Annotated in this window: 35 protein-coding genes and 2 pseudogenes (1 of these 37 cut by a window edge); 16 read left to right on the forward strand and 21 right to left on the reverse strand. The window is 70.9% G+C overall.

What is annotated here, in order from left to right; all coding sequences use genetic code 11:
- Positions 1-689 carry the 5' portion of a helix-turn-helix domain-containing protein gene (locus ACH4E8_RS19015; RefSeq protein ID WP_398449756.1) on the reverse strand. It extends 112 nt beyond the left edge of the window, so only the first 689 of its 801 coding nucleotides appear in the window; its start codon is at positions 687-689; its stop codon lies beyond the left edge, outside the window.
- A 129-nt stretch (positions 690-818) separates the two neighbouring features.
- Between ACH4E8_RS19015 and ACH4E8_RS19020 the strand changes: the two genes are divergently transcribed.
- The 3 genes from ACH4E8_RS19020 (at position 819) to ACH4E8_RS19030 (ending at position 3,855) form a co-directional block, all read left to right on the forward strand.
- Positions 819-1,262, forward strand: coding sequence for a hypothetical protein (locus ACH4E8_RS19020; protein ID WP_398449595.1), 444 nt, complete (start codon positions 819-821; stop codon positions 1,260-1,262).
- Positions 1,263-1,643: 381 nt separating this feature from the next.
- Positions 1,644-2,915 (forward strand): phosphatase PAP2 family protein, encoded by a 1,272-nt coding sequence (locus ACH4E8_RS19025; RefSeq protein ID WP_398449758.1) that lies wholly within the window; start codon positions 1,644-1,646, stop codon positions 2,913-2,915.
- Between the two features lie 286 nt (positions 2,916-3,201).
- Positions 3,202-3,855, forward strand: a complete 654-nt coding sequence (locus ACH4E8_RS19030; RefSeq protein ID WP_398449597.1) for a hypothetical protein — start codon at positions 3,202-3,204, stop codon at positions 3,853-3,855.
- Positions 3,856-4,031: 176 nt separating this feature from the next.
- Here ACH4E8_RS19030 and ACH4E8_RS19035 read toward each other — a convergent pair whose 3' ends face one another.
- Positions 4,032-4,592 carry a DUF397 domain-containing protein gene (locus tag ACH4E8_RS19035; RefSeq protein ID WP_398449599.1) on the reverse strand — a complete coding sequence of 187 codons (561 nt, stop codon included), beginning with the start codon at positions 4,590-4,592 and terminating at the stop codon, positions 4,032-4,034.
- Positions 4,589-5,443: a helix-turn-helix domain-containing protein gene (locus ACH4E8_RS19040; RefSeq protein ID WP_398449601.1), complete on the reverse strand. Its 855-nt coding sequence runs from the start codon at positions 5,441-5,443 to the stop codon at positions 4,589-4,591. Before ACH4E8_RS19040 ends, ACH4E8_RS19035 begins: the two co-directional genes overlap by 4 nt.
- Positions 5,444-5,687: 244 nt before the next feature.
- Between ACH4E8_RS19040 and ACH4E8_RS19045 the strand changes: the two genes are divergently transcribed.
- Positions 5,688-6,110 (forward strand): ATP-binding protein, encoded by a 423-nt coding sequence (locus ACH4E8_RS19045; protein ID WP_398449603.1) that lies wholly within the window; start codon positions 5,688-5,690, stop codon positions 6,108-6,110.
- Here the strand turns inward: ACH4E8_RS19045 and ACH4E8_RS19050 are convergent.
- Positions 6,094-7,671, reverse strand: coding sequence for an MFS transporter (locus ACH4E8_RS19050; protein ID WP_398449605.1), 1,578 nt, complete (start codon positions 7,669-7,671; stop codon positions 6,094-6,096). The genes ACH4E8_RS19045 and ACH4E8_RS19050 overlap by 17 nt on opposite strands.
- A 96-nt stretch (positions 7,672-7,767) precedes the next feature.
- Between ACH4E8_RS19050 and ACH4E8_RS19055 the strand changes: the two genes are divergently transcribed.
- Positions 7,768-10,602, forward strand: coding sequence for a BTAD domain-containing putative transcriptional regulator (locus tag ACH4E8_RS19055; RefSeq protein ID WP_398449607.1), 2,835 nt, complete (start codon positions 7,768-7,770; stop codon positions 10,600-10,602).
- Positions 10,603-10,754: 152 nt separating this feature from the next.
- On the opposite strand, the gene ACH4E8_RS19060 is transcribed toward ACH4E8_RS19055, so the two are convergent.
- The gene (locus tag ACH4E8_RS19060) at positions 10,755-11,504 is read right to left on the reverse strand and encodes an SDR family oxidoreductase (RefSeq protein WP_398449609.1); all 750 of its coding nucleotides are present in this window, start codon (positions 11,502-11,504) and stop codon (positions 10,755-10,757) included.
- A gap of 121 nt (positions 11,505-11,625) precedes the next feature.
- Here ACH4E8_RS19060 and ACH4E8_RS19065 point away from each other — a divergent pair, with 121 nt between their 5' ends.
- Both ACH4E8_RS19065 and ACH4E8_RS19070 read left to right on the forward strand, forming a co-directional pair.
- Complete coding sequence (locus ACH4E8_RS19065) at positions 11,626-12,540, forward strand: serine hydrolase (protein WP_398449611.1); 915 nt, start codon at positions 11,626-11,628, stop codon at positions 12,538-12,540.
- Positions 12,541-12,612: 72 nt separating this feature from the next.
- Positions 12,613-13,362: a Type 1 glutamine amidotransferase-like domain-containing protein gene (locus ACH4E8_RS19070; RefSeq protein WP_398449613.1), complete on the forward strand. Its 750-nt coding sequence runs from the start codon at positions 12,613-12,615 to the stop codon at positions 13,360-13,362.
- A gap of 42 nt (positions 13,363-13,404) precedes the next feature.
- On the opposite strand, the gene ACH4E8_RS19075 is transcribed toward ACH4E8_RS19070, so the two are convergent.
- On the reverse strand, positions 13,405-14,301 hold the full coding sequence (locus tag ACH4E8_RS19075; RefSeq protein WP_398449760.1) for an NADP-dependent oxidoreductase: 897 nt from the start codon (positions 14,299-14,301) through the stop codon (positions 13,405-13,407).
- A 78-nt stretch (positions 14,302-14,379) separates the two neighbouring features.
- On the opposite strand from ACH4E8_RS19075, the gene ACH4E8_RS19080 reads away from it, so the two are divergent.
- Positions 14,380-14,958: a TetR/AcrR family transcriptional regulator gene (locus tag ACH4E8_RS19080; protein ID WP_398449615.1), complete on the forward strand. Its 579-nt coding sequence runs from the start codon at positions 14,380-14,382 to the stop codon at positions 14,956-14,958.
- Between the two features lie 92 nt (positions 14,959-15,050).
- Here the strand turns inward: ACH4E8_RS19080 and ACH4E8_RS19085 are convergent, their stop codons facing one another.
- The 7 genes and pseudogenes from ACH4E8_RS19085 to ACH4E8_RS19115 form a co-directional block, all read right to left on the reverse strand.
- Positions 15,051-15,914 carry a serine hydrolase domain-containing protein gene (locus ACH4E8_RS19085; protein ID WP_398449617.1) on the reverse strand — a complete coding sequence of 288 codons (864 nt, stop codon included), beginning with the start codon at positions 15,912-15,914 and terminating at the stop codon, positions 15,051-15,053.
- Positions 15,911-16,453 carry a nuclear transport factor 2 family protein gene (locus ACH4E8_RS19090; RefSeq protein ID WP_398449618.1) on the reverse strand — a complete coding sequence of 181 codons (543 nt, stop codon included), beginning with the start codon at positions 16,451-16,453 and terminating at the stop codon, positions 15,911-15,913. Before ACH4E8_RS19090 ends, ACH4E8_RS19085 begins: the two co-directional genes overlap by 4 nt.
- A gap of 189 nt (positions 16,454-16,642) precedes the next feature.
- Positions 16,643-16,813, reverse strand: a pseudogene (locus tag ACH4E8_RS19095) (zinc ribbon domain-containing protein); the annotation flags it as partial.
- Positions 16,814-16,863: 50 nt separating this feature from the next.
- On the reverse strand, positions 16,864-17,175 hold the full coding sequence (locus tag ACH4E8_RS19100) for a hypothetical protein (protein WP_398449620.1): 312 nt from the start codon (positions 17,173-17,175) through the stop codon (positions 16,864-16,866).
- An 11-nt stretch (positions 17,176-17,186) separates the two neighbouring features.
- Positions 17,187-18,422: a multidrug effflux MFS transporter gene (locus ACH4E8_RS19105; RefSeq protein WP_398449622.1), complete on the reverse strand. Its 1,236-nt coding sequence runs from the start codon at positions 18,420-18,422 to the stop codon at positions 17,187-17,189.
- Positions 18,423-18,616: 194 nt separating this feature from the next.
- Positions 18,617-18,724: a hypothetical protein gene (locus tag ACH4E8_RS19110; protein ID WP_398449762.1), complete on the reverse strand. Its 108-nt coding sequence runs from the start codon at positions 18,722-18,724 to the stop codon at positions 18,617-18,619.
- 163 nt (positions 18,725-18,887) lie between these two features.
- On the reverse strand, positions 18,888-19,055 hold the full coding sequence (locus tag ACH4E8_RS19115) for a hypothetical protein (protein WP_398449624.1): 168 nt from the start codon (positions 19,053-19,055) through the stop codon (positions 18,888-18,890).
- 372 nt (positions 19,056-19,427) lie between these two features.
- Here ACH4E8_RS19115 and ACH4E8_RS19120 point away from each other — a divergent pair, with 372 nt between their 5' ends.
- Together ACH4E8_RS19120 and ACH4E8_RS19125 are read left to right on the forward strand one after the other, a co-directional pair.
- Positions 19,428-21,035 (forward strand): hypothetical protein, encoded by a 1,608-nt coding sequence (locus tag ACH4E8_RS19120; protein WP_398449626.1) that lies wholly within the window; start codon positions 19,428-19,430, stop codon positions 21,033-21,035.
- Complete coding sequence (locus tag ACH4E8_RS19125) at positions 21,032-25,714, forward strand: FtsK/SpoIIIE domain-containing protein (RefSeq protein WP_398449628.1); 4,683 nt, start codon at positions 21,032-21,034, stop codon at positions 25,712-25,714. Before ACH4E8_RS19120 ends, ACH4E8_RS19125 begins: the two co-directional genes overlap by 4 nt.
- A gap of 73 nt (positions 25,715-25,787) precedes the next feature.
- Here ACH4E8_RS19125 and ACH4E8_RS19130 read toward each other — a convergent pair whose 3' ends face one another.
- Positions 25,788-26,090 carry a hypothetical protein gene (locus ACH4E8_RS19130; RefSeq protein ID WP_398449630.1) on the reverse strand — a complete coding sequence of 101 codons (303 nt, stop codon included), beginning with the start codon at positions 26,088-26,090 and terminating at the stop codon, positions 25,788-25,790.
- Positions 26,091-26,229: 139 nt separating this feature from the next.
- The gene (locus ACH4E8_RS19135) at positions 26,230-27,225 is read right to left on the reverse strand and encodes a hypothetical protein (protein WP_398449764.1); all 996 of its coding nucleotides are present in this window, start codon (positions 27,223-27,225) and stop codon (positions 26,230-26,232) included.
- A 203-nt stretch (positions 27,226-27,428) separates the two neighbouring features.
- Here ACH4E8_RS19135 and ACH4E8_RS19140 point away from each other — a divergent pair, with 203 nt between their 5' ends.
- Both ACH4E8_RS19140 and ACH4E8_RS19145 read left to right on the forward strand, forming a co-directional pair.
- A complete protein-coding gene (locus ACH4E8_RS19140; RefSeq protein ID WP_398449632.1) occupies positions 27,429-36,533 on the forward strand; it encodes a hypothetical protein in 9,105 nt (3,034 codons plus the stop codon).
- Between the two features lie 58 nt (positions 36,534-36,591).
- Positions 36,592-39,345, forward strand: a complete 2,754-nt coding sequence (locus ACH4E8_RS19145) for a right-handed parallel beta-helix repeat-containing protein (protein WP_398449634.1) — start codon at positions 36,592-36,594, stop codon at positions 39,343-39,345.
- A 57-nt stretch (positions 39,346-39,402) separates the two neighbouring features.
- On the opposite strand, the gene ACH4E8_RS19150 is transcribed toward ACH4E8_RS19145, so the two are convergent.
- Positions 39,403-39,876, reverse strand: a complete 474-nt coding sequence (locus ACH4E8_RS19150) for a ricin-type beta-trefoil lectin domain protein (protein ID WP_398449636.1) — start codon at positions 39,874-39,876, stop codon at positions 39,403-39,405.
- A gap of 1,030 nt (positions 39,877-40,906) precedes the next feature.
- On the opposite strand from ACH4E8_RS19150, the gene ACH4E8_RS19155 reads away from it, so the two are divergent.
- Positions 40,907-41,056 carry a hypothetical protein gene (locus ACH4E8_RS19155; protein WP_398449638.1) on the forward strand — a complete coding sequence of 50 codons (150 nt, stop codon included), beginning with the start codon at positions 40,907-40,909 and terminating at the stop codon, positions 41,054-41,056.
- A 328-nt stretch (positions 41,057-41,384) separates the two neighbouring features.
- Here the strand turns inward: ACH4E8_RS19155 and ACH4E8_RS19160 are convergent, their stop codons facing one another.
- The gene (locus ACH4E8_RS19160; protein ID WP_398449639.1) at positions 41,385-45,461 is read right to left on the reverse strand and encodes an FG-GAP-like repeat-containing protein; all 4,077 of its coding nucleotides are present in this window, start codon (positions 45,459-45,461) and stop codon (positions 41,385-41,387) included.
- A 1,072-nt stretch (positions 45,462-46,533) separates the two neighbouring features.
- Between ACH4E8_RS19160 and ACH4E8_RS19165 the strand changes: the two genes are divergently transcribed.
- Both ACH4E8_RS19165 and ACH4E8_RS19170 read left to right on the forward strand, forming a co-directional pair.
- Entirely contained in the window at positions 46,534-53,028 is a 6,495-nt protein-coding gene (locus ACH4E8_RS19165; RefSeq protein WP_398449641.1) for a polymorphic toxin-type HINT domain-containing protein, read from the forward strand.
- A gap of 12 nt (positions 53,029-53,040) precedes the next feature.
- Positions 53,041-53,457: a hypothetical protein gene (locus ACH4E8_RS19170; RefSeq protein ID WP_398449643.1), complete on the forward strand. Its 417-nt coding sequence runs from the start codon at positions 53,041-53,043 to the stop codon at positions 53,455-53,457.
- A gap of 160 nt (positions 53,458-53,617) precedes the next feature.
- On the opposite strand, the pseudogene ACH4E8_RS19175 reads toward ACH4E8_RS19170, so the two are convergent.
- The 4 genes and pseudogenes from ACH4E8_RS19175 to ACH4E8_RS19190 all read right to left on the reverse strand — a co-directional run bounded on the left by ACH4E8_RS19175 (position 53,618) and on the right by ACH4E8_RS19190 (position 56,821).
- Positions 53,618-54,872, reverse strand: a pseudogene (locus tag ACH4E8_RS19175) (tyrosine-type recombinase/integrase).
- 70 nt (positions 54,873-54,942) lie between these two features.
- The gene (locus ACH4E8_RS19180; protein ID WP_398449645.1) at positions 54,943-55,260 is read right to left on the reverse strand and encodes a hypothetical protein; all 318 of its coding nucleotides are present in this window, start codon (positions 55,258-55,260) and stop codon (positions 54,943-54,945) included.
- Between the two features lie 35 nt (positions 55,261-55,295).
- Positions 55,296-56,189 carry an IS701 family transposase gene (locus ACH4E8_RS19185; protein WP_398449647.1) on the reverse strand — a complete coding sequence of 298 codons (894 nt, stop codon included), beginning with the start codon at positions 56,187-56,189 and terminating at the stop codon, positions 55,296-55,298.
- Between the two features lie 77 nt (positions 56,190-56,266).
- Entirely contained in the window at positions 56,267-56,821 is a 555-nt protein-coding gene (locus ACH4E8_RS19190; RefSeq protein ID WP_398449649.1) for an AAA family ATPase, read from the reverse strand.
- A 555-nt stretch (positions 56,822-57,376) separates the two neighbouring features.
- Between ACH4E8_RS19190 and ACH4E8_RS19195 the strand changes: the two genes are divergently transcribed.
- On the forward strand, positions 57,377-57,583 hold the full coding sequence (locus ACH4E8_RS19195; RefSeq protein ID WP_398449651.1) for a helix-turn-helix domain-containing protein: 207 nt from the start codon (positions 57,377-57,379) through the stop codon (positions 57,581-57,583).
- Positions 57,584-57,671 lie beyond the last annotated feature (88 nt).

A 57,671-nucleotide genomic window follows, 5' to 3' on the forward strand; every position in this document is an offset into this window, starting at 1 on the left:
ATGCTGAACAGCGACAGGTCCCCGAGCGGCGTCCGGACCCGCAGCGGTGCCGTGAACCCGCCGGGGTCGGTCGGCGCCGGCACGCCGTCGCCCGCCTCCGGTGGCGCGGGGTACGCGGAGACCTCGTCGTGCAGTTCCCGCAACTCCCGGCTGCCCGTCGCGGCGGCCTGCTGGGCGAGGCGCGCGAGGGCGTGCCCGCGGACCTCGGCGAAGTTCAGACAGTGCCCGGCGAGGCCGTCCGGGTGCAGGATCAACCGCATGACGTTCGCGTCCGGGCCGGTCAGCCAGGACGGCACGGGACCCAGCAGGACCGACATGGCCGCGTTGCGGTCGACGACGTTCCAGCCGCGGTCGATCACGACCGACGGATTCGGCTCGTGGTTCGCCAGCATCGCCCGCAGCGCCGCGTGCGCCATCGTCATCCGCTCGCTGTCGAGCGGGCTCTCGCGGTACGCGGGCGCGTAGCCGGCCGCGAGCAGCAGCCCGTTGCGGTCCCGTAGCGGTACGTCCAGGTGCTCGGCCAGCCGCAGCACCATGCTCCGGCTGGGGCGCGCCCGGCCCGTCTCGACGCAGGACAGGTGCCGGGTCGAGGTGTCCGCCAGCAGCGCCAGGTCGAGTTGGCTGAGCTTCCTGCGCCGCCGCCACTGCCGGAGCAGCCCGCCGACGCGGCGCGGATCGTCGTCGTCCATGCCCCCCACCGTAGCCATCTGCGCCAGCCGGGCCATGACCTGGGAGGTCATGGAGTCCATGACGTCGCACGTGTCACGGTGAGCGCCCCTCCCCGTGAGGGCCACGCCCCCGACGCAAAGGAACTCGCGATGACGCACGCCCGGCCCACGCCCACCACGGCACTCACCGAAGCCGCCCGCCCCGACGACCCGGCGCGGATGCTGCGCCTGGTGGTGCGCGTCGACGGCGTGAGCACCGCGGTGATGGCCGCGATCCTGATCGTCGCCGCCGGCCCGCTCGGGGACCTGACCGGCATGCCCGCCGCTTTCACCTACGGATTCGGCGCCTATCAACTCGCCGGGGCCGCAGTCCTGCTCCTGATCGCCCGCCTTCCGGTGATCCGTCCCGTGATCGCGCGAACGGTCATCACCGTGAATCTGCTCTCGGGCGTCGGCTGCGTCGCGCTGGCGTTCGCCGACCCGCTCTCCCTCACCGACTTCGGATGTGTCTTCCTGCTGGTCGGAGCGGTCGTCGTGACGGTCTACGCGGCCCTTGAGCAGGTGGGTCTGCGCCGGCTGACGCACGCGGCCTGACGGTGCGCGGCGGCCCGCCCCGCACCGGGGCGCCGCGGCCCGCGCGTAAGGTGCGCCACATCCGTCGGACGGCGCCGACGGCCCGGGTTACGGTGGAGCGCTTCGCGCGGAGCGCGGGCCGAGTTCCTCTCCCGTGTCGTGCGGGCACGGGGCGTCCCAGCGACCCGCGGAACTCACCCGCACCACTTCGCTAACATGATCGAATTCGCGACGATCGCCCTGATCACCCTCCCTTCACTGGAAACAGTGGCATTCGGCGCGAAAGCCGCCCTTAACCAAAAATCAAGCAAATCGGCCAAATCATTGATACGTGTAACATCGCGGGACGCTTCGCGAATAAGTAGCCAAAAGCTGCCCGCTGGTTGGCGCCGGCCACGGGTGTTGCTGTGGGGCGCAGCGGGCCTGGTGGTCCTCGGCTTCCTCATCGCGCTGGAGGTCTCCGCACGCCATTACGGTCTGCCCGGGCCGATGACCACCCAGGCGCGCGAGCTGATCGTCAAGCCCGCGTCGGGGCCGCTGCTCTACGCCAGCATGGCGCTGATGATGGTGGTGCTCACCTGGCGGCAGCGGTTCATCGCCCTCGGCGCCGCGATAGGCATCGACCTCGTCCTCACGCTCGTACGCTGGCTGCTGGACGCCCGAATAGGCTCCGGCAGCGGGGCGCTGTGGGTGATCGTCGCCTGTGCGGTCATCGCCGTCACGCGCCGCACCGGCGCGGAGCGCACCCTGCTGCTGAAGGGCGTCGGACTGGGCCTGATCCTGGTGACGGGCCGCAAGACCGGCGACACCTGGCTGCTGATCACCTCCAAGACCAAGCCAGAAGTGCTCGACCCCTACCTGGTCACCGCGGACCAGGCGCTGGGCAACCCGTCCTGGGTGGTGGGCCGGGTCGTCGAAGCCACCGGCAACATCGGCGAGAACGTCCTCGACTGGGTCTACGTCCAACTCGCCGTCGCCGCCGTGGTGGCGGCGCTGTACCAACTGCGCAACGTGGCCAGGGACCGCGCCTTCCCCAGCCACCACCTGGTCCGCACGTTCCTCGTGATCGGACTGCTCGGCCCGGGCATCTACATGATCTTCCCGGTCGTCGGACCGATCTACGCCTACGGCGCGGAAGGCGGTTCCTGGGCCGCCGCCGAGGTCTGGCCGAACGCACTGCCGTCCATCGGCACCCCCGAGGCGTTCACCTTCGACGAGTTCACCCCGCGCAACTGCATGCCCAGCCTCCACACGGCATGGTCGGTGGCGATCTTCGTCCACACCCGCAAGAGCCCCCGCCTGCTGAAGTACGCCGGCACGTTCTGGCTGGTCGCCACGCTCGCCGCGACGCTGGGCTTCGGCTACCACTACGGCGTGGACCTCATCGCCGGCGTCGTCTTCGTGCTCACCATCGAGGCGGCCCTGCGCGGCCTGAACCGCGGCTGGGACCGCTCGGCCACGCTCATCGTCGCCCACGGCGTCACGACCTTCGCCGCGCTGCTGGTCTCCTACCGCTTCCTGGCGACGGAGATGGCCGACTACCCGTGGGTGTTCGGCCCCCTCCTGCTCCTGTCGATGGCCTCGGTGATCTACGTCTACGTCCGCACCACGCGGGCCTGGGACGCGCAGCCCGCGCCGTCCCGGGAGCCGAAGTCGGAGCCCGAGTTGGTGTGATCCGCTGGGCGTCGAGCGGGGCCGGTCGTGGTGACCGGCCCCGCCCGACGCCGGCGATGGCCTCGGTCCACGCGCGGGACACGAAGGCGAGTCGTGCGCGGGCGGTGGCTCTTGGATTCGCGTACGTGGACGGTGGAATGCACCGCGGAATATCCCGCCCGTGAGGTGCGCGTCGAGATCGAGCAACTCGAACCGTTCGTGCGCAGTGATCGATACCCGCCCGCCCATCACCCGGTGATTTCGTCGACCCTCCTTTGATAACCGAGGGGGGAATTACGATGCCGGAATGTTGAGAATCAAGCTGTTCGCCACGTTAGCCGCGCTGGCGCTGACCATGGTCGCCCTCCCCGCCACGGCCTTCGCCGATGAGACGGGCACCCGCACCGGAGCGAGCACCACCCGCGTCGAGTACAAGGGCACGGTGACGACGCTGGCCGCCCTGGAGAGCGAGATCGGCGAGACCCACTGTCACGACGGGAACGGTCAGGGCCAGCTCACCTGCTTCGCGACCGAACGCGAGGTGGACCTCGACCTGATCGCCAGGGGCGGCCTGCCCCCCGAGGCCGCCAAGGAAGCCGCCCGGAAGTGGGGAGTCGCCCTTCCGAAGCAGACCCGCACCGCGACCGCTCCCGCCGGCACGTGTCACCCCTGGGTGACCATTCGCTACTACGACGGTCTCAACGGCACGGGCTCGTCGACCAACATGTACTGCGACTACTCGAACTTCGGCAGCGTCGGCTTCAACGACCGCGCGGACTCGATGCTGTGCTACGTCTGTCCGTCGCCCATCGGGACGAATCCGCACCAGGTTCAGATGATGAAGACGTATCAGCAATTCAATCAGCAAATGCTCCTGATGAACACGATGACGAACGTACGGCACAACATCAGTGCAGCGCTCAGGAACACGGCTTCGTCGAACCAGCTTCGCTTCAACTAGCAGAGCCCGTCCCGAGGAATCGGCGGCAATCCGTCCGCTCGGGCAGAAACACCTTCACGGCGGCGGGCCGACTCGACCCGCCGCCGTCCTGTCTCGAACTCGTCGAGACCCGCCCCCTTGAGTCAGGAGTCGTCCACCCGCGCTAAGGGCCGTCCCCCAGCGCGCAGCACTCGCGGTCAATCACGGGCCGGGCCGCTGAACCCATCGGGCCGTGCGCCCTGCCCGGCGATGAACCCACCCCATGCGGCGGATGTGAAGCTGAGCTGTGCGCCGCCGCGGTTCTTGGAGTCGCGTACGTGGACGGTGTGGGGGTTGGCTGCGACCTCGACGCACTCGCCGCCGTCCCCGCCGCTGTGGCTGCTCTTGCGCCAGTTATGTTGCGTGGCTTGGTCGGTGATGAATGTGACCCAAGCGTGGGGTGCGATGGTGAGATGTGGTCCGCTGGGTTCCTTGGAGTCTCGTACGCGGACTGAGCGGAGGTTGGTGGCAACCTCGACGCACTCGCCGCCTTCTCCACTGCTGTAGGAGCTTTTGTGCCAGCTGGGCTGTGCGGCCTGGCCGGCGATGAACCCACCCCATGCGGCGGACGTGAAGCTGAGCTGTGCGCCGCCGCGGTTCTTGGAGTCGCGTACGTGGACAGTGTGGAGGTTGGCAGCGACCTCGACGCACGCGCCGCCCTCGCTACCGCTGTGACTGCTCTTGAACCAGTTGAGCTGTGGGGCCTGCCCGTTCGTCATGATTCCCCCAGCAGATTCTCGACAAGCGCCCGGGAGCCGGACGGGCTGAGTGCCTGGCCTCGGATGCTCCCGTAGCGTGCGGCCAGCATACGGACCTCCTCCGGGTCGGTGACAAGGCGGTTGAAGCCCTGCACCTCGCTATACCCGACCTGCGCCTTTCCGTTAGGAGTGAGGAGGATGAACGGCCCGTCCATGCCTGCGTGGCTCTCGCAGTCCAGTGGTAGTACCTGGATCTCGACGTTGCGAAGGTGGCTCAGCTCCAATAGGTGTTCCAACTGCTCGTGTTGGATCTGGCGCCCACCGATGCCCCGGCGCAAGACTGACTCCTCGATGACGGCCGTCACGGTCGGAGGGGGCCAACGGGTCAGAATCTGCTGCCGGGCGAGCCTGGCGGCCACACGGTGCTCGATGGTGTCCTCGTCCAGGATGGGGCGCCTCGCGGTGAGGACCGTTCTCGCGTACCTCTCCGTCTGGAAGAGTCCCGGGATGATCAAGGTGCTGTAGTCGTGCAGCTCGACCGCCTGCGCCTCCAACGCCGCATAGTCCCGGAACCACTCCGGATGCCGCACCCTTCTCCGTGCCTTCGCCAGCGCGACATCGTCCGCCAGTACCGCCACCAATCCGCCGCACTTCAGCACTTCGTCCACCGTCACCAGGAACTCCGGTTGCGGGGTGCGGCGGCCGCGTTCGATGGAGGAGATCTGCTCCTCGCCGTAGCCGACTCGCTGGCCCAACTGCCGCTGGTTCAGGCCGGCCCGTTCCCGGGCGGACTTGATCATGCGGCCGATGGCGCGGAAGAGGTCCGTGACCTCTTCCGAACCCGCCGGGTCCTCCGCGCTGCGTGCTTCCATTGCCCACCGCCGTTCTCGATCGTCCCGTGGACTCACCGACCGGCACCCGACGGCCGTCACGGGCGGACATCCGGACAGTTCCGGCAGTAGCCCGGACAGTCCGGCCCGACGGCTGGACAGTCGCGCACCGTACGTCGCCGGATACTCCTCACCGTAGGACCGTCCCGTCACCCTCGGTGAGATGAACCAGGAAATCGGGCCGGCGACCCGTGAACCACGCGCCAACACAGGCAACACGGGCAACGTGAGCCTCCGCAGACTCTTCCCCGCGACCCGTCGAGGGGCTCGCGCCGTGCGGCACGCCGCGGAGCAGTGGCTCGCGGAACATCTGACGCCCGAGGAGCGGCGGGACGGTGACCTGCTTCCCACCGCCGCCCTCCTGATCGCCGAACTCGCGGCGAACGCCGCGTTGCACGGCCGGGTGCGCGGCCGTGAGGCCCGGCTCGTCGCCGTGCTCAGTGCGGAGGAGCTGTGGGTGGAGGTCACCGACGCGCGCGGGGAGCGGCTGCCGGTGCTGCGGGCCGACGCGGACGGGGAGTCGGGGCGCGGGCTGATGCTCGTGGACGCGCTCGCCGACGACTGGGGCGTACTGCCGCACCGGCCCGGCGGGAAGACGGTGTGGGCCGTGTGCCGACGGTGCGGGGCTCACGTCACCGCTGATGCGTGACGGGTTCCTCCCGCACTGCTCCGCCTTCCGCCGCCCCGCTCTCCGGCTCCGCGCCGCCGATCGTGCCGATGTGGCGCAGGGCCACCGCGGAGAGGACGGACAGCGCCAGGATGCCCACGGCCGCGACCACCATGGCCACGTTCAGCCCGGAGGTCGCCGCTTCCTTGGCCTGGTCGAGCAGCCCGTCGGGCAACCGGTCGGCCAGGGAGGTCGCGTTGGCGAGGCTGTCGCCCGTCGCTTCCGCGACGTCGTCGGGCGTGCCCGCGGGGATCGCCTCGTCGATGCGGTCGCGGTACACCGCGGTGCCCAGGCTCCCGAGCGTCGCCACGCCGAGGGCGAGCCCCAGTTCCTGCACCGTCTCCGACATCGCGGACGCGGAGCCCGCCTTCTCCGGGGGCGCGGCGCCCACCACCAGGTCCGTGCCCAGGGACGCGATCGCGCCGAGGCCGAGGTACACCAGCGCGAAGCCCGTCACCATCAGGGGAATGCCGCCCGTCGACGCCACCTGGGTGAGCAGCGCGTACCCGAGTGTGGACAGCGCCAGGGTGGCGGCCATCACGATGCCGGGCCGTACGCGGCGCGCGACCAGGGGCGAACCGATCGCGGCGAGGAACATCATCAGCGCGGGCGGCCCCATCCACAGGCCCGCCTCCACCGGCGGCAGACCTTCCACCAGTTGGAGCTGCTGCGTGATCAGCAGCATCGAGCCGCCGACGCCGATCAGCCCGAGCAGCAGCACGCCGAGCGCCGCACTGAACGTCCGGTTGGTGAAGAGCCGTACGTCCAACAACGGACTCTCCAAGGTGTTTTGGCGCCTGACGAACAGCACCCCGCCCACCAACCCGATCGCCGCGGCGACGAACATGGGCGCCCCGAAGCCCTCCTTGGCGCCCCGCTTCACCGCGTAGACCACCGGCAGGATCGCCACCAGCGACAGCGCGACGCTGAGCAGGTCGAACCGGCCGCGCTGCGGCGCGCGGTACTCGGGGATCAGCAGCGGCGCGGCCACCAGCAGCACGATCGCGACCGGCACCGCGAGGAGGAACGCCGAACCCCACCAGAACCTGGCCAGCATCGCGCCGCCCACCACCGGGCCGAGCGCCATGCCGAGCGCGAAGCTCGTCGCCCACACCCCGATCGCCACCGAACGCTGGCGCGCGTCGGCGAACATGTTGCTGATCAGGGAGAGCGTGGACGGCATCAGGGTGGCCCCGGCGATCCCCAGCGCGGCGCGCGCGGCGATCAGCAGCCCGGTGCTGTCGGAGTACGCGGCGACCACCGAGACCGCCCCGAAGACCGCGGCCCCGATCATCAGCAGCTTCCGCCGACCGATCCGGTCACCCAGCGTGCCCATGGTGATCAGGAACCCGGCGATCAGGAAGCCGTACGCATCCATGATCCACAGCGCTTCGGTGCTGCTCGGCCGCAGGTCCTCGGCGAGCGAGGGGAGGGCGAGGTACAGCACGGTGAGATCGAGGCCGAGCAGCACCGTGGGCAGTGAGAGGACGGCCAGCCCGCCCCACTCCCGGGGGCCGGCCCTGCGTGCGGTCGTGGTGCTCATGGCGCTCCCATGCGTCGTGCTGCCAGAAGGTGTCCGACCACCCTGCCGACCGGCACGCACGGATTCCTGACGGTCCGCTGCCGGTACCCTGTGACCATGCGTTACGGGGTGCTGGGCCCGCTGACCGTCTGGGACGCCGAGGGGCTGCCCGTCAAGGTCCCCGAAGCGAAGGTGCGCGCCCTGCTGGCGGATCTGCTGGCGCACGGGGGCGGTCCGGTGTCGGCCGACCGGCTCATCGAGGACCTGTGGGCGGACCGCCCGCCGGGCGGCGCGGCCAACACGCTCCAGACGAAGGTCTCCGCGCTGCGCCGGGTGCTGGGGCGCGAGCAGGTCGTGCGCGAGCCCGCGGGGTACCGGCTGCTGCTGCCGACCGACGCCGCCGAAACCGGCAGCGCCGTTGACGCGGTGCGGTTCCAGGAGTTGGCCGAACGCGCCCGCGCCCACCGGGACCCGGCGGCGAAGGAAGAACTGTTCGCCGACGCGCTCGCGCTGTGGCGGGGCCCGGCGTACGCGGACGTCGCCGAGTTCCTCTTCGCCCGCGGCGAGATCGCCCGCCTGGAGGAACTGCGGCTGACCGTCCTGGAGGACCGGGCCGAGGCGCGGCTGACGTTGGGCGAGCACCTCGAACTGGCCGCAGAGCTCGGGGACTTGGTGGCACAGCACCCGCTGCGCGAGCGCCTGTGCATGGCGTACATGCGCGCGCTCTACCGGGCCGGTCGACAGGGCGACGCCCTCCACGGCTTCCTGGAGCTGCGCCGTCGGCTCCGGGAGGAGCTGGGGGTGGCGCCCGGGCCGGGAGCCACCGCGCTGTACGAGGCGATCCTGCGGCAGGAACCGCACCTGGTGCCGCCCACCGTCGAGTCGCCGTCCTGCCGCACCAACCTGCCCGCGCCGCTGACCGCGCTGATCGGGCGACGGGAGGCGGTCGACCGGGTGCGGGCCCTGCTCGGCCCCGGCGCGCACACCCGGCTCGTCACGCTCACCGGCCTCGGCGGCGTCGGGAAGACGCGTCTGGCGACGGCCGCCGCGCACGGCATGACGGAGCGGTTCCCCGACGGGGTGTGGCTGGTCGAACTGGCCGGCCTGGGCGCCGCGTCGACCCCCGACGACATCGCCGAACGTGTCATCACGACACTGGGCCTGTGCGACACCGCGGCGTCGGAACCGGACCTGGACGACCTGGTGGGCTGGCTGTGCCGGGCGGTCGCCGAGAAGCACCTGCTGGTCCTGCTGGACAACTGCGAGCACCTGGTCGAGCCGGTCGCCGCGCTCGCCGGCGCCGTACTGGCGAAGGTGCCCGGCGGGCACCTCCTCGTCACCAGCCAAGAAGCCCTCGACGTCCCCGGCGAGGTGGTCCACCCGGTGCCTCCGCTGGCGCTGCCCGAGGACGTCGACCCGGGCGCGGTGGCCCGCGCCGGCGCCGTCGAGCTGTTCGTCGAACGGGCGGCGGCAGCCGTGCCCGGCTTCGTCCTCGACGCGGACAACGCACCCGCCGTGCACGCCATCTGCCGTCGGCTGGACGGCATTCCGCTCGCGTTGGAGCTGGTGGCCCCGCGGCTGCGGACCCTGAGCCCGGACGAACTCGCCGCCTCCCTGGACGGCCGGTTCCCCGGGCCCGAGGTCCGCGCGCGCGGACTGCCCGTCCGGCAACAGACGCTGCGCGGCATGCTCGACTGGAGCTGGCACCTGCTGACCGCGGACGAGCGGACCGTACTGCGGCGGGTGGCCGTCCACGCCGACGGCTGCACCCTGCCGTCCGCCGAAGCCGTCTGCGCCGACCGGGACCTGCCCGCCGAGCGGGTGCCCGACCTGCTCTCCCGCCTGGTGGACCGCTCCCTGGTGGTCCGCAAGGCCGGCCGGTTCCGGCTGCTCGAATCCGTCGCCGCGTACTGCTCCGAGCGGCTCGCGGAGGCGGGCGAGACGGCCGCCGTACGCGCCCGGTTCGTCCGAGCGTGCATCGAACTCGCCGAGCAGCAGGGAGATTTGTTGCGCGGCCGGGGGCAGCGACGCGCCCTGGTGCAGCTCGACGCGGAGACGAACAACCTGCGCCGCGCCCTGGACCTCGCGGTCACCGAGGGCGCCGCCGAACACGCGCTGCGGCTGGTGAACGCGATGGCGTGGTACTGGTTCCTGCGCGGACGGCTCACGGAGGCCCGCCGATCCCTCCAGGCGGCGCTGGCCACCCGCGGCTCGACGGACCCCGCCGTGCGTCCGGCCGCGCACGCGTGGCTCACCGGCGTGGAGCTGCGCACGTCACCGACCGCAACCGCGCTCCACTTGGCTGCGGACCCGACGGCCGGCATCGCCGACCCGGTGCTGCGCGCCCGGCTCCAGTGGTTCGTCGGCACCGGCCTGACCGGTCGCGGCCACCACGGCGAGGGCCGCCACCTTGTCGAGGCGAGCCTCGCGGGCGCCCGCGCCGCCCGGGACCACTGGGGCGAGGCCGCGGCCCTGGTCGAACTCGCCGACCGGACGGACACGGAACTGGGCGCTGCGCTCTTCCGCGAGACCGGCGACCGCTGGGGTCAACTCCGGGCCACCCGCGCACTGGCCCTCGTAGCCGAGCGCAGCGGCGACCGTGCCGGTGCGGAACGCCTCCACCGCGAAGGTCTCCCGGCCGCCGAAGAACTCGGCCTGTGGACCGAGGTCGTCGAGACCTTGACCTTGCTCGGCCGCACCGCCCTGACCGCGGGTGACCCCCGCCGCGCGGCCGACTTCTACGAACGCGCCCGCTCCGTCGCCTCGGACCGGGCCCACACCCGCGGCGAAATCCGCGCCGAAGTCGGCCTCTCCCTCGCCGCCCGCCACCGGGACGACGAGGAAGCGGCCCGCCACCACCTGAACCGCGCCCGGGCCAAGAGCCGCACGTCGGGCTCGCCGACCGATGCCGAAGAGGCCCTGGCGGAACTGGCGCCCGCGCTGGAGGCGTGACCCCCGGGGTGCCGGGTGCTGCCCCCGCGGCGGTCTCGCACGGGCGCGCAGCCGGTGGAGTCCGCGTGGTTCGCCGCGAGCAGGTAGGCCAGGCCGATGCGGGCGAGGAAGTCGCGGCGGACGCGAGGAGCCGGGGTCGCGAGGAGCCGGGGTCAGGCGATGCCGCCGTTGGCGAAGAGGACCTGCCCGTTGACCCAGCGGGCCGGGCCGGCCAGGAAGGCGACCGCTTCGGCGATGTCCTGCGGGGTGCCCAGGCGTTCGAGCGGGGCCGCCTCGGCGAGGCGCTCGATCGTCTCCTCGTCCTTGCCGTCGAGGAACAGCGGCGTGGCGGTCGGGCCGGGGGCCACCGCGTTGACGGTGATGTCCTTGCCGCGCAACTCCCGGGCGAGCACGGGCGTCATGGCCTCGACCGCACCCTTGCTGGCCACGTAGGCGCCGTAGGTCGGGAAGCCCAGCCGGGTGACGGAGGTGGAGAAGTTGATGATCGCACCGCCCGGGCGCACCCGTCGGGCCGCCTGCTGGGAGACCACGAACGTGCCGCGGACGTTGGTCCGGTACGTCCGGTCCAGGTCGTCCAGGTCCAGCGTGGCGATGGGGGACAGCCGCATGATGCCCGCGGTGTTCACGACGACGTCGACGCCGCCGAACTCCTCCTCGACGGCGGCGAAGGCCGCGGAGACGGCGCGTTCGTCGGCGACGTCGCCGCTCACCGACACGGCCCTGCCGCCGGCCCGGTTCACCGCGGTGACCGTCTCGTCGGCCCTGGTCTTGTTGCCCGCGTAGTGGACGCCGACCGCGAGGCCGTCCCTGGCCAGCCGTTCGACGACCGCCCGCCCGATGCCGCCCGAGCCACCGGTGACGAGGGCGACGCGTGCGGTGCCGCTGTCCAAGTCGCTGTTCATGTCCGTTCCTTCGGTTGTCGAGGGCGCCGTCGACGGGTGAATAGCGTCGATAATTCGATCTCGTTATCGACGATACAGCGGCTGGGGGTCGTTTCACAGGGAGGCGTGAGTCAATCGCCCCATGGCATCCAGGGGACTGCGTACGGGCCGGACCGGACGGGCGCCCGCCCGTCGAAGCGACTTACGGACGGCCCCGCGCGGCGGGCCGCGCCGCATCGCCGCCGCGGGGCTGGTCGCTGCGCTGGCCACCGGGGCGTGGGCACCGGTGCTCGAAGACCCGGCCGCCGCGGCCACCCTTCCTGACGTCACCTGCACCACCGCGGACCTCGCCCTCGGTTACGGCCTCCTCGTCGACATCGCCGCCGCGCTCGGCGCGCACGAGTCCACCGCGGCCGTCTTCGTCGAGGACCGCTCCAACGGCACGCGCTGCGAGGTGCGGGCGGACCGGGCGTACGACTCGGCCAGCGTCGTCAAAGTCGTCGTACTCGGCACGCTGCTGCGCGAGGCCGAGCGGCAGGGGCGCCGACTCACGGACCGCGAAGCCGCCCTCGCGCGCGCCATGGTCACCCGCTCCGACAACGCGGCCACGGACGCCCTGTGGCGGCAGTTGGGCGCCGGACGGATCGCGGCGTTCTGCGCCGCGGCCGGGATGGCGGACACCGTGCCCGGTCGCGCCGGCCACTGGGGGCTGACCCGGATCACCGCCCGAGACACGGGCGCGCTGCTGAGGCTGCTGACCACCGCCAACCCGGTCCTGGGCGACGCGTCCCGTACCCACGCCCTGCGCCTGCTGCGCGAAGTGGTCCCCGCGCAGCGCTGGGGCACTCCGGCGGGCGCCCCGGCCACCGCGACCGTGCACGTCAAGAACGGGTGGCTGCCGCGGGCCAGCCACGGGTGGCGGGTGCACAGCGCCGGCGCGTTCACCGACGGCGGCCGGGACTACACCGTGACCGTGCTCACCGAGGACAACGCGACGATGGCGGACGGCGTCGCCACCGTCGAAGCGGTCGCCCGCGCGCTGCACCGCCGCCTGTGACCGCCCGGGGAGCGGAGAGCTGCGGCCGGGGGCCGGAGGGTCGGATGGCCGGAAGTCGATACGATCATGGTCATGACGGCACTGGAACCGACCATCCTCGCGACCTCCGGCGGCCACCGGATCGGCGGCCGAACCAGAGTGCTGTTCGACTCCCTCGTGCATCACGCGGTGGACCTCTCGGGCGTGCACGGCCGGCGCCCGCGCGTCCTGTACGTCGGCACCGCCATCGGGGACGCCGAGCACTTCACCACCCGGATGACGGAGGCCGCGCGGGTGGCCGGGTTCGACCTCACGCCCCTGCACCTGTTCCCCATGCCCAACCTCGAAGACGTCGAAGGCACCGTGCTCGACCAGGACGTGGTCTGGGTGATGGGGGGCTCGGTGGTCAACCTGCTCGCGGTGTGGCGGGCGCACGGCCTCGACCGCATCATGCACCGCGCCTGGCAGTCCGGCGTCGTGCTCAGCGGCGTCAGCGCGGGCTCCCTGTGCTGGTACGAGGGGGGCGCGACGGACTCCTTCGGGCCCGAGTTGCGCCCGATCACGAACGGGCTCGGCTTCCTGCCGTACGGCAACGGCGTGCACTACGACTCGGACGAGGGCCGACGCCCCCTGATCCACCGGCTCGTGGCGGACGGCACCGTACCCACCGCGCACTGCACGGACGACGGCGTCGGCCTGGTCTACCGCGGCACCGAGTTGGTGGAGGCGGTGGCGGAAGTCCCGGGCGCGAGCGCCTACGTCGTCACGCGCGACCCGGACGGAGCCGGGGTGACGGAGCAGCGGATCGAGCCGCGCCGGCTCGCCCCCTCGCCCCGGGGGTGACGGCATCCGCCGCCCGCTCGACCGTGTGCGTCCCGCGGTGACTCAGCCGACCAGGATCACCCGGCGTCCGCGCGTGTGACCGGCCCGGCTGTCGACGTGAGCCGCCGCGGCCTCGTCGAGCGCGTACGACTTCTCCACCGGGATGCGCAGCTTCCCCCGCGCGATGAGGTCGGCGGCCTCGGCGAGCGCTGCCGGCAGGCTCCCGGCCGTGCCGGAGAACCGCACGCCGAACTCCGGCGCGCCCAGGTCGGCGATGGAGACCACCTTCTGCGGATCGCCGGTCAGTTCGACGAGTTCGCGGATCACGCCGGAGCCGGCGAGGTCCAGGGCCGCGTCGACGCGGCCGAGTTGCCGCACTCGCTCCACCCAGCCTTCGCCGTACGTCGTGGCGAGGGCGCCGAGGCCGGACACGTACTCCTGGTTCGCGGCCCCGGCCGTGCCGATCACCGCGATGCCGCGGTGGCGGGCGATCTGGAGCACCGCCGACCCCACTCCGCCCGCCGCGCCGCTGACCAGCAGCGTCTGCCCGGGCGCCACGCCGACCTGGTCGATGACGCGCAGTGCGGTCTCCACCACCGAGGGGTATCCGGCCGCCTCCGCGAACGTCAGGCCGTCCGGCATCCCGGCCCAGGCCGACAGCACGGCGAACTCGGCGTACGTGCTTGAGCCTTCGCCGAACACGTGGTCGCCGACCGCGACTCCTTCGACGCCCGCGCCGACCTCGTCCACCACCCCGGCGGCGTCCAGCCCCACCCCCGCAGGCAGTTCGATCGGACGGGCCGCCTGGAACTGGCCCTCGCGGATCCGCCAGTCGACGGGGTTCACACCCGCGGCCCGCACGGCGATCCGTATCCGGCCGGGGCCGGCGTGGGGCACCTCGGCGTCGACGAGTCGCAGCACTTCCGGGCCGCCGAACTCGGCGAAGCTCACCTTCTTCATGGTCTCCATGCCGCGACGGTAGCACTAACGGTTAGTGTTTTGTATCTGTTCCATGTTCGTGGCTGATAGCGTGAGCGCATGACCGCGCAGCCCGGACGTCGCGAGCGCAAGAAGGCCGCGACCCGCCAGAAGATCGCCGACGCCGCGCTGCGGCTCTTCCTGGAGCAGGGGTACGACGCGGTCGGCATCCGCGACGTGGCTGCGGAGGCCGACGTCGCCGTCACCACGCTCTTCTCCCACTTCGCCGCGAAGGAGGCACTGGTCTTCGAGCGGGCCGAGGACTTCGAACAGCGCCTGGTCGCGGCGGTCAGCGACCGCGCGCCGGACGAACCGCTCGTCCCCGCGCTGCGCCGTGAGATCCACGCCCAGGTCCGCCACTGCACGGCGGACGGCGCCGCCCCGATCTGGCACTTGATCGACGCGACGCCCGCCCTGCGGGAGTACGAGGAGTCGATGCGGCTGCGCCACGCGGACGCGCTCGCCGCGGCCGTCGCCGCCGACCTCCACCTACCGCCGACCTCGACGGCCTGCCGGGCGATCGCGAGGTTCGCGATCGACGCCTACTCGCTGGCCCGCGAGGCGTCCGATCCGCAGGCCGCGGTGGACGAGGTCTTCCAGATGATCGACGCGGCCTGGAGCGCGGCCCACCCCTCCTGACCGGGGCGCCCGCGCCCGGAACGACCACGGGACGGCCCGGGGAACTGGAGGGTGTGAAGCACAGTTCTTGCGCCCGGCCCGTCCGAGCGCGGTCACCGGCCCTCGTCCGTGGCCTCCTTCATGGTCTTCACCGCGAGGTCGACCGTTCGCTTCCCATCGCCGCGAAGGCGGTGGACGACGATCCAGTTCCCGTCCGCACGCGCCCCGGCGAAGACCGACGAGTCCCGGGTGGCGCCGTCGTGGAACACGGACGTCGACGTCCTGACCCAACTCGGCGCGGGCTCGCCCAACGCGCGGTCGACCGCGAGGCCCACCAGCACGCGCGCGGTCGTGCGCGGCGTCGCCCACAGGCCGCCGGCCGGGAGCATGGGGCCCGACAAGGTCCACGTGCTCCGCGGCCGGCCGAAGCCGAAGACGCCCCGGCGGACCAGGCGCCGGTGCTCGGGGGGATGCGCGGTCATCGCCCCCGGCTCCAGACCCAACGGGACCAGGACGTGCCGGTCCACCAGTTGCTGGTACGGGGTGTCCGCGGCGGTGACGAGGGCGAGGCCCAGGACGCAGTACCCGAGGTTGGAGTAGCTGACCGACCCGGGCGGCCGCGCCGTCACCCGGTCGAGGGTCCGCACCACTTCGCGCAGGGACCGATCGGTGAACGAGGCATAGGGATCGCGGAACTTCGGCGTGAGGTTCGGCGGGAGTCGCGGCAACCCCGAGGTGTGCTCCACGAGGTGGCGCAGGGTGATCCCCGTACCCCCGGGCGCTTCCGGTAGCCAGCGTTCCAGCGGATCGTCCAGGGCCAGGACGCCCGCCTTCGCCAACTGCGCCACAACGGTGCCCGTGATGACCTTGGACAGCGAGCCCACTTCCACGAAGCGGTCCGGATCGTGGCCGTGCGCGGTCAGGTAGGTATCCCCGGACCGCCGAGGACGCACGTCGGCGTGCGCACGTTCGCTCACTGCTCCTTGCGAAGTCGGGAGCGGGCCGGGGGGACCCGGTCGATCAGGTCGGTGAGGGCGGTCGTGTCGAGGTAGGCGTGCGCCCGTACGACCTGGTTGCGGCGGAAGGCCAGCACCCAGCAGTACTCGTTGTGGTACGGCAAGCCGTCGAGCGCGGTGGCGTCGCCCGCGAAGCGGGTGATCACCGTGTCCCCGTCCGCCCACAGGTGGTGCGGCGTCATGACGAGGTGGGTGGCCAGCCGGGTCGTGACCGGTGCGGAGCCCTCGTCGAGGAACGCCTGCTTGCCGTGGTAGGTCCGGCCGTTGACGATGGACCAGACGACGTCCGGGTGCAGCACGTCGAAGAAGCTCCCGCCGCCGTTCTGCCGGGCGAACGCCCGCCGCACCAGGGCCTTGTTCCCGCGCTCCCGACCGGATTCCGGCCCGGCGTCCGGGGTGGTGTCGCGGTGCGGAGCGGCCTGCGCGGGGCTTCCCAGGAGCGTCGCCGTGCCGCTCGCGGCGGCGAGGGCGACGAACGCGCGTCGGCTGTGTCGGTTCATGGGGGGTTCTCCTCGGTCCTCGGTGGCTGTGGGTCCTCGGTGGCTGCGATCGACCTCCGTCGTGCTGTGCACTGATGATCCAACAGCGGCCGACGACCCACCAGGACGCGCTGCCCCCGGGACCGTCACACCCCGGGACACGACTCGGCGCCGGTCAGAGGTCCAGTTCGAGGGTCTCCAGCCAGGTGGTCAACTGCGCGCGCCCTGAAGGGGCGCGCTTGCAGTTGGAGCACCAGTGGTGTCCGCCGCGTGGGGCCGGCTGACGACAGCCCAGACGTGTTCGGCGCGGGCCGCGATGTTGCGGGCCGCGTTGTGGTCCGCGTGCGCAACGACGCCGCATGACCGGCAGGCGAAGAGTTCCTGCGCGGGACGGTTGGCCTTCTCTGATCATGTTGAACTGCACCATGAACTCAAGGCCGGTGCAGCATGAACGGCACGAAACGGGTGAGGGCGAGGTAGGCCACCTCCCGGATCCTGCGCTGTGCCGCGCTCTCGCCGGGGAGCGCGGCGACCAGGTCCGCCGGATTCGATCCGGCCGGCATCGCGTCGGTGCAGTCGTCGACGAGCTGCTGGATGTCCGGCCGCATCTCCTTGATGCGCTTCAAGGTGAACCCACCGGTCACCGCGCGGCGGAAGCTCCCCGGCTGCCCGTCGACCTGGCAGGGGAAGCTCTGCTGCTGCCGGTCGGGGCTGAACCGTTCGTCGGTGAGCATGGTGTGCACGTCGCCGTGGCTCAGGACCGGGCGGCCGCCTCGCCGCGGCCCTGCCACGGGCGGGCGGGCACCAGCAGCGCCAGCCCCGCGAGGACGCCGCAGCCCAGCACCACGACGGCCGTCGACACGGCGGTGGTGTCGCCCAGCGCGCCGGGCAGCGGAGCGGCCGCGGCGCCGATCACGAACTGGGAGCCGCCGAGCATGCCGGACGCGGCGCCGGGGGAGTCGCTGCCGACCTCAAGGATGATGGTGGTCGCCGCCGGCAGCAGCAGCCCGAACCCGGTGGTCAGGCCGAACAGGCACACCCAGGTGGTCGCGACGGTGTCGACGCCGACGGCGAGCAGGGCGACGAGGACGGCCGGGGACACCACGGTGACGGCCACGCCGACGGAGAGCAGCAGATGGAGCCGCACCCGTCCGGCCAGCCGGGCGAAGACCGTCCCGGCCGCCACGGTGCCGACCGCGTTCGTCGCGAACACCAGGCTGTACTGCGTCGGAGACAGCCCGTACCCGTCCTCGAAGACGAACGGCGAGCCGGTGATGTACGCGAACAGGGCGCCCAACCCCAGGCCCATGACGAGGAGGTAGCCGACCATCTCGCGGCGCTTGAGCAGACCGGCCATCGCGGTGAGCGCGGAGCGCAGCCCACCGGTGCGGCGCCGTTCGACCGGCAGCGACTCGGGGACCCACGCCCACACCGAGAGCATCAGCAGCAGCCCGGTCGCGGCCAGCGCCACGAACACCAGCCGCCACGAGCCGACGTCGAGGATGAGCCCGCCGGCCACCGGCGCCAGGATCGGCGCGGTCGAACCGATCACGCTGAGGGCGGTGAGCTGGCGGGCGGCGTGGGCGACGGTGAAGCAGTCGCTGACCACGGCCCGCCCGATGACGATGCCCGCGCTGCCGGCGGCCCCCTGTAGCAGCCGCGCCGCGTCGAACACCGCGATGTTCGGCGCCACGGCACAGACCAGCGAGAACACGCTGAACAGCCCGCAGCCGGCCAGCAGCAGCCGGCGCCGGCCCAGCGCGTCGCTGACCGGGCCGAGGACGATCTGTCCGAGGGCGAGCCCGATGAGGCAGGCCGTCAGGGAGAGTTGGACGGACGTCTTCGACGTGGCGAACGAGTCGACGATCTCGGGGAAGCCGGGCGCGTACATGTCGATGGCGAACGGCGACACCGCCGAGAGCCCGCCGAGGACGACGATCATGCGCACCGCGCCGGTCTGAGCAGCCGCGGTGCTGGTGCTGGCGGTCATCGGTCTCCATCCGTGCTGCCGTGCGTCCTGCCGTGGGGGCAGCCGTGGACGGGAGTGCGCCGGGGCTTGCCACCGCGCTGCGACCCCCATGATCAGCGCCGTCAGCACGCGGTGGTGTGGAGCGGAGGACCGAGGAGTGTGGAGGGCGGTGCGCTCTCGACGCGCGGTCGGCAGGGTCGCGTACCGACAGGCGGTCACCTGTGGATCGACAGGGGGGCGATGGCACACCGGCAGGAGGACGGCCGAGCGGCTGCGATCCACAGCTGGTGGGCGATCCCCGCGTTGGACCGGCCCTCCGCCATCAACGCCAGCACCTCCCGCTCCCGTGCGCTGAGCGCGTCGAGCTGATCCTCCCGGCGCCGCACCGACACCAACTCCCGCACCAACGCCGGGTCGATCCCGAACCGCCCCGGGCGATCCGCTCCGGCGCGTCGACGAACTCCGCCACGTCGGCCACCCGGCACTTCAGCAGATATCCGACAGGTCCGGCCGGTGCAGCCGCACCGGGTCCGACAGCCCCGCGGAGTCCCCGGCCTGCCCCAACACCACGTGCCCGGACCGGTCGAGCAGACTGGCCAGCCGCTCGCGCAGCAGGACGTCGTCATCGGCCGGCACCACCCTGACTTCTGCCAAGGTCGGCACCGTCGACCACGTGGGGCGGGCGCGGCCGTCCACGGGATGACCGTCGTCGAGCGGCCCGCGGCGTCCACCGGCCCCGGGGGCGCCAGCGGATCGCCCCCCTTCGGCGATGCGGTCCGCGATTTGACGGTACGACAGGCAACCGAGCGTGCCGAATCGCCATGTAACTCGATGTCGGCACGTGCGTGTTTGCTGGTCACGGCAGCAGCGCAGCGTGCCGGGCCGATGGACAGCACCATGCGCAACGAGGCGCACCCCCATGCCCGCTCCGCTCATTCCCGAGGTTCTTGTGCACACCCACCCGCCCGGACCGGCCCGGCAGGGCTCCCCGGACCCCGCCGCTCCCGACAGCGACCGGGGGCGTTCATGACCGCCCCGACGCCAGGCGGCGGCCCCCTCTTCCTCGCCCTGCCCATGCCGGACCAGAAGTCCTCGTTCATCCTCAGCGGCATGGCCCTCGCGGTGGTCGTGTTCATCTGGTGGCTGGTGCGGGCGATCCGACGGCAGGGCGGCTTCAAGCCCGCCTGCCGCCGGCTGGCCTGGGAAGCGGGGATGACCCGACGGGCCTTCACCCAGCCCTTCCGGGACCGCGGCGTGCACCGCCGCAGGGTGCGCGCGCTGAGTTCCTTCCTCGCCGACCCGGGCGCGCCCGCCGTGGTGGACCGCGCGTTTCTCGGCGCGGAACGGGTCGCGGGGGAGGGCTGCCACGCCCCGGTGGTCGCCCTGAGCGCCGACCGGCGGCGGGTCGCGGTCGTGGTGGCGGGCCGTAGCCCCCGACCGGCCGCGCCCCCCTGGCGCGGGGCCGGTGCCGAACCGGGCGACTGGAGTTGGACGGCCGACGCTGCGGACCTCGGGCCCGACGCGGAACTGCCGCCCGCCCGCCGCACGCTGCCGCTCGTCCTCGGCGTCGACCGGCTGAGCGGCGGGACCGTGGTCGCCGACTGGACGTGCGGCCCGCCCGCGGTGAGCCTGGAGGGCGACAGCCGGGTGGTGCGCGCCGTCCTCCAGGCGCTCGCGGCACAGCTCGACCTGCTCCCCGGCGGACCGGCGGTGGAGGTGACCCGGGGCGTCCACGCGCGCTTCCCCGGCCGGGAACTCGACGCGGTTCTCGACGAGTTGGAGACCGCCGCGGCGTACGAAGCCCCCGGTACGCACCCCGGGCCGTCGGCGGTTGTGGTCTGCTGGACGCCGACGGTCGACCAGCGGGAGCGGCTGGCGGGCCTCTGCGCCGGTGGGCGGGTCCTCGCCCTCGTCGGCGGGCGGCTGGCCGGCGACTGCTGGAGCCTGCACGCCGAACCCGGCGGTCGGCTGCTCGGGCCCGGTCTCGGCGTCGACGTGGAGTCCGCCGCGTTGAGCACGGCCGTGAGCAGCGGGATCAAACGGTTCCGGCGCCGCGCCACCGGCTGGTGGACGCCCCGCCCGGAGCAGGTAGACCCCGGCGACGGCGACGGCGACGGCGACAGCGGTGACAGCGGTGACAGCGGTGACAGCGGTGACGGCGGTGGCGGGTCCCGGGACGGCTCGTACGGGACGGAGTACGGGACCGAGAACGAGACCTTGCACGAGCCCTTGCACGAGATGTCGTACGAGCCCGACCCGGCCGCATCCGTGCCGCCCGAGCCGCAACCCGAGCCCGAGCCGCAGCCCGCGCCCGAACCCGCGCCGTACGTGGAGCCTGAGCCGTACGTGGAGCCTGAGCCGCCGTCCGCCGAAGTGGTCGCCGCACCGAGCGCGTACGGTGCCGACTTCGCCGAGCCCGACACCGCGCAGACGCCGATTCCCGCACCGGCCGCCCCCGTCAACCGGCCGGAGCCACCGCCGGAGCCACAACCGGACCCGACCCTGGATCTGGATCTGGACCTGGACCTGGACCTGGCACCGGAGCCGGGCGGCGAGTCACCCGCCACCCGCCCCGCCACCGGCGTATCCGCCGCCTCCCGTACGCATCCGGAACGGACACCCGAACACCCGTGAGACTCTTCGTCAGCCTCAACCACCACGCACCCGGCGCCCCCGCCAGCCCGGCCCGGGAACTCGTCCTCGACGCGCCCGGCGCCACCACCGTCGCCACCCTCGCCGCCCGGCTCGCCGCCGCCGACGGAACCGAGCCGACACCCGGCACCGACGACGGCCCCGCGCTCTACCTCGGCGACCGGCCGCTGCCCGCCGACCGCACCCTGTCCGCCGCCGGCATCCGCGACGGCGTACGCCTCGGCCTCGGCGGCCCCGCCGAGAGCGGGCCCACCGCCTACGGCGCCCCGCGCGGCGAACTCCCGCCGCCCTCCCGCACCCCCGACGGCGAACGCCTGCCCCGCGCCCCGCGCGTGGAGCTCCAACTCGTCGGCGGCCGCGGCGCCGGGCGCGTCTGGCCGCTCGCCCCGGGCACCCACGGCATCGGGCCGCAACCCGGCAGCTCCGTGCCGCTCGAAGGCCGCGACGTGCCGTCGACCGGGGTGCGGATCACCGTACGGCCCGACGGCACCGTCCTGCTGCACACCGGAGAGCAGCAGGCGCACGCCGTGCTGTCGTTGCCGCAGCCGCCCCCCGACCGGCCGCGCGCCGACGCCGTACCGCTGCCGCCGGAGCCGCCCGGCGAACTGCCCGACCCGGACGCCGACACCGCCGAACCGCTGCCGCCCGGCTGGCGGGAGTGGCCGCTCGGCGGCGAACTCGCCCTCGGCGAGTTCCTGCTCCGGGTCGCCGAACCGACCGAGGCGGACGCCGCGGTCGCCGTCTCCGCCGACGGCGCGCACCTGGACTTCAACCGGCCGCCGCGGATCGTTCCGCCGCTGTTGCCGGACCGCTTCGTGCTGCCCGCGCCGCCCGCCCCGCCGACCCACCGCCCGATCCCGCTGATGATGATGCTGGCGCCGCTCGTCCTCGGCGTCTGCATGGTGTTCTTCCTCCAGTCGTACTTCTTCCTGGTCTTCGCGATCTTCAGCCCGATCCTCGCCGTCGCCAACCACTTCAGCAGCAAGCGCAGCGGATACCAGGACTACCTGGAGGGCGTCGCCAGCTACCGGGCCAGGCGGACCTCGCTGGAGGCCGACGTACGGGCCAAGGTCGACCGCGAACGCCGGCTGCGCACCGAAGGCGGGCCCGACCCGGCCACCGCCGGGCTCTGGGCCGTCGGCCCCGGCGCCAGGCTCTGGGAGCGCCAGCGCGCCCACCCCGACCACCTGCACCTGCGCGTCGGCACCGTGCGGCAGCCCTCCCTGCTGACCGTCGAGGACGCCGCCCGCGAGGAGAACCACCGCTCCGTCAACTGGGACATCCCCGACATGCCGATGAGCGTGGACCTCGTCGGCGACGGCGTCCTCGGCATCGCCGGCGAGCGCGACGCCACCGCCGCGCTCGCCCGCTGGACCGTCGCCCAGGCCGCGATCCTGCACAGCCCGCGCGACGTGCGCATCACCGTCCTCACCGATGCGGCCGGCGCGCCCGGTTGGGAGTGGGTCCGCTGGCTGCCGCACGCCCGCCCGGGCCACGGCGGCGTCGGCGCGGCACCCGCCGGCGGTCCGGCCGTCACCCTCGGGAACGACCCCGAGACCGTCGCCAACCGGGTCACCGAACTCGTCTCCACCGTCCGGGCCCGGGTCCGCGCCCGCGGCTCCGCGATGAGCGGCGCCCTGCTCGCCGAGCCCGACCTGCTCGTCGTCCTCGACGGGGCGCGTCGGCTGCGCGACGTCCCCGGCATGGTCCAGGTCCTCAAGGAGGGGCCGGCCGTGCGGGTGTTCCTGGTCTGCGTCGACCTGGAGGAGCGGATGCTCCCCGAGGAGTGCGTCTCCGTCTGCTCGGTCGGCGCCCGGGAACTGACCCTGCGCCGCACCGGCCGGGCCGAAGTCACCACCGCCCGCCCCGACCTGGTCGACACCGACTGGTGCGAGCGGATCGCCCGCGCCCTCGCGCCCGTGCGCGACGTCACCCCGGACGGCTCCGACGGCCTGCCGGACAAGGTCGGCCTGCTCCGACTGCTCGGCCTCGAACCCCCGCAGGGCGACGAACTTGTCCGCCGCTGGGCGCAGCGCCCGGCGACCACCGGCATGCTGCTCGGCTCCGGCTACACCGGACCCGTCAGCTTCGACCTGGTCAAGGACGGGCCGCACGCCCTGATCGCCGGCACCACCGGCGCCGGCAAGTCCGAACTGCTCCAGACCATGGTGGCCACCCTCGCCGCCGCCAACCGCCCCGACGAGATGACCTTCGTCCTCGTCGACTACAAGGGCGGCAGCGCGTTCAAGGACTGCGTCCACCTGCCGCACACCCTCGGCATGGTCACCGACCTCGACAGCCACCTCGTGGAGCGCGCCCTCACCTCGCTGGGCGCCGAACTGACCCGGCGCGAACACGTGCTCGCCGCGGTCGGCGCCAAGGACCACCCCGAGTACCGGGCCATGCGGCGGCGCGACCCCGCGCTCGCCCCGCTGCCCCGACTGCTGCTGGTGATCGACGAGTTCGCCACCCTCGCCCGCGACGTCCAGGAGTTCGTTCCCGGACTGGTCTCCATCGCCCAGCGCGGGCGCTCCCTCGGCATCCACCTGGTCCTCGCCACCCAGCGGCCCGCCGGCGTGGTCACCGCGGACATCCGGGCCAACACCAACCTGCGGATCGCGTTGCGCGTCACCGATGCCGGCGACAGCCAGGACGTCCTGGAGGTCAACGACGCCGTCACCATCTCCGCCGACACCCCCGGCCGGGCGCTCGCCCGGATCGGACACCGCTCCGTGCTCCCCTTCCAGACCGCCTTCGCCGGCGCGCTACGGGCGGCCGAACCGTCCGACGACCCGACGGAGCCGGCAGCCGACGAGGAAGGTCCGGCGCAGCGGCGGGAGGTCAGCTCCGCCGAGATCTGGACCACCGACGTCAGTTGGTCCTCGCTCGGGCGCAGCGCACCCGAACCCGGCCTCGACCACGCCGGCGACGACGAGGCCGACCTCCTCGACGACCCGCTGGCCCCCACGGACCTCACCGCACTCGTCGACGCCGTCCGCGAGGCGGCCGACGCCCTCGGCATCGAGCGGCAGCCGAGCCCCTGGCTGCCGGCGCTGCCGCACCGGATCGCCCTGGAGGACCTGCCCGAACGTCCCGACCTGCCGGGCGGACTGCTCGCACCCGTCCCCTGGGCCCTGGCCGACCTGCCGAGCGCGCAACGACAGGAACCCGTCGAGGTCGACCTCGCCGACTTCGGCCACCTCTACGTACTCGGCACCCCCCGCTCCGGCCGCTCCCAGGTGCTGCGCACCATCGCCGGCGCCCTCGCCCGTCGGCACTCCACGGCCGACGTGCACCTGTACGGCATCGACGCGGCCGGCGGCGCCCTCGCCGCGCTCCAACCGCTGCCGCACTGCGGGGCCGTGGTGCCCCGCGCCGACCTGGAGCGCCTCAACCGGCTCCTGACCCGGCTGATGGCCGAGATGGCGAGCCGGCAGGAACTCCTCACCGCGCACGGCGCAGCCGGACTCACCGAACTGCGCTCCCTGCTGCGGCCCGCGGAACGCCCGCCGCACGTCCTCCTGCTCATCGACGGCTGGGACTCGCTCGTCGCCCTCCTCGGCGACCACGACGGCGGACGCCCCGTGCAGGAACTCACCGCACTCATCCGCGAGGGCGCGCCCATGGGCATCCACGTCGTGGCCACCTCGGAACGCGCCCTGCTCACCGGCAAGGCCGCGGCCCTCAACGACGAGCGGGTGCTGCTGCGGCTGAGCGACCGCACCGAGTACACGCTCGCCGGTGTGCCGGCCAAGCAGGTCCCCGACGTCGTACCGCCCGGCCGTGGCTGGCGCGGCGGCGGCGTCGAACTCCAGGTCGCGCTGCTGGGCCGGCCCGGCACCGGCGGGCACGCCGCCGGCCGCGAACAGGCCGAGGCGCTCAAGGCGATCGGCGAGCGGGCGGCCCACCGCGACCGCGACGTCCCGGCCGCCCGGCGCCCCGCCAAGGTGCTCACCCTGCCCCGGGAGGTCTCCTTCACCGACGCGTACGACAAGGTGCCCGACGCACTGCGCCGACCGCTGTGGGGCCTGCTCGGCATCGGCGGCGACGATCTCGACCCGCTGGGCGTGGACTTCGCCGCCGACGCCCCGTCCTTCCTGATCAGCGGCCCGCCCGGGACCGGCCGCTCCACCGCGCTGGCGTCGCTCGCGGTCTCCCTGCTCGCCGGGGGCACCCGGGTCGTCGTCCTCACCCCGCGCGAGTCCCCGCTCCGGGCGCTCGGCCGGCACCCCCAGGTGAGCCTGGTGGAGCACCCCGACCCCGCGGAGGAGGAGGTGCGGGCCGCGCTCGAAGCCGCCGCCGGCCCCACCGTGGTGGTCATCGACGACGCCGACCTGATCGCCCAACTGCCCGCCTGCGACCAGGTGCTGCGGGAGATCGCCGCCACCGGCCGGGACCGCGGCCACGGTCTGGTCGCCGCCGCCACCCCGGAGACGATGACCTCCGCCGGCATCGGCTGGCTGGGCCAGGCCCGCAGGGTCCGCAAGGGCCTGCTGCTGGCGCCGCAGAGCCCGAGCGAGGGCGACCTGCTGGGCCTGCGGCTCCCGTACGACCTGCTGCGGTCGCGTCCCGTACCGGGGCGCGGGTTGACGGTCGACCCGGTGACCGGGGCGCTGGTGTCGATCCTGGTGCCGGAGACGACGCTGCACGGCGGCGAGTGACCGCACTGCCCCGCACGCGAAGGTGCCCCCGGTCATCGGCGACCGGGGGCACCTTCGCGGGTGCGGGGGCGGATCAGCCGCCGGAGCCCTTGGCGATCGAGGCGTCCATCTCCTGCACGGCGATCTTGATCTTCTCGAACTGACCGGCGAACGTGGTGATGCCGGCGATCGCGGTGGTGAGCGACGTCGTCAGCTTGTCGTACGACAGCTTCATCGCCGGGCTGCTCTTCTGCATGAAGAGGCCGTTGTCCAAGAGGCCCTCCACGGACGTCTTGGTGTTCGTCAACATCGGCACGATGTCCTTGACGGCCTGGTCCATCACCTTCGAGACGCGTTCGATCTCGGCGTAGTTGATGCTGACGTTGCCTGCGGGCACGGTGGCTCCTCGTCTGGTTGCACTGAACTGGAACTGAACTGAAAGGGGTCATCGGGTGGTTCGGCCGGTCGGCCGGAGACCGGGTCCGGCCGGGGGTCACGGTCCCCGTACGGGCCCACCGCCCCTGGCCCGTACGGGGTCAGGGCGCAAGCCGCCAGCCCGTGTCGCCGGACGCGTCGTCACTGACCCACTTCTCCTTGCGGCCGTCCGGCGTCTCGACGGTCTTGGTCCCGCTGCCGTCCGCCTTGACCTCGACCGTCGTGGTCGTCTCCCGGCCCTGGCCGTCCACGGTCGCCTCGATGGTGCCGGTCACGGTCCGCACCTCGCCGTCCTCGTCGGGGCCGGTCGTGGTGTACGTCGTCTTCGAGTTCCGCTCCCCGGTCAGCGGGTTGTACACGGACGTGGTGGTGCCGGAGGTGGTGGTCTTCGAGTCGTCCTTGCCCGTGGTGGTGCTGCTGAACTCGTTGACCGTGGTCTTGGCGTCCGGCCCGTTCTGCGTCGTCGTGGTGGTGCCGTTGGACTCCGTGACGTTGCCGTGCACGTCGGTGGAGTGCGAGGTGTACGAGCCGTCCGGCCGGTAGGTCGTGGTCTCCGTGCTGGTCAGCCCGCTCGCCGTGGTGACGGTCGTGGTGATCGACTGCGGTTTGCCGTCCGGACCGTAGGTGTACGTCGTGGTGGTGGAGTTGCCGGCGCCGTCGGTGCTGGTCCAGGTGCTCGGCCGCTCGCCGGGGTCCTTCGGGGCGTCCGGGTCGTTGGGGTCGACCTTCCCCTCGCGGACCAACTGCTGCCAGTTGTCGTAGATCGCCTTCTGGCCGGCCCAGTGGTCCGCGGCGATCGCGGCGGCCTGCTTGTTGGCGTCGGCGGCCAGCCGGAAGTCCCAGTTCGCCCACCGCTTCGCCACCCCCTCGTACAGCTCCTGGAGCTTCTCCAACTTCTCCTCGGACCGCTTGAACGCACTGCCCCAGCGCAGGTAGTAGCCGCGCAGCGCGATCCGCGCCGTGGGGGAGCCGATGTCGTGGTCCGCGAGGTCGGGCGCCTTGGTGCGGGCGTCGGAGACCTGCGCCTTCAACGAGCCGGCCTTCTTGGCCACCTCGTTGAGGAGCTCGTAGTCCACCGCGATGTCGGGCACAGGCATTCCTCGCAAGCCGCTCAAGATCCGTCGCCCCGACAGATGCCAGTCCACCGCGTTCCGTTCACTCGAAGTCGGCACGTCTTCGCCTTCGGGGATGTGAGCTGTCACACAGAGTGAACCGAAGGGGTCCCGAACCCATCGGACAGGTTGACCGCGCGCCGCCCGACCCGGGACGGCGTGGTGAAGAGCTTTTCGAGGAGACCGAGTTGGCTGCGCGTCCCGGTGACTGGAGTTCGTTGGGGCTGGGCGGGGACCCGACTCCCGGCGACCCCGCGGTGATCGTCCTCCTCGCTGATGCGATGAAGACCCTCGCCCAGGCCGCGGGCACCGTCAACGCGGGGCTGCGCGAGCTCCAGAACACCTCCGGGGAGGGCCAGCGGTTCGTCGGCAAGACCGCCGACATGCTGCGCGAGAAGGTCGACGAACACCTCCACGGCTTCGCCGCCGCGGTCGAAGGCTCCTTCTACCTCGCCGAGTCGGCGATGCGCAGCTACGCCACCGCACTCGAAGCCGCCCAGGGGGAGGCGGACACGGCGCTCGGCGCCGCGCAGAAGCTGCCCGAGGACGACCCGCAGCGCCAGGCCCTCGCCGAAGGCGTCGCCGCAGCCCGTACCGAACTGTCCAACGCCGTCAACCGGTTCCGGTCCCAACTGGACGAAGCCGGCGACATGATGAAGCAGCCGTCGAGCGACTGCGAGATCTTCTGGGAGGTCTTCGAGATCCTGACGATCATCGTCTCGATCCTCGCGATCTTCACCGGTGGACTCCTCGGCATCATCGCCTGGGCGATGAACGCGGTGAACCTCATCAAGGTCGCCGTCGACTACAGCCAGGGCAAGGCGAGCGGGCTGGAGCTCGGACTGGCCTTCCTCGGCGTCCTCTTCCCGTCCACCAAGGGCATCGGCGGCACCCTCAAGGCGATCGGCAAGGGCCTGAAGGCCGGCGGGGCCGGCTTCATGGACGAGGTCGGGAAGATCGCCCTGCTGACCGGCACCAGCCGCTTCCTCGTGGTGCCCTTCCTGCTGGGGGCGAAGACCTGGGCCGGGGTGAAGGGGATCCTGCCCGGGCTCTGGGGCGGGATGAAGTACCTCGGCCGGCTCCCGATGGACGACTGGACCAGGATCACCGGCCTCGCCACCGGCGGCGTGGACAAGTTCAAGGTCTACGGACTCGTCACGTTGGACCGGTTCGGACGGTTCATGGCGGCGGCCGTGCTGCCGGTCAACTTCGCCGAGATCGGCGTCGTCGGCTTCCGGGGCGCCGCCGCCCTCGCCTTCGCCGACCGGGTCCTCGGCGTCCCCCAGCACTCGCTCCGGCAGATGATGGCGAAGGCGGGCGACCTCGAATACCTGATGAAGGCCGGCAGCGCGGGGAAGGCCGGCTGGGGGGCCGGCGTCCCCGGCGTCGGGTCGCCGTTCGGCGGGCCCTTCGGCGCCGCCCCCGGAGCTCCCGGTTTCGGAACGGTCGCCACCGACCTGTTCCACCTCTCCGTCGGCAAGATGCCGGTGCTGAACTTCACCGACCTCGGCTTCGCCAAACTCGGCGACCTGCTGCTCAACCGGCCGGGGGCGGCGGTGCCGGGCGGCACGGGCGCCGTGCCCGGCCTGCTCACCCCGGCCCTGCCCGGCAACCTGACGATCTCGCCCGGCGGGCTGCTGCTGCCGAAGTCCGCCGTGGGCAACCCGGCGCTCGACCCGCTCACCCGGCTCGACGCCTCCGCCGGCACGGTCCGCCTCGACAGCAATCTGCTGCTGCCCGCGGACACCGCGATCGGCGTCGTCGAAGGCGCCCGCCACCCCGCCGGACTCTCCGTCGTCCTGGACGCCCCCGACGCCGGCCCGGGCGCGGCGGCGTCGGACGGACTGTCCCGCATCGACGCGGCCCTGGAGGACAGCAACGTCCTCGCGCGCAGCGCGGTCGGGCACTCCGAGGACCTGGCCGATCTGAAGCTGCCGGAACTGCTCGCCCTGCACAACGGGGACGTCGCGGTGCGCAGCGTGGGCGCGGACGGCATCTCGTTCCGGATCGGCGCCGACACCGACGTGACGGTGAACGCGGAGTCGTTGGCGGCGATCGCCCTCACCCCGCCCGGCTCGCTACCGGGGGCGGCCGTGCCGAGCGGGGGCGTCCTGCCCGGCACCGCGGCGGGTTCGGTGCCCGGTTCGACGGTGTCTTCGACGGTGAACGGGGGCGGGCTGCCGGGTTCGGCGGCGGGCGCACCGGGCGTCACCCTGCCGGGCGGTACGGGGCTGAACGCCGCGACTCCCGGCACCGTCGCGCCCCCGGGAACGGGGCTGCCCGGTGCGGCCGTGCCCACCGCAGGGCCGTCCGGCGCGGCGACACCGCCGCTGACCGTCCCCGGCCAGGCGGCGCCCCCGCCCACCGCGGCTCCCGGTGCAGCGGCCGGCCAGACCACCCTCGCCCCGGCCACCGCCCCCGGCCGGACGCCCGCTCCCTCAGCCGCTGCGGGCGCACCCACCGCCGGCCCCAAGGGCGCCGATGCGCCCGCCCCTTCGGCCGTCCCCGTCCTCAGCAGCCGGGAGCAGGCGCTGTCCCTGCTGAGGGGCGACGACGCGGGCCCCCGCACCCCGGCCGGGATGAGCGCGTCGTCCGCCTCGGGCGGCGTCTCCTCCCGCACCCCGCTCGACGCGGCCGGTGTCGCCCCCGTCCGGGCCGACGCCCACCAAGCGCTCGACCTGGTGGCCGGGCCCCGTCGCGGCGCCGAGACCCCGGGCACGCCGCTGCCCGCGCAGCCCGCCCCGTCGACCCCCGTCCCGCCCGCGCCCGTACGCCCCGAGGGCCCCGGGAGCGCCGGCACCCCGGTCGGTGTCGGGGACATCCGGCCGGCCAAGGCCGTGGCCCCGACACCGACCCGGATCGCCGACGCGTCGGTCCTCGGCCCCGTCACACCGGTCCCCACCCGGATCGAGGGCCACGCCGGCGCCACCTTCCGCAACCAACTGCGGCTCTCCATCGGGAACGTCATCACCGGCGGCACCCCCGACCGCGCGCTGGGCGAGCTGCGGATGGAGCGCTACGTCGCGTACGAGGAATCCCTCGCGCGCCTGCGTACGGCACAGCGCCGCGCGGACGAGGGCGCCCCGAGCACCCCGGGCGCCGGCGCATCCAACGCCGGCTCTTCCTCCAGCGCCGGGCCCTCTTCCGGCGCCGGCGCCACCCCCGGCGCCAAGTCCCCGCTGGACGTCGCCCTCGCCGAGGTCAAGGACGCCCGCAAGGCGCTCCGGGACGTCGGCGTCGACCCCGACGGAACGCTGAACGAGGTGCGTTCCCTCAACACCCGCATGGTCTTCGAGAACGGCGGGGTCCCCGGCGGAGCCGGTAAGCCCGACCTCTCCCGGGTCCTCGCCGACGAGGCGGACGAGGCAGCCGACGCCGCCGCCACGGCCGGCGACGACCTGGTGCCCGCGCCCGGGACCAGCCAGGCGGACGGCCCCGCACCCGACGAACTCACCCCGAACGAACCGACCCAGCACGCACCCACCCCCGACGAACTCCTCCCGGGCGGACCCGTCGACGACCTCGGGCGGGCGCCCGCCCCGACGGCCCCCGCGCCCGCGGCGCCCCGCCCCGCGGCCGGCCGGGTCGACAACCCCTACGCCGGCCCGGAGGGCTCCCGCACCCGCGCCTTCGTCGCCGACCCGGTGCAGTTCCTCCGCGAGAGCCCCGTCACGACCGACTTCGCCAAGGGCATCAAGGGCCGCATGCCCGGCTTCAGCGACGACCTCGCCAACCGCTTCGTCAGGATGATGGGGGAGACGGACCGGAACTGGTTCGTGCTGGTGCGCGACGGCGCCGACCCCGCGGCACGCAGCGGCACCCTCGTCCTGACCCCGGCCGTCGAGCGGTACGTCCAGGCGTTCTTGGACGGCGACCTGTTCCGGGCGACCGACGACGTGTCGAAGACCACCCGCGAACTCTTCGAAGAACTCGCCGGGCACCCCGCGATGCTGCGGCCGATCGCCGACGACGACTACCTCGCCTCCGGGTTCATCCCGTACAAGAGCGGAAACGCGAAGGAGTCCAAGGACATCGGAAAGGCCGTCGTCTCCCGGCACCCGCAGAACGGGGTCGGATCCGACTTCGTCTTCACCCCGGAGATGAACGGCTGCGCACTCACCATCACCGACGTCGACGAACACGTCTTCCGGGCCTGGCACTACCAGTCCCCGAACGGGCCGACCGCGATCGTGCACGCCACGAACTTCCGGGTGGACCGCTCGCCGACGGACTGGATCGGCGACGCGGCCTATCTCTCCACGCACAACGGGCGGGAGTGGCCCGGGGCGACCAACATCCTCTGGCGCCAGCCGGACGGAAGCTGGCGGTTCCTCAGCCAGGAGTACCTCGCCGACATCACGGCGACCGGCAAGATGGACAACGTCCAACTGCGCCGGGAGCCCCGCGTCCTTCCGGTGAGCCTGACGCCCGGCAACGAGTACGCGTACACCTCGAAGATCTACAACGCGGTCCGGGACGACGACAACCACGCACTCCTCAGCGGCCTGGAGAAGGCGCTCAAGGAGTCCGGGGGAGGGGCCGCCGCGCAGAAGTCCCTGCGGACGCGGATCACCGACCCCATCGCCCGCGCCGTCCGCGCGGAGGGGGACTGGCTCGCGGACGCGACGGACTTCACCGCTCTCGCCGGGAAGCTCGACGTCGCCAAGGACATGCGCGCCTCCGCCGTCAACGCGGTGCAGAAGGCGGTCGGGGAGAGCTCCTTGAACACCAAGGCGAAGGGGAAGCTCACCAGGCTCGTCGGCGACTTCCAGGACCCGCGTTGGCTGCGCGAGTGGGCCGTCGAAGCGGACAAGCGCGTCAAGGCGAACACGCCCGCGGTGACCGGCGACGTGACGCCGCCCGCCACCGGCGACGCCAAGGGCAAGGGGCGCGCGCTCGTCCAGGACGACGACGCCGCGCCCGGCGCCACCGCCGGGCTCTCGGAGGACCACGCGGTGGTCCGGGTCTGGCAGGAGCGCGCCCGGGTGCGGCAGGAGATCATCCAGGGCACCACCACGGGCGAGGAGGCGCAGGCCCGGCTCGCCGCGTTCGACGCGTACGACGTCGCCCGCACCGAACTCGGTGCGCTGCAAGCCCGCGCCGCCAGGGAGCTGCCGGCGAACGGCCTCGGCTCCTCCACCGGGCCCAGCGCGGGCCAGCGGCTGCTGCAACGGGACCTGGACGCGGCCTACCGCACCGTGTTCGAGGCCGAGGACGGCCTCCGCGCCCTCGGCGTCGACCCGGTGGCGACCAGCGCGCGGATCGACGCCGCCAGGGCGAACGTCCACACCGGCGACGGCGCGCTCCTCGGCGGCAGCAGCGGCGGACGCGGCACGGGCGGCGGCTTCGGCGCCGGCCAGGGCTGGCGCGGCGGCCCACCGGACCAGCCGAACCCACCGCACCAGCCGAACCCGGCGCAGAACCCGCAGGCCGGCGCGCCGCACGCCGGACCGTCCGGGACGAACCCGGTGGCCGCGGCGGACGCGGCCACCGGACTGGAGTGGCTCGACGAAGCCCTGGCCTCCTTCGGGCCCCTGCCGACCCCGGCCCCGGGTGTCGGCCTCCAACTGGACGAGTTCGACCTCCAGTTCACCCACCTCAACCTGAACGACACCATGGCGTGGCTGGACAACGAGTTCCCGTCCGCGCTCCCCGGGACGCGGGCCCAGCCGTCCGCGCCGGCCCAACCGCCGCAGGGCGGCGTGTGGTTGCAGCCCGCCCCGGTGACCGCCGGCGACCCCCGACTGACCGCCCAGCTCCAAGCGCCGGGCGGCACCCCGAACCAACTCGACCTGTTCGACGACGACTTCTGGGCCGACGGCCAGCTCGCCGGCTCGGGCCAGCCGATGAACGACCAGGAGCTGGCGGACTTCTTCGCCCAACTGGACCAGCTCTACGCCCAGAACCCGCCTCAGGCGCCGCACGCCGCCCCCGGCGCCACACCGGGCCAGGCGGCGCCGCCCGCCCCGGGCCCCGCCCAGGTCACCTGGGCCAACGACGGCTTCCGGGCGCTCGGCAGCACCGTCCCGCCGGGCCCCATGGAGCCGGGGGAGTACCTGGACTTCGTCCGCACCGGCGCCGACGGCGGACGCGGGCTCGCCTTCGTCGTCAACGTCATCGCGAGCGCCGGCTCGGTCCGCGACGCAGCCGGCTTCCAGCGGTTCCTGAACGCCCTCACCCACCGGCTGGACGACGACTTCCGGGGGCGCTTCGCCGTCGTGGTGGGGGTGAACGGCGACGGGTACGCCGACGCCGTCCGCACCGTCCCCCAACAGGTCTCCTTCCCCCACCCGCTGGCCGTGATCGGCACCCCGCTGCCGTCGCGGGAGGGCCCGTTCGTCCTCCAGGGGACGGCGCGCAACCTCACGCTGACGAGCCCCGCCACCCAGTACGCGATCCGGTCGATGATGGAGCGCAACCACCACCCGTACGTGGCGGTCGTGGACTTCGACATGTACCCGCACACGGTGCCGTCGGGCCGACACGTCTTCGCCCACTTCGAGCGGTCCCTCGACGGCACGCGCCCCCTGATGATGGTGGGCGGCTACCGCACGGTCGGCGAGGGCGACGTCCACGACCTCGCGGACCCCGGAACCCGGGCCCTGCTGCGGGAGCGGGCGGCCGAATACTCCACCGACTTCGCACAGCGGCTCCCGCACGACATGCGCGTACGGGGCACGGCCGCCGCGACCCATCCGATGGTGCCCTACGGCCCCGAGCCGAACCTCTTCGTCGACGGCGCCGCGACGCTCCTGGACCTGCGGAACATGATCCCCCGCAACTCCGCCTCCCCGCGGGCGACGTCCCAGTCCGGGCTGGTGCGGTTCGGCGACGGCGAGGCCGAGTTCAACGTGCTGAGCCAGCGGTTGAACGTCCTCAACTCCTGGGAACTCGACCAGCGGCTGCCGCTGCCGCCGACGCCCCCCGGACTCCCCGCCGGCGCCGCGCCGGACCTGCTGACCGCCGTGGACCACGCCATCGTGTGGGACCGCCTCGGGGCGACGGGCGACCCCGCGCGGCGCGCCGAGGAGTTCCTGCGCCGCACCGACGCCACCGCGTACGGCATGGCCCTGGACCGCAGGGCGGTCAGGATCACCGAGACGCAGGACGGGCTGCGCCTGATCGCCGACTTCCTCCAGCGGGACCTGCCGCTGCGGGGACCGGACGGAGTGGCCGCGGCGCAGCGCCTGCTGCACGCCCGCGTCGGCTCCGTCACCGCCAGCGGCCTGTGGTACCAGGGCTCCGGACTCCCGCTGCCGGGGGCGTTCCTACGGGAGTACGCCGACCTGATCGCCCAGGGTGCGGGCCGGGCCGGGCACGCCCCGAACCTGCTGCACCACCTCGGACAGAACCTCCAGGCCGGGAACCACTTCCTGGGCCGGGTCCCGCTGCCGCCCGGCGCCGCCCAGGCCCTGCTGGGCATGGTCGACGCCGCCCCCCGCGCCATCGAGGCCCTGAGCGCGCAGGCACCCGACGCCCTGCGCAGGCTGGCGGACGAACTGGACGCCCCGCCGCCCGCGTACGGCGCCCTCGGCCGTACGGCCGGCTCCGGCGCCCCGGTCGAGCCGCTGGTGAACGACCTCCGCACCGCACTGACCAGGATCGCGGACGCACTGCCGACCGCGGGCCCCCAACAGCTCGCCCAGATGGCCGGCTTCCTCCGCAACCTGGCCGACCAACACCTGGGGGCGCTGCGCGGACCGGCCGACCACGCGTTGGCCGCCTTCCGCGCCAGGGCGGTGCAGGGCTACGCCGTACCCGACCCGCAGGGCGGGCCGCCCGTGCCCGCGCTGGCGCCGAACGACGTGCCCCGCAGGTCCGTCCTGACCATCAGGGACGCGTACGAGGAACGGCTGACCCGGCGGGAGATCGACGCCGCCAACCACGCGCTGCCGGAGCGCGGGGCGGCCTTCCACACCGAGTTCGAGCGCGCGGCGATCCCCACCGAACTCGACCGCCTGGTCAGGACCTTCAACGAGGGCACGTCCCAGATCCTGCGGCAGGACCACGTCCCGCCCAAGCCCCTGACGTCACGGCTGCTCGGCCAGAACGACCGGACGACGAACGCCCGGTCCGCCATGGCCGGGGTGCGGACCGTGCCCTACCGCAAGGACTACATGACGGGGACGACCACCGCGCCGGACGTCCTGCACCCCCGGTACAACCGGCTCGACCGCGTACCGCAGCCCTCGATCGCCCAACTCGCCGCGGGGCTCGACGCGCGCCTCGGCGACGGCGCCGTGGACCGGATCGCCCGGCACGCGTCCCAGCCGGTGCCGGGCGGCGGAGCCAACGGCGAACTGCGGGCCGGCATCCACCCGGAGTCCACCCGCATCCACGTGGAGAACCTGGCGCTCTCCGCGGACACCCCGAACCTCCTGCGCCATCTGCGGTACCTGAGGGACGTCCACCTGCCCGGCCAGGGGATCGCCGCGCCCCGAGGGTCGCTCTTCGCCGCGCTCAACGACCTGTCGGGCGCGCCCGGTGCCCGGCCGAGCCTCGCCGACCAGATGCTGGAGCGGGTGGTCAACCGCTTCGACCCGGCGCGAGCGGGTCAGGACGGGCTCACCGAACTCGACCGGCTGGACCGGCCCAACGCCCAGGCCATCGCGGCGGGGCTGACCCCGAGGGACCTCTTCGTCCGGCTGGCGACGGGCCGGGTGGAGGCCCCGGGGGCGGCCGGCAGGGGGCTCGACGGGGCCATGGGCCGGGGAGGCGAGTACGTCCTCCGGCTCTACGCCCACGCACTCGGCCACAACTTCCAGGTCATCGCCGCCGACGGGACCTCCTACCCCATCAACGTGGGGGCGTCGAACACGTTGAACCTGTACTGGCGGGGCAGGGACGGCGGCGGTTGGAACACGGCACCGGTGGACCACGTGCGGCCCGCCCCGTCGAGCGCGGCCACGGGGAAGGCGAGGGCCACGGACAGCGGCGGCGTGCCCGGCGGCAGCGCGTACGGGCATCCGGTGGGCGGCAGTGCGTACGGGCCTTCCACAGGCGGTGGTGCCGGCCAGGGCCACCCGGTGCCGGCGCCCGACCCTCGCCTCGTCCAAGCCGTTCTCGACCACTACCAACTCGCCTACATCAGGAACGTCGAGGCCAACTCCGCCGCCGGACACCCCGGACAGCCGTCGACGTCAACGGCCGCCGGCCGCCCGGCACGCGCCGAAGCGGAAGCCGCCCGAGCCGCCCTCGAAGACGCCCGGCAGAGGCTGGTGGAGCTGGGCATCGACCCGGACCTGGTGAACCAACAGATCCTCGACGCCCTGAACCGGCAGCACCGGCAGTGACCGCCCGTACCCCACACCCCAGCGCCGTCCCCCTGACCAGCCTCCACGGAGAACCCCTGTGACACCCCCAGCCCAGCCCCCCGCCGTGCACCAGGTCGGCACCGGCGCCCCCGGCGCCCACCCGACCCTCGCCGCAGCCCTGCTCGCCGCGGCCGACGGGGACGAGATACGGATCGCCCCCGGCGTCCACCGGGAGGCGGTCCGCGTCGAGGGCAGCGTCACCCTGCGCGCGCTCGGCGAGGACGGCCGGGAGCAGCCCGGCAGCGCGGTGCTCGCCGCCCCCGGCGACGGGCGGCCCGCGCTGGAGGTCGTCGCCGGCGCCCGCGTCGTCCTCGACGGACTGGTGGTCGAGGGCGGCGCGGCCGACCGGCCCGCCGTGGTGCTCAGCGGCGGACGCACCCACTGGCTCGGCGGCGGCATCGGCACCGGCCGGCTGGAGGCGCACGGCGACGCCGAACTCGCCATGTCCGGTGCCGTGCTCAGCGGCGCGGCCCTCGCCGGAGTGCTGCTGCGCACCAGCGGCCCGGTCACCCTGACCGACTGCCGGCTGCGCGGCACCGAAGGCACCGGGCTCGTCGCCGGCGGCGGCACCCGCGTCGAACTCCTGCGCACCGACGTGCGGGACAGCACCGGATCGGCGGTCCGGGTGCGCGAGAACGCCCGCGTCACCCTGACCGACTCCCTCATCGACGGCGCGGGACGCAGCGGACTGTTGGTGGAGGACCAAGGGTCGGCGCTGCTCGCCGACTGCCGCATCCGGGAGTGCGCCGGCGACGCGGTACGGGTCCTCGGCAGCTCCCCGTCGCCCGCCCCGGACGAGGAGGCGGCGGAGCCCCGCGCGGCCGACGGCGGCGTACGGTTGCACGGCTGCGAGGTCTCCGGCAGCGGCGCCGACGCCGTCCGCGTCAGCGGCCGCGGACACGTCGCCCTCACCTCCTGCGCCCTGCGCGACAGCGGCGGATCGGGCGTCAACGCCGGCGACGAGACCCGGGTGAGGATCACCGGCACCCGGATCACCCGCACCGCGGCCGCGGCCGTCGCCGTACAGGGCAGCGCCGAACTCACCGCCCGGGACACCGTGATCCGCGCCTCGGCGTCCAACGGCCTCATCGCCACCGGCAACTCCGTCGTCCGGTTCGACGACAGCGCCGTGGACGAGTGCGCCTTCAGTCCCGTGCACGCGGGCGACGGCGCCGACGTGCGCCTGCGCGGCCTGCGGATCGCCCGCACCCCCGAACACGGCGCCCACCTCGTCGCCGACGCACGGGCCGTCGTCCACGACACCTGGATCACCGACTGCGGCATGTCCGGCGTCGACGTCGTCGGCACCGCCCGCGCCGAACTGCGCGGCGTCTCCGTGCACCGGGCCCACAACGGCGTCACCGCCGCCACCGGGGGCACGACTCGGCTGTACGACTGCGAGATCGCCGACAGCGAGCGCGCCGCCGTCGTCCTCGGCCCCGGACCCGCCCCGGGCGACCAGGAGATCAGCGGCGGCAGACTCGTACGGGCGGGCACCGCCGGACTCGTCGTCGGCTCCGGCGCCACGCCCAAGGTCACCGACCTGGAGATCCGGGACGCCGCCGGGTCCGGTGTGGTGGTCGCGGGCGGCGCCGAACCGGTGCTGACCGGCGTCCGGGTGGTGCGCCCCGCGAAGAACGGCCTGATCGTGGACGCCGCCGGCGGCGGGACCTACGAGGAGTGCGAGATCTCCGCGCCCGGCTTCCCCGCCGTCCACCTCGGTGAGTCCGCCGCCCCCGTACTGCGCCGCATCCGGGTCCAGGACGCCACCGAGGACCTGAGCGCAGCCCCGGACGCCCGGCCCGTGGTGGAGGACTGCGTCTCCCTGCGGGTCGACGTGCCGCAGTGGCCCGCCCCCTCCGGCGCGCCCGGGAAGCGCAAGCCGCAACGCGCACTCGGCGGCCCGGCGCCGACGGACGCCACGGCCGCGGAGAACGACGGCGCCCACCCCGACGAGGTGCCCGAAGAGAGCCTCGACGACCTCCTCGGCGAACTCCACCAACTCATCGGACTCGCCAGGGTCAAGGCGGACGTCGCATCCCTGGTGAAGCTGATGCGGATGGTGCAGCGCCGGGAGGCGGCCGGCCTCGCCGCCCCACCGCTCAGCCGCCACCTGGTCTTCGCCGGCAACCCCGGCACCGGCAAGACCACCGTCGCCCGCCTCTACGGCCGCATCCTCGCCGCCGTCGGACTGCTCGAACGCGGCCACCTCATCGAAGCCGACCGCTCGTCCCTGGTCGGCGAGTACGTCGGCCACACCGGCCCGAAGACCCAGCGCGTCTTCCAAGAGGCCATGGGCGGGGTCCTCTTCATCGACGAGGCGTACTCCCTCGCCCCGGCGGCGGGCGGCGGCAACGACTTCGCCCAGGAGGCCGTCGCCACCCTGGTGAAGCTGATGGAGGACCACCGCGACGCCGTCGTGGTGATCGTCGCCGGCTACCCGGGGGAGATGGAGCACTTCATCGACTCCAACCCCGGCCTCGCGTCCCGCTTCAACCGCACCCTCCTCTTCGAGGACTACGACGACGCGGAACTGGTCCGGATCGTGGAGCGGCACGCCGCGTCCCACGAGTACGAACTCACCGAGGACGCGCGCGCGGCGCTGGACGTCCACTTCGCCGGCGTCCCCCGCGACAGCAGGTTCGGCAACGGCCGCACCGCCCGACAGACCTTCCAGGCCATGACGGAGCGCCAGGCGTACCGGGTCGCCGAGATCGACGCCCCGTCGGAGGCGGACCTCGTCACGCTCACCGACCTGGACGTCCCGGAGCCGTCAGCGCAGGTGGTGTAGCCGGGGCCGCTGTCGGGGCCGCCGTGCGTTCTCGGCGGCCCCGGCAGCGGCCGTGCCTCAGCCGATCTGCCACTTCTGGTTCTTGGCACCGTCACAGGTCTGGAGCTGGAGCCGGTACCCGGTCGACCCGCCCAGATCCACGGCCTCGACGCACTTGCCGGACTGGGGGTTCACCAACGACCCGTCCGTCATGATCTGGAACTTCTGCGCCCCGTTCTTGGCGCAGTTGGCGATCTGAATGGCCGCGCCGTTCTTCTTCGACCCCCACGCCACGTCCATGCACATCTTCTGCTGGTACAGCGTCCACACCTGACCGTCCGGCCGGAACTCGAACCGCTGACGCTGCTGCCCGGAACAGGCGTCGAGCCGCAGTTGCGCCCCGTCGACGGCCTTGCCGCCGACGATGTCCAGACACCGCTTCGCCGCGAAGCCCAGGACCGGCCCCTTGATCTTCCCGTCATCCAGCTTCGGCGGCCGCGGCACCTCCGGGGCGGCGTTCACGGTCGAGGGCTTCGGGGTGCTCTGCCCCACCGGCCTGCTCTCCGCCTCCCGGCTGCCGTTACCGGTGTCCGCGGCGGGCTGCTCACGAACGCCCGCATCACCACCGCCCTTCCCGGCCCCGCTCACCCCGGACCCCGATCCGGCCCCGGGCGCGGCCCCTGCGCCGCCCGGTCCTGAACCCGACCCACCGGGAAACCTGAACGGCTGCGCCGGCGCCCCCTGCCCACCAACCGCCGACCCACCGCCACCGCCCCCGACCGCACTCCCCACCGACGCGGTGCCCCCGGTGCCCTTCCCTTCACCACGCTCTTCCACGGCCCCCTCGGCAGCCCCGCCCGCCGGCGCGCCGTTCTCCTTGACGGCGCTGGTCTTCTTCGTCGACTCCGACTCGAACTCCAACTGATCCACCAACGGAACGGTCACCAAGACCAGCCCCGCCACGGCCACAGCCGCCCCGAGCGCGCTCCACACCCGCTTCCCGGGCAGCATCCCGCGCCGCGCACCGGACGGATTCTTCGCGAACGTCGACGAGAACTCGTTCCGTAGCCCCGTATCCTCAGCCGGTGCTCCCGGCTCGGACGATTCAGACGGACGGTTCTTGGGCGCGGGCGGCACATCATCTCCCGTGGGTGCGACGGCAATCAGTACGAATCAACGACGACGAGGCGGCCCCCGACCCGTCCCAGCTCCCTCGCCCCGGTGAGACCTCACCGAACGGGACCGGACCGGCCGATGACACCGGCTCACATCCGGTCCCTAGGATGCGATTTCGCCCCACGAGGATCCGCTTAGCACCCCAGGAGCACGATCCGTGACCCGCCCGTGACCCCAGCGTCCACGCAAGCCAGCGATCAGCGCCCCGGCCACCGCACCACCTGACTGTCGTGGCAGCTCGCGGGCAACCCGGCGGAAGGCAGCCCCGCCCGACAGGCCGAAGCCCGACGGCTGGTTTCCCCGTAGCGCTGCCATAGCCCTGGCAGTGGACATGAGGTCGCAGGCCCCCGAAGTCCTTCTGGGACCTGCGACCTCGATCGATCGGCAACGAAAGTAGAGGACTCCCGTGGAGACTGTCGGCAGTGCCCTCGCCCTGATCGTGTGTGCAGGGATCATCGGGGCGCTCCTCCTCTGCGTCGCTCTGGTCTTCGTGCTCCCCAGATGGCGACGAAGGACCGAGGCGGAGATACGCCGCAAGGAAGAACTGAGCGAGTGACCGATCGACGACGAACCGAGGGACCAACAGGCCCTCGCCAGGTAAGGCCGCAGGTCAGGAGTGCTTCTCCGCCGGCTCAAGGATCGCCACGCACTCCACGTGGTGCGTCATCGGGATCACGTCGACCTGGGTGCGACGGAAGGAAAGTGCAGGTCAGAGGCGAAGGCGTCTCCGGATGTTTCGGAGTGGGTGGACGGCGGCGTGTGGAGGGCATCGAGCACGGATGTGGCGCGCTGCCCTGTGGCAGGTGTCGTGTTGCGACCTTGGAAATGCGGCCGGGGCCTTCCGCTGGTGGAAGGCCCCGGCCTGGGTGAACGCGTGGTGGTGCTCAGTTGTGTTGTTCGAGGAAGGCGACTTTGTTGAAGCGCCAGTTGCCGGGTGGTGCGGACCAGCTTCCGGCGGGGTCGTTCAGCTTGCCGTCCGGTTTGGTGGCCCAGGTGAACATGCGGACGGAGCCGTCGCCGTACCCGTACATGGCGCCGAGGTCGTCGCGTCCGTCGCCGGTGTAGTCGCCCGTGACGATCTGCATGAGGGGGCGGTCCATGGAGCCGGCGGCGGTGGTCCACGCCTCGTAGGGTGGGTTCATGCCGGCATTGCCGTTCTTGTCGTTGTTGCCGGTGAACACGTGGACGGTGTCGCGTCCGTCGGCGTAGTCGAACCAGGTGGCGAGGTCGTCGCGTCCGTCGCCGTTGAAGTCGCCGGCGTGGACGGTGGTGCGGTTCCAGTCGCCCCAGGTGGTGGAGGACCACACGGCCGTGGCGGCAAAGGCGCCGGTTGCCTTGGAGGTGAAGGTCCAGATCTTCTCGGTGTTGTTCGGATACCCGTAGAAGGCGGCGAGGTCGTCGCGTCCGTCGCCGTTGAAGTCTCCGGTGACGGTCTTGGCGAGGTTCTGGGTCCAGGTGTCGTTGGCGGACCAGGAGAGGGACGGTTGGTTGAAGCCGCCCTTCACCGTGGAGGTGAAGGTCCAGATGGCGTCCCGGGTGTCGGCGTAGTCGTACCAGACCGCGATGTCGTCCCGTCCGTCGCCGTTGAAGTCGCCGCTGTAAGGCGTCATCCGACCGAACGTCCAGTTGCCCGGTGTAGTACTCCAGGACTTGAAGGGCGCGTTGAACGTGCCGTCCCCCTTCCCGGTCCACGTCCACAGCGCGACGGAACGGTCCGCGTAGCCGTAGACGGTCGCGGCGTCACCGATGCCATCACCGTTGAAGTCACCCGTGACACGCTTCATGTCCTGAGCCTGGAAATTGCCGGGCGGCGCGGACCAGGCGGTCTGAGGGGTGCGGAAACTGCCGTCAGAGTTGGCAGTGAAGCTCAGCAACGCGTCGCTACCGTCCGTGTAGTCGTACCAGGTAGCCATGTCACTGCGCCCGTCACGGTTGTGGTCGTGGCGGAGCGCGGTGCCGCTGGACCACAGCGCGTGGCCCATTGCGTTGTGGACCACGAGGTTGCCGCGGTCCTGGAGAATTGCGTGGCCTGCCGTCGTGTCCGGTGCGTCGGTACCGGTGTGCCAGAGTCTCACACCGCTTGGCGAGTTGATGGCGATATGGCCGTCCGAGCGGACCAGGGCGGTGGCGCCGTTGTTGCCGTGGGTTCCGCTGGACCACAGGGCCTTGCCTGCGTTGGAGGTGAGGACCAGGTTGCCGCCCGCCTCCATGGTGAGTGTGGCTGAGGTGGACTTCACTGACTCGCCGCTGGTGAGCGTGGTGCCGGCGGGGAGATGGCGACCTCCGTTGATTCCGTCGATGAGGAAGGCGGTGCCGAGTCCGGTGTAGTTGTTTCCGGTCTTCAGGCCGGGGAAGCCGACGAGGGTGTTGTCGGCCTTGCGGGCCCAGACGTCGGCGATGCCGTCGCCGTCGTTGTTGCCGTCGCCGTTGCCGTCGCCGTCGAGGTCCCCGGAGGAGCCGATGGAGGGGAAGGACTGTTGCGGCAGGAGCCGGGAGGCGATCTTCACTCGGGTGGCGGCGGATCCCCAGGTCGCCAGGTCGAGACCTCCGTCGGGACCTTTCTTGCCGTAGGAGCGGAATATGTCACCGCTGCTGTTGTGGCGTAGCAGCAGGTCCGGGAACCCGTCGGAGTTCAGGTCTCCTGGTACGACGAGTGAGTACTGATCCCAGTCGGTCTCCCCGACGAGGACGGGGCTGGAACCATCGATGCTTGATCCCCCTTGGAAGGCTTCGTTCCGGTAGAACCAGAGACGCTTGCCCTGTTTCACGAGGAGGTCGTCATTGGTGTCGGCGTTGAGGTCGCTGGTGTCGATCTCTTCGGCGTTGTACCAGTGATCGTCACCCGTCCAGCCCGGCTCTCCCGTGCATTCGATCGCAGGGTCGGGAACGGGACATGCCACGGTCAACTGATGTGGATCACTGCCTGCGATGACGCCTTTGCCGCTGCTTTTGTAGACCCTCAACTGGTTGCGGTTGTCGGTGGCCTTGTATTCAAGGGAGACCAGGTCGTTGTGGCCGTCGTGGCCCAGCCAGTCACCGCTGAAGGCGACTTGTTGTCCGGGGAAGGTGCCACCTCCGTGGGTGGCGGAGGAGAACTCCCGTTGCCCTTGACCTGCGTAGGTGAGCAGGGTGCCGTTGACGTCGGTGCTCCAGATGTCCTTGAACCCGTCGCCGTTGAGGTCGCCTGGTTTGTCCTTGTCCTGTGCGCGGTTGGCGTAATAGAGATATGTCGCGGTGTCGGAGCGGTTGCCGGCCCGGTCGGTGCTGTAGGCGTGGATCAGGTGGGGGCCGTAGGACGGTGGTGTGACGAAGGCCGAGGGAGCGTCCGCGGGGGTCTCGCGTACCTGGGGGTCGCCACTGGTCCACCAGTGATAGGCGACGACGTCGTTGACACCGTTGCTGGCGAAGTTGAACTCTGCCTGCTTTCGGGCCGGCCCCGTGTTCTCTGACCATCCCTTGGTGCCGTCCGGGTAGACATTGCCCCTGGACGTGATGATCGGGGGACTGCCGGGCCGCGACCGGTCGATCTCGAAGGAGCAGACGGGACTCCACTCGGAGTAGGCTCCGTCCGCGTCCTTGGCCCGGACCCTCCAGGTGTATTTACCGCTGGGAGTTTCCAGGATGGTTAGAGGGAGGGTTGCGACGCGCCCGCGGAGAGCAGGTATGGGTCTACTGATGACCTGTCGGGGCTCTGCTCGGGTGACCTCGAATTCCGCGGTCAGGTTGCCGGCGTCCGGGTCGTCGATCGTCGCGTAGACGCTGACGGCCGTGTTGCCGATCAGTCCGCCTTGCTTGCAGTCGGTGCGAGGGTTGGTGCCGAGTCCCCCGGGAGTCTTCGGCCGGTTGTTGTACTTGATCTCCATCGTGGCGGACTTGGGGTCGAACCGTTTCCACCCGTACGTGTTGCTCTCCTGGCCCACAGGCACGTAGAGACCGAGGGTGACGTGCTTGAGGTTCTTCGCGGCGGTGGCTCGGACGAGGGCGGTGGCGTCGAACTCCAGATTTCCCGCGGGACAGGACGGCCCCCAGCCCTTGGACTCGTGCACTGTCGCCTGAGGGCTGTTTCCAACCTTGCTGGGCTGTTTCTCCCAGGTCGTCTTCTTGGAGATTCCGCTGACCTGCCACATTTCGATGGTCTGGTCCCTGCAGGACCACGACCAAGTGTTGCGGATCCGGAACGTCGCCGACTTGATCTGCGTCAACCGGACCTTTCTGATGTCCATGTGGAAGAACGAGCGGGATATACGGTCCGCGCCGCCGCTCTGGGCCTCGAACCCGACGCGGACGTCCTCCTTTGCGTTCCAGTACGAGGTGTCCTTGAACCGCTTGTACACGCGGGTCCAGTGCCGTCGGTCTCCCCAGGCAGTGCTCGGATCGATGTAGACGGGGTAGGTCGTGTCCGGGCCCTTCAGCAGGGCTTGGTCCGGGACCAAAGTGAGGCTGTCCCCACTGACTGCGGTGCCCATCTCCGCGTCCTTCGCTCCCGCACCGGGCTGAAACGGATCGCCGGGCCCCGGCTGCGGTACCACGGCTGAGGAGTGGTTGCCGGTCAGTGGCGCCGGCCCGACGACGGTACTGGAGTCCCACATCAATGGAGTGGGGGAGGTGAAGACGGTCTGCCCGGCCGGGTCCGTGGCCTCCAGGGTGCCGGTTTCCGGATCACGGGTGACCGTCACGCCGACGGTGTCCATGGTGAAGCGGAGTTGGGCGAGCTCAGGGTTAGCGGCGGCCTGGGCACTCTTGACGACCAAGAGCTGGGCGAAGCCCTCGACCTCTGCCTTGAGCTGAAGGTCCACACCGGGGAGGATCTCGGGATAGGTGGCGATGTTGCCCGCCAAGATGGGGCGGGGCAGGGGCTTTGGCCAGCTCAGCGAGAGGGTCCGGCCGTGCCTGACCCCGCTGAGCATCGGCCCGGTGCCGCCTCCGGAGAACTTCACCGACACCAAGGAAGCCTTCGGCACGACCGAACCGTCCGCGGCGAACTGCAGGGTGGGGTCGGTCGGGACCCAAGCACCGTCACGCCACAGTCGTACAGCGGTGCCATGGTGCTTCAACGAGAACGACCCGTCCGGCTGCGCCCAGGTGTCACTCGCCTCAGTTCTCGCGGAGACCAGCTCCACCGGCTTGCCCGTTGTGCGGGCATCCTCAAGCGCCTTGTCCTCCTCGCTCATTGAGCCGCTTGCGACCGGGTCCGGTGTCACGGCTGTCGTCGCGACGGCCTTGGACGCCCTCTCCGGCACCCGTGCGGAGACCGGTGTGGCGACGATGACTCCCGACGCCAACAGGCCCGTGGTCAACAGGCCACACAGCCAGATTGTTCTTCCCCTGCGTGGAGAGCCTCTGTCTCCCCGTGATGAAAGCATGATCCCGTACCCCTATTCTCCAGGTCTTGAATCCTGGCCAGCTCCGTGAACGTCAAATTCGGCGCGATCCAGTTGAAACGAGTCCGATGATGGCCGGTTTGCTCGTGTGAGAGACACTTTCGCGCCGTCGGCGAGCAATCTGCCGCTTCTGCGCAACAGTTTGCAAGAGGTTTGGTTTCTCGGGCGTGTGCGTCCGGCGGTCGTACTTTGACGTCGAGTGTTCCGTCAAGGGCTAATTTCAGAAGGCTCCGAAAGAATCACGCGGTAATCAATCCCGGGGTATACCGAAGCGAGAATTCCGCTGTTAGCCTCTGCGCGATCTTCAGCATCCGGATCCTGGGGGGTGGCCGTGAAGCGATTTGGTGTGCGTGGATGGGTGGGGGCACTGGGCTTGGCGCTCGTTGTCGGGTTGCTGCCCGCAGCTCAAGTAACGAATGCTCAGGACGCGGTCGCCAGCGACAGGGGTCCCGATCTGCCAAAGCTGAAACAGCCACCAGCCGTGCCTGTCACCAAGGTGAAACCTGGGGGCACCAAGAGACCTGCCGACGCTGCTGCGGGCAAGTGGCGTGCCCCGAAGGTGAGCTGGCCCACTCCTGGCCAGGCAACCGTCTCAGCCACGGAGGCCGACGGCGATACATCACTCCGGAAGGCTTCGGGCCTTCCTGTCTCCTTGGGCACTGCTCCCGGGACGCGGCGTGGCGCGCCCAAGCCTCCGGGGCAGGTCAAGGTTGTCGTCGCGGATCGGAAGACCGCTCGTGCGGCCGGTCTGGACGGCATCCTCGTCACCCTGAGCCGCGCCGGGGCACAGGAAGTCGGTCAGGTACGGATCCGGGTGGACTACAACGCCTTCCGTGGTGCCTACGGAGGTGACTGGGCGGCCCGACTCCGTCTCGTCCAGCTTCCGGCCTGCGCCGCCACAACCCCCGACGCCTCCGCCTGCCGTGGCCTCACTCCACTGGAGACCGCCAACGACCCGGTGGCCGGTACGCTCACCGCCACTGTGACCCTGCCTGGGGGAACCGCACGAGGTGTGTCCGCGTCAGATGGCTTGACCGTCCTCGGTGTCACCGCGGGGGACTCCGGTCCGACCGGTACGTACAAGGCGACGTCCTTGCAGGCGTCGGGTGCGTGGAACGTCGGTGGGCCGACCGGGGCGTTCAGTTGGAACTATCCCATCGCCGCCCCCGGAGTGCCCGGCGGACTCCAGCCGAGCGTCGCCCTCGGCTATAGCTCCCAGGCGGTCGACGGCAAGACCGGCGCGTCAAACAGTCAGTCGAGTTGGATCGGCGACGGCTGGAACTACGAACCCGGCTTCATCGAACGCCGCTACAAGGCGTGCAACAACGACAAGACGGGTGCCACGAACACCACCAAGGTCGGCGACCTGTGTTGGTACAACGACAACGCAACACTCTCCCTCGGAGGCAAGAGCACCGAGTTGGTGTATGACACCACCAAGGGCTGGCATCCCGCGAGCGACTCGGGGGAGAAGATCGAGAAGTTGACCGACACGGTCAACGGAGACAACAACAACGAGTACTGGAAGGTCACCACCAACAACGGCACCCAGTACTTCTTCGGCCGTCACCAGCTTCCGGGCTGGAGAGACAACGGAGACGCTGCCGACGACCCTGTCACCAACTCGACCTGGACCGTGCCCGTCTTCGGCAACCACGCCGGCGAGCCCTGCTACAACGCCTCGTTCGCGAAGGCGTCGTGCCAGCAGGCATGGCGCTGGCAACTGGACTACGTCGTCGACCCGCGTGGGAACGCGATGGCCTACTACTGGAGCAAGGAGACCAACAACTACGGGCTCAACGTCTCCGAAACAACGGGCAAGGCTACCGTCACCCAGTACACCAGCAGCGGATACCTGAGCCGCATCGAGTACGGGTTGCGCTCAAGCTCGATCTTCTCAAAGAAGGCGATGGCTCAGATCGAGTTCACCGCCGAGAAGCGATGCCTCACAAACTGCAACGTGTTCGATGAGGCCAACGCGAAGAACTGGCCGGACGTCCCCTTCGACCAATACTGCAAAGACGGTTCGACCGAATGCAAGTACCAGTATTCGCCGTCCTTCTGGTCCCGTATGCGCCTCAAGGGCATCATGACGAAGGTACTGACGGGCGGCGCCTACAAGAACGTCGACTCCTGGAAACTCGAACAGAACTTCCCGCCCGCCGGAGACGGGATCTCCACTCCGATGTGGCTTTCGTCCATCACCCGCACCGGATGGTCGGGCGGCATGGCCGAGCTCACACCCGTGCGTTTCGAAGGGGTCCAGAAGGACAACCGCGTCGACAGACAAGGTGACGGACTCGCCCCCTTCGTACGACTGCGGATGTCGCAAATCGTCACCGAGACCGGCGGCGTCATCGGAATCGACTACCTGGATCCCGGCTGCACCGTCGCTAGCCTGCCACCGGCCGATGGGACGAACACCACCCGCTGCTATCCGGTGAAGTGGGCCTTCGAAGGCGACACGGCGAAACTCGACTGGTTCCACTCCTACCCCGTGCGTCGCGTCATCGAGGGTGACAACCTCGCCGCCACACCGGACACCGTCACCGAGTACACGTATGTCGGCGACGCTGCTTGGAGCAAGAGCACGGACGAGTTCACCAAGCCCGAGGACCGAACCCACTCCATCGCCCGCGGCTACCACCTGGTCCAGACCCGAAAAGGTACGGGCTCCGACGCGCGAACCCTCTCCGAAGCACGCTACTTCCGTGGAATAGACGGCGCAGAGGTCAAGAACTCCGCCGGCGCGGCCGTCACCGACCGAGAACAGTTCGCCGGTATGCCACGGGAGCAAACCACCTACAACGGAGACGGTGGCCCCCTGGTCTCGGCCACCTCCCACACTCCGTGGCGCTCGGCCGCCTCCGCCACCCGCGCTCGGACCGGACTGCCGAACCTCGAGGCGTACTACACCGGCAACCAGGCGGAAGAGACCCGCACCACCACCAGCGGTGGCACCCGCACCACCAAGGTCACCAGGGCCTTCGACGCCTACGGAATGGTCACCCAGGTCTCCGGCCACGGCGACACCGCCAAAGCGGGCGACGAAAGCTGCACCACCACCGACTACGCCCGCAACACCAACCCCGACGTGTGGATCCTCAACACCGTCTCCCGGGTCGAAACGGTGGCCGTCACCTGCGACACCACCCCGGTGCGCCCCCGGGACGTCACCGACGACGTCCGCACCTCCTACGACGGCGGCGCCCTGGGGGCCGCACCCACCAAGGGCCTGGTGACGGCAACCGACCGGATCCGGGGCAGCGGCACCGGATACGACCCCACCATGACGGTGCCCCGCACCTGCGGGACCGCGGCCAACCAGATCTGCTTCGACGACTACGGCCGCGCCCTCAAGGTCACCGACGCCTACGGCAAGGAGACCAGCACCACCTACACTCCCGCCGCGGGCGAGGCACCCACACTCACCGTCTCCACCAACCCCCTTGGCCACAGCACGGAAACCGTCACCGATCCGTTGCGCGGTCAACCGACCAAGGTCACCGACGCCAACAAGAAGGTCACCACCACTACGTACGACGCCCTCGGCCGCATCACCAACGTCTGGACCCCCACCCGCTCCGCCACGACCTACCCCAACGCCGCGAATTACGTCTTCGAGTACGCCGTGCGCAACACCGGCCCCACCGTCGTCACCACCAAGGTGCTGGACCACAACTCCGACTACCAGACCAGCTACGCCTTCTACGACGGACTGCTGCGCCAGGTCCAGACGCAGGACATCTCACCGAGCCGTGTCGGCCGGCTGATGTCGGAGACCTTCTTCAACTCGCGGGGCGAGTCATGGCTGTCGTCCGGCACTTACTATGCCACCGGAAGTCCCGAACCGGTGTTGGCGACCGGGAACCAGACCGCCTATCCGGCTGCGACCGAGACCCGTTACGACGGCGCCGGTAGGCCCGTGACCGTGATCGCCAAGAAGTACGGCGACGAGACCAAGCGCACCACCACTGCCTACACGGGTGACACCACCACCGTGACTCCGCCGCAGGGCGGTACCACCACGACCACGGTCGTCGACGCCCTCGGCCGTACCACCGAGGTCCAGGAGCACACCGGCCCCCCGCCGTCTCCGCGACAGTCGGTGAAGTACGGCTACGACAAACACGGCCGCCAAGACCAGATGGTCGACCAGTCCGGCGTGACTTGGACCTACGGCTACGACACCCGAGGTCGCAAGGTCAGCGTCGACGACCCCGACAAGGGCAAGAGCACCACGACGTACGACCAGGGTGACCGGGCCGTGTCGGTCACCGACGCGCGGGGCGTCACCTTGGCCACCGCCTATGACGCGATCGGTCGGAAGACCGCCCTGAAGAAGGGCGCCACGACCCTTTCGGCATGGACGTACGACACCGTCGCCAAGGGGCAGCCGACCGCGTCCACCCGGTACGTCGACGGCAAGGCGTACGTCAGCGAGGTCACCGCCTACAGCGCCCTCTACAAGCCGTCCGCCACCAAGGTGACCATCCCCGGCGAGAACGGCGAACCAGCCGACACCTACACCTGGTTCCAGTCGTTCTCGCCCAACACCCACCTGCCCACGTTCACCCGCCATCCAGCTGTCAGCGACCTGCCGGCGGAGACCGTCGCCACCGCCTACAACGCCAGCGGTCTCGTGTCCACGGTCCACGCGGGCGGGGCCCCACTGATCGCAAGCACCACCTACGACCACTACGGTCGAGCCAGCCGCCTCACTTACGGGGAATTCAGCCGCCAACTCTTCATCACCAACGAGTTCGACGAGCACACCGGCAACCTCACCAAGACCTACACCGACCGCGACGCCGCACCCCAACGAGTCGAAGACACCCAGTACACCTACGACCCCGCGGGCAACGTCAAGCAGATCGCCAGTGCCTATGGTCAAGGAGCCACCCGGACGACCGACACCCAGTGCTTCACTGTCGACGCTCTCCGCCGCATCACCGAAGCGTGGACCAACTCCGGCAGTGCCTGCGCGTCCGAGCCCTCGAACACCGTGGTCGGAGGCGAAGACCCCTACTGGACCAGCTACACCTACGACGCGGTCGGCAACCGTAAGACGGAGACCCAGCACAAGACGAGCGGCGGTCCCACGAACGACGTCGTGCGCACCTACGCCGCCCCCGACGCGGGCAAGCACAACCTCCCCAGGGTCACCCACAGTGCTACCGGCCCCGATGCGCGTGATGAGAACTACACCTACGACGTCGCCGGCAACATGGTCACCCGCAAGACCGGGGCAGCCGAGGCGCAGAGCCTGATCTGGGACGACGAGGGGCACCTGAAGAGCGTCACCCAGGGCGGCAAGACCTCCAGCTACGCGTACGACACTGAAGGTGCCCGCTTCATCCGCAAGGACTCCACCGGCACCACGCTCTATCTGCCGGGCGGAACCGAACTGCACACCGACAACGCCGGTCTCCGCAAGGGCACCCGCTACTACGACGTCGGCGGCAAGAACGTCGCCATGCGCACCGGCGGACAACTCACCTTCGTGCTCACCGACCGCCACAACACCGCCTCCACCCAGATCACCGCAGACGCCACCCAGAACGTCACACGCCGCAAGACCACCATCTTCGGCGCACCACGCGGCACCCAGCCCGCCAACTGGCTCGGCGACAAGGGCTTCGTCGGCGGCACCATCGACGCCGACACCGGCCTCACCCACCTCGGTGCCCGAGAGTACGACCCACTCGTCGGCCGCTTCATCAGCGTCGACCCGCTCCTGCAGACCAACGTCCCGCAGACTCTAAACGGCTACACCTACGGAGCGCAGAACCCACTCATCAACCCCGACCCCAGCGGACTCGGCGTCCCGGAGTGCCACACCGGAGTCATCACCGGTTGCTCAAACGGTGTGCCGGACGACCACTACGTGTACCACCCGGACCGAGAGAACGCGAACGCGTGCGTACGGTCCTGCTATGTCGACGCCGTCAACTCGTACGTCCCACCGAAGAAGCAGGAGAAGAAGAAAAAGAAGAACTGGTTGGGCCGTTTCGCCGACACTGCCAAGCAGCAGGTCCAGAACCACATCATCTCCCCGGTACAGCAACTCGGCGGCATATACTCCGACGGCTTCAACTGCATCACCATGGACGGCACATGCGGTGACTTCGTCGATGGGCTAGTGGAAGTCCAACCCATCATGAGCGCCGTCACCGTGGTCACCGGACTGGGCGCGGGAGCCAAGGAGATCTACGGAGACTTCCGCGCCGGACGCAGCGCCGAAGGCTCCGCCAAACTCGTGGTCGCCGCCGTCGCCGCGATCGTCTCCAAGAAGGTGGTTGCCAAACCGAAGGGCTCCAAGTGCAGTAGCTTCGTCGCCGGAACCCTCGTCCTGATGAGCGACGGCAAGACCAAACCCATCGAAGCCCTCGAAGCAGGCGACAGAGTCCTGGCAACGGACCCCGAGACCGGCAGGACCTTCGTCAAGGAGGTCACCGCCACCAGGTCCAGCGAGGGAATGAAGAACCTCGTCAAGATCACCACGGCGGCAGCGACCGACCAGTCGGAGAAGAAGCAGCAGTCCACCGTCACGGCCACCGGAACACATCCCTTCTGGGTACCGGACCTCGATCGATGGGTCGACGCCACCGAACTCCAGCCGGGCCAATGGCTCCGCACCAGCAGTGGCACGCACGTCCAGGTCACCGCGATCCAACGCTGGATCGAACCCGAACGCGTCCACAACCTCACTGTCGCCGACATCCACACGTACTATGTGCTGGCGGGAGTCACTCCGGTCCTGGTTCACAATTGCGGAGAAGGAACGGCGACGGTCTACTTGGACCCGGTGGAAAAGCACGCGACCGTGAAGGTTGAGACAGCGGATGAGGCGCTGCATACCGAACAAGTAGGCGTCCCCGGTACGGATGCAGTGCCCGCGATTCGCACGGAGCCGCACGCGCCCACTACGATCAGGGTGCGGATTCCATTGTCAAACCCGGGAGGCGCTCTAGCCTTCCAGGAAGTGACTTTGGGGAGGAATCTTGGGCGCTACAACGTCGACAGTCGAAGTTGCGTTACGTACTGTGCTGAAGTTCTACGCGCAGGAGGGGTCACAGATCTCCCGGATATGTCGTCATCCATTGAGCTGACGAAGTACTTGATCCGGCGACACAATGCCGGGTGACAGGGGAAGATGATGTCAGTACCTGAAGACTGGGCATGGCTGGAAGAGATGCCCGAGGGATGGCCAACCCCGGCGGAAATCATCGGTCCAACAGTAGTGCCAGCCACGAACCTGGTCCTTCTGATGTTGAGTAGCGAGATGCTCGGCAACGATCTGGTGGAACTAGTCGGTGAATTCATCGCCGAGGACGCCAGGTTCAACAGTTGGATTGGAGCGGAAGGAAAGCATGAGCTATCTATGCGTCAAGTAGCTGAATGTTCCGCACTGCTCCGGGAGTGTACAAAATCGATTTACGAGGCGTGGCACGACTTCTCTCTGGTGTACGAGAGGGCGCAGCGGGCAGCAGGTTCGGCTTTGCCTGAAAGGCGTGCACTGTTCGTCAATCTCAAATCTGCATCCGAGAAGTTGCGCAATGCGAGAATGAAGTGAGATTGCTCGCGTGATGCATCAAATCCGGCAGGTTTGCATGGCGGCTGATTCGGCCTAGCTCTAGCGTCATCCATTGGCGCTCCAACGGAATAGAGGGGCCTCGCCAGAGTCGATTCTGGCGAGGCCCCTCGGGCGTTTGACGGCAACGCTGACGGCAACGTCAGCGGACGACGGCTGCGGCGGGTGGGTCGCCAGGGTCGTCGTCGGTCGCATCGAGTGCGTTGCCGAGGGCGTTGATGGCTTGGCGTTGGAGGAGGCGTACGTGGGCGTAGACGCCGGCGGTGACGCCGATGTGGGCGTGACCCAACAACTCCTTGATCACGACGAGGTCGACGCCCTGTTCCAGAAGCAGGGTGGCGGTCGAGTGCCGTAGGTCGTGAAACCGGATGCGGCGGAGCCCGGCCCGGTTGAGGAGTCTGCTGTAGCTGCGGGTGAGGTTGGCGGGTTCGAGAGGGCTGCCGGTGGGGGTGGTGAACACGAGGCCGTTGTCCGACCAGTCCATTCCCGCGGCCCGACGTGCTTCCTCCTGTTGTTCCCGGTGAATCTTCAGCGAGTCGATGCATTCGGTGGGGAGGACGATGCGACGTTCGGATGCGCGGGTCTTGGTTTGCAGGACGGTCAGTCCGCCGGTGCGGGTGCGCTGGAGGAACGGTGGATGGCGGCGGTTCCCGTGTTGAGGTCGAGGTCGTCCCAGTGCAGCCCGAGAAGTTCGCCCTTACGGAGTCCGGTGTGGAAGGCGAGTTCGAACAGCGCGTGCAACCGGTGTCCGCGCGTGGCCGCAAGGAACTGGTGGGCTTCGTCGGCGGTGAGGGGTTCGAAGCGTCGGAGCCGTGGGGTGCCGGTGCTGACGTTGCGGGCGACGTCGCGTGGGATCTCTTCTTCGCGAACGGCGTGCTCTAGGGCGGACTTGAGCACGGAGTGGTTGTAGGTGAGAGTCAGCGGGGAGAGCAGCTTGTGACAGCACTGGCCGAAGGCGCAGCAGCAGGGCTGGTCGCGTCGGGCGTCGATGCCGCGCGTGCAGCACTGGCAGGTGGTGCGGACCTGGTCGAGCCAGGTACGGACGTCTTTGGCGGTGAGCTTGGTGAGCTTCTTCTGCCCAGGCCGGGGATGAGGAAGCGGTGGACGCAGGCGGTGTATCGGGTGTGGGTGTTCTCGCGGAGGTGGTGGACGGCGACGTTCTCCATCCAGTACGTCAGGTACGCGGCCACGCTGCCCTGCGCGGAGGGCACGGGAAGGCGGCGGTTGCTGGCGGCAATCTTCTCGGTGAGCTTGACCAGGGCTTCCTTGCGGGTGGTGCCGTAGACGCGGACGCGGCGACGGGTGTTGCCGGGTGCGAGGACGTAGCCGGCGGCTTCCCAGCGGCCGTCCTTGCGCTGGCCGCCCGCCGCGACGCCATACGCGCCGTCATGGAGCAACGCAAGCGCCTCAGCGGCAACTACACACCCGAAGGCAGGCCGCTAGTACTCCAGCCGTAGATCGTGATCTTCATGGCTGGTGGGCGGCCTGGCGCTGGTAGTGGCAGGTGCGGGCCCGGGCCTGATGGCGGCGTCGCCAGTCGGACCAGCGGAGCCGGTGTGCGGCTGTGTGGATGGGCTGGGTGACAAGTGTGGTGAACAGGTGCTGGATCTCGTTGCAGGTCAGTGGGATCAGGTCGTCGGTTGCCGGTGCGTGAGCGCGTTCATGGGCGGTGGCCGTGGCGAGGAAGGCGTGGGCGAGCATGGCGAGGGTGATCCAGCGGTGCCAGGATGTCCAGCGTCTGACCTGGTGTTCGTCCAGTCCGGCCAGGCCCTTGCCGGACTGCAAGGTCTCTTCGACGGTCCATCTGCGCCCGGCTACCTTCACGAGGGCGGCCAGCGGCACTCGGGTTGCCGAGTAGCAGCGGTAGAAGGCGAGTTCGCCGGTGCTGCGGTTGCGGCGGACGAGCAGATGCCGGTGGCCGGGCCCTTCGTCGGCAATGTCGGCCAGGGCCCAGTCGTAGTAGCGGTGTCCCTTGGCTCCGGTGCCGGCAGAGAGTTTCTGCCAGGCCCGTTTCGGGAGCCTCTTGACCAGGGCGTCGGCACGGATTTGCCCGCGTGGGTGGTGATCTGGTGGTCGCAGGCGAGGACGTAGCCGAGCTGCCGGTGCTCCAGCGCGGCCCGCAAATGCGGGTTGCTCCCGTAGACCTCGTCGCCGGCCACCCAGGACACGAGGACGCCGGCGTCCAGGGCTCGGCCGATCATGCGGGCGGCGAGTGCGGGCTTCGTGGCGAAGCGCACGGTATCGGGTATCCCGGCGGCCTGGCAGCGGGCCGCGTCCTGGGTCCAGGAGCGCGGGACATACAGTTCCCGGTCGATTGCCGCGTGGCCGCGCGGGGTGGAGTAGGCGAGGTAGACGGCGACCTGACTGTTCTCGACGCGTCCGGCGGTGCCGGTGTACTGGCGCTGAACCCCGACCGTGGCGGTGCCCTTCTTGAGATCGCCGGTCTCATCGACAACCAACACCGCGTCGTCGTCCTGCAGTTGCTCGACAACGAAGCCGCAGAGGTCGTCGCGGACTGCATCGGCATCCCACCTGGCCCTGGACAGCAGATGCTGCAAGCCGTCCGGGGGCACGTCCCCGGCGTACTCGGCGAGCGTCCAGCAGTTCTTGCGCGGCAGGTCCGACAACAGGCCAAGGACGAACTCCCGCGCCCGGCGCCGCGGTTCCACCCGCGCGAACCGCGGCGCGATGCGGCCCATCAAGGACTCGAACATGTCCTGCCAACGAGCAGGATCACACACTGATGATCACCGGTGGCCGTGCCGGCTCCCGGACCAACCCGCCAACACCATCACGGCCTGCGGGCGAAGTGAGGCCCGGCCCAACCAGTGGCGGCCACTACCTCCCGCGCGATGTCAACGACGAGCCGTCCGTCCGTCGCCACTCGCACGGTCTCTGCGGGGGCTCGCTGGTCCAGGAGCCGTGCCTTGCGGACACTTCCTTCCAGCTCCCGCTCTAGCTCTGAGCCGAGTTCTCGTCCCACCAGCCGCTCGCGGGCGGTGGCGTCGGAGGCGGTGAGCAGGACTCGTACGATCCTCGCTCCGGCCCCCATGGCACGCTCAAACATGCCCGTCGCCTCCGGCAGCACACTCATGGTGTTCGTATAGATCAGGCGTCGGTAGCCGCGCTGGGCGAAGTTCGCCCACACGGCAGTCAGATTCCTCTCGGTGATCTCCGCACGGTGAGGGTCTCCCTCTGGTGCCGGATGCACCTGCCCCATGAAGTCACCATCGATGATCGCGTGAGCGACCGCCTTGGAGCGCAGCAACGCCGAAACCTCCCACCCCACCGTCGTCTTGCCGACACCAGCTCGTCCTCCGATGAGCAGTACTTCTGCGTGATCCATGGAGGCAGCGTGCCAGCGGGCGACCACCTCACGCGATCCGATATCGATCCGGCCGCCCGACCCCAGCCCCGCCCACAAGATCACGATCTACGGCTGGAGTAAAAGCCCCTGCGGAGGCTGCCTTGCTGCCCGTGGGCCGTCTCGCATAGGGCCGTACGGGTGTTGCGTGACGCGACGCGCGGCCGATTCGCTCACGGCAGACAGGAAAGAGGCCCCGATGAGTGGCATTCGGCCTACGGGTATGTCAACGTACAACACCCCTCGACAACAGGTCGAAAGTCGTGAGGCTTGCCAAATTCCTTTTGGAAACCTATCCCCAGGCGATGGTACTCGCGCCCCTTTCAACGGAAGGGCGCGCCGAGCGGTGCCCGTGGGGCGAACTTATAGCCGACGATCACCGGTTCGCCAAACCGGTGATCGTCCGGACTCTTAAGAGAGTTCGTCCGGACCTGCTTGGCGGTGGAGCCGTGGCGAACGACAGGGCGGCACCGCATCGTGATCCGGGGTGCCGTGCTGACCGATGCGCAGCCCACTCCGTTCGCTGAAGGACCTTCCATGCCGCCCCGCTTGCTCTCCATCCCCGCGGTCGCCGCGACCCTGGATGTCGACCGACGCACCGTCTACCGCTTCATCGCCGCCGGTGAGCTGGACGTCGTCGACCTCCGCACAGGTCCGGGGCGATCCCGCGTACGCGTCTCCTCCGCCAGCCTCGACGCGTTCATCACCAGCCGGACGGCCCGGACCTCTCTGCCTGGCCGCTGACCCCAGGGCGCCTCGCCCCGACCCCAGAATCTGACAAGGAGTGGATTCCCTCGTACCTCCGCAAGTTGAAGTCCGGCAATTGGCAGTG

Origin of the sequence: Streptomyces sp. NPDC017979, from assembly GCF_044328175.1 — a bacterium.
GTDB lineage: Bacteria > Actinomycetota > Actinomycetes > Streptomycetales > Streptomycetaceae > Streptomyces.

What these genes read in the sequence shown, in the direction of transcription:
- ACH4E8_RS19170 (WP_398449643.1), top strand. Translation starts at nt 53,041, where the DNA reads ATGTCAGTACCTGAAGACTGGGCATGGCTGGAAGAGATGCCCGAGGGA.
- ACH4E8_RS19080 (WP_398449615.1), top strand. Translation starts at nt 14,380, where the DNA reads ATGACCGCGCAGCCCGGACGTCGCGAGCGCAAGAAGGCCGCGACCCGC.
- ACH4E8_RS19090 (WP_398449618.1), bottom strand. Translation starts at nt 16,453, where the DNA reads ATGAACCGACACAGCCGACGCGCGTTCGTCGCCCTCGCCGCCGCGAGC.
- ACH4E8_RS19030 (WP_398449597.1), top strand. Translation starts at nt 3,202, where the DNA reads ATGTTGAGAATCAAGCTGTTCGCCACGTTAGCCGCGCTGGCGCTGACC.
- ACH4E8_RS19055 (WP_398449607.1), top strand. Translation starts at nt 7,768, where the DNA reads ATGCGTTACGGGGTGCTGGGCCCGCTGACCGTCTGGGACGCCGAGGGG.
- ACH4E8_RS19195 (WP_398449651.1), top strand. Translation starts at nt 57,377, where the DNA reads ATGCCGCCCCGCTTGCTCTCCATCCCCGCGGTCGCCGCGACCCTGGAT.
- ACH4E8_RS19070 (WP_398449613.1), top strand. Translation starts at nt 12,613, where the DNA reads ATGACGGCACTGGAACCGACCATCCTCGCGACCTCCGGCGGCCACCGG.
- ACH4E8_RS19110 (WP_398449762.1), bottom strand. Translation starts at nt 18,724, where the DNA reads ATGGCGGAGGGCCGGTCCAACGCGGGGATCGCCCACCAGCTGTGGATC.
- ACH4E8_RS19035 (WP_398449599.1), bottom strand. Translation starts at nt 4,592, where the DNA reads ATGACGAACGGGCAGGCCCCACAGCTCAACTGGTTCAAGAGCAGTCAC.
- ACH4E8_RS19065 (WP_398449611.1), top strand. Translation starts at nt 11,626, where the DNA reads ATGGCATCCAGGGGACTGCGTACGGGCCGGACCGGACGGGCGCCCGCC.
- ACH4E8_RS19190 (WP_398449649.1), bottom strand. Translation starts at nt 56,821, where the DNA reads ATGGATCACGCAGAAGTACTGCTCATCGGAGGACGAGCTGGTGTCGGC.
- ACH4E8_RS19060 (WP_398449609.1), bottom strand. Translation starts at nt 11,504, where the DNA reads ATGAACAGCGACTTGGACAGCGGCACCGCACGCGTCGCCCTCGTCACC.
- ACH4E8_RS19050 (WP_398449605.1), bottom strand. Translation starts at nt 7,671, where the DNA reads ATGAGCACCACGACCGCACGCAGGGCCGGCCCCCGGGAGTGGGGCGGG.
- ACH4E8_RS19135 (WP_398449764.1), bottom strand. Translation starts at nt 27,225, where the DNA reads ATGCCTGTGCCCGACATCGCGGTGGACTACGAGCTCCTCAACGAGGTG.
- ACH4E8_RS19105 (WP_398449622.1), bottom strand. Translation starts at nt 18,422, where the DNA reads ATGACCGCCAGCACCAGCACCGCGGCTGCTCAGACCGGCGCGGTGCGC.
- ACH4E8_RS19020 (WP_398449595.1), top strand. Translation starts at nt 819, where the DNA reads ATGACGCACGCCCGGCCCACGCCCACCACGGCACTCACCGAAGCCGCC.
- ACH4E8_RS19075 (WP_398449760.1), bottom strand. Translation starts at nt 14,301, where the DNA reads ATGAAGAAGGTGAGCTTCGCCGAGTTCGGCGGCCCGGAAGTGCTGCGA.
- ACH4E8_RS19120 (WP_398449626.1), top strand. Translation starts at nt 19,428, where the DNA reads ATGACCGCCCCGACGCCAGGCGGCGGCCCCCTCTTCCTCGCCCTGCCC.
- ACH4E8_RS19185 (WP_398449647.1), bottom strand. Translation starts at nt 56,189, where the DNA reads ATGTTCGAGTCCTTGATGGGCCGCATCGCGCCGCGGTTCGCGCGGGTG.
- ACH4E8_RS19040 (WP_398449601.1), bottom strand. Translation starts at nt 5,443, where the DNA reads ATGGAAGCACGCAGCGCGGAGGACCCGGCGGGTTCGGAAGAGGTCACG.